Annotated in this window: 47 protein-coding genes (1 of these 47 only partly in view); 22 read left to right on the top strand and 25 right to left on the bottom strand. The window is 45.1% G+C overall.

Translation table 11 applies throughout. The features are described 5' to 3' along the window. The first annotated feature begins 384 nt into the window (after positions 1-384). Positions 385-1,758 (top strand): methyltransferase RsmF C-terminal domain-like protein, encoded by a 1,374-nt coding sequence (locus tag D0C36_RS16605; protein WP_117392715.1) that lies wholly within the window; start codon positions 385-387, stop codon positions 1,756-1,758. Here D0C36_RS16605 and D0C36_RS16600 read toward each other — a convergent pair whose 3' ends face one another. Genes D0C36_RS16600 through D0C36_RS16590 form a run of 3 tightly spaced genes read right to left on the bottom strand, consistent with a single transcriptional unit; the run spans position 1,759 to position 3,092 of the window. Next, positions 1,759-2,355 (bottom strand): hypothetical protein, encoded by a 597-nt coding sequence (locus D0C36_RS16600; protein WP_117392714.1) that lies wholly within the window; start codon positions 2,353-2,355, stop codon positions 1,759-1,761. It abuts the gene before it with no gap. A gap of 2 nt (positions 2,356-2,357) precedes the next feature. Continuing rightward, entirely contained in the window at positions 2,358-2,756 is a 399-nt protein-coding gene (locus tag D0C36_RS16595) for a DUF4476 domain-containing protein (protein WP_117392713.1), read from the bottom strand. A gap of 42 nt (positions 2,757-2,798) precedes the next feature. After that, positions 2,799-3,092 (bottom strand): hypothetical protein, encoded by a 294-nt coding sequence (locus D0C36_RS16590; protein WP_117392712.1) that lies wholly within the window; start codon positions 3,090-3,092, stop codon positions 2,799-2,801. A 103-nt stretch (positions 3,093-3,195) separates the two neighbouring features. On the opposite strand from D0C36_RS16590, the gene D0C36_RS16585 reads away from it, so the two are divergent. Both D0C36_RS16585 and D0C36_RS16580 read left to right on the top strand, forming a co-directional pair. After that, entirely contained in the window at positions 3,196-3,420 is a 225-nt protein-coding gene (locus D0C36_RS16585; RefSeq protein WP_117392711.1) for a helix-turn-helix domain-containing protein, read from the top strand. After that, positions 3,417-5,402 (top strand): DUF2075 domain-containing protein, encoded by a 1,986-nt coding sequence (locus D0C36_RS16580; RefSeq protein WP_117392710.1) that lies wholly within the window; start codon positions 3,417-3,419, stop codon positions 5,400-5,402. Before D0C36_RS16585 ends, D0C36_RS16580 begins: the two co-directional genes overlap by 4 nt. A 1-nt stretch (position 5,403) precedes the next feature. Here D0C36_RS16580 and D0C36_RS16575 read toward each other — a convergent pair whose 3' ends face one another. The 9 genes from D0C36_RS16575 to D0C36_RS16535 form a co-directional block, all read right to left on the bottom strand. Then, on the bottom strand, positions 5,404-5,883 hold the full coding sequence (locus D0C36_RS16575) for a nucleoside deaminase (protein WP_117392709.1): 480 nt from the start codon (positions 5,881-5,883) through the stop codon (positions 5,404-5,406). Then, positions 5,883-6,278 (bottom strand): SdpI family protein, encoded by a 396-nt coding sequence (locus D0C36_RS16570; RefSeq protein WP_158557134.1) that lies wholly within the window; start codon positions 6,276-6,278, stop codon positions 5,883-5,885. The genes D0C36_RS16575 and D0C36_RS16570 overlap by 1 nt, the downstream gene beginning before the upstream one ends. Further along, positions 6,259-6,594 carry a tRNA-binding protein gene (locus D0C36_RS16565; protein ID WP_117392707.1) on the bottom strand — a complete coding sequence of 112 codons (336 nt, stop codon included), beginning with the start codon at positions 6,592-6,594 and terminating at the stop codon, positions 6,259-6,261. The genes D0C36_RS16570 and D0C36_RS16565 overlap by 20 nt, the downstream gene beginning before the upstream one ends. 46 nt (positions 6,595-6,640) lie before the next feature. Further along, positions 6,641-7,492 carry a KPN_02809 family neutral zinc metallopeptidase gene (gene ypfJ / locus D0C36_RS16560; RefSeq protein ID WP_117392706.1) on the bottom strand — a complete coding sequence of 284 codons (852 nt, stop codon included), beginning with the start codon at positions 7,490-7,492 and terminating at the stop codon, positions 6,641-6,643. Between the two features lie 81 nt (positions 7,493-7,573). Continuing rightward, positions 7,574-8,869 (bottom strand): M20/M25/M40 family metallo-hydrolase, encoded by a 1,296-nt coding sequence (locus D0C36_RS16555; protein WP_117392794.1) that lies wholly within the window; start codon positions 8,867-8,869, stop codon positions 7,574-7,576. A 5-nt stretch (positions 8,870-8,874) separates the two neighbouring features. Further along, entirely contained in the window at positions 8,875-10,713 is a 1,839-nt protein-coding gene (locus D0C36_RS16550; protein ID WP_117392705.1) for a M61 family metallopeptidase, read from the bottom strand. A 65-nt stretch (positions 10,714-10,778) separates the two neighbouring features. Continuing rightward, positions 10,779-11,126 carry a HepT-like ribonuclease domain-containing protein gene (locus D0C36_RS16545; RefSeq protein WP_117392704.1) on the bottom strand — a complete coding sequence of 116 codons (348 nt, stop codon included), beginning with the start codon at positions 11,124-11,126 and terminating at the stop codon, positions 10,779-10,781. Further along, positions 11,116-11,409, bottom strand: a complete 294-nt coding sequence (locus tag D0C36_RS16540; protein ID WP_117392703.1) for a nucleotidyltransferase family protein — start codon at positions 11,407-11,409, stop codon at positions 11,116-11,118. The genes D0C36_RS16545 and D0C36_RS16540 overlap by 11 nt, the downstream gene beginning before the upstream one ends. A 26-nt stretch (positions 11,410-11,435) precedes the next feature. Then, positions 11,436-12,554, bottom strand: coding sequence for a DUF4407 domain-containing protein (locus D0C36_RS16535; protein ID WP_117392702.1), 1,119 nt, complete (start codon positions 12,552-12,554; stop codon positions 11,436-11,438). A gap of 122 nt (positions 12,555-12,676) precedes the next feature. On the opposite strand from D0C36_RS16535, the gene D0C36_RS16530 reads away from it, so the two are divergent. From D0C36_RS16530 to D0C36_RS16520, 3 genes are all read left to right on the top strand, one after another. Then, positions 12,677-12,991 (top strand): rhodanese-like domain-containing protein, encoded by a 315-nt coding sequence (locus D0C36_RS16530; protein ID WP_117392701.1) that lies wholly within the window; start codon positions 12,677-12,679, stop codon positions 12,989-12,991. 2 nt (positions 12,992-12,993) lie between these two features. Continuing rightward, positions 12,994-13,188, top strand: a complete 195-nt coding sequence (locus D0C36_RS16525) for a DUF6358 family protein (RefSeq protein ID WP_117392700.1) — start codon at positions 12,994-12,996, stop codon at positions 13,186-13,188. An 87-nt stretch (positions 13,189-13,275) separates the two neighbouring features. Further along, on the top strand, positions 13,276-13,533 hold the full coding sequence (locus D0C36_RS16520; RefSeq protein ID WP_117392699.1) for a hypothetical protein: 258 nt from the start codon (positions 13,276-13,278) through the stop codon (positions 13,531-13,533). Here the strand turns inward: D0C36_RS16520 and D0C36_RS16515 are convergent, their stop codons facing one another. Further along, a complete protein-coding gene (locus D0C36_RS16515; RefSeq protein ID WP_117392698.1) occupies positions 13,534-14,757 on the bottom strand; it encodes a glycoside hydrolase family 5 protein in 1,224 nt (407 codons plus the stop codon). Between the two features lie 101 nt (positions 14,758-14,858). On the opposite strand from D0C36_RS16515, the gene modA reads away from it, so the two are divergent. Genes modA through D0C36_RS16500 form a run of 3 tightly spaced genes read left to right on the top strand, consistent with a single transcriptional unit; the run spans position 14,859 to position 16,890 of the window. Further along, positions 14,859-15,620, top strand: coding sequence for a molybdate ABC transporter substrate-binding protein (modA, locus tag D0C36_RS16510; protein WP_117392697.1), 762 nt, complete (start codon positions 14,859-14,861; stop codon positions 15,618-15,620). Then, positions 15,620-16,291, top strand: a complete 672-nt coding sequence (gene modB / locus D0C36_RS16505) for a molybdate ABC transporter permease subunit (RefSeq protein ID WP_117392696.1) — start codon at positions 15,620-15,622, stop codon at positions 16,289-16,291. Before modA ends, modB begins: the two co-directional genes overlap by 1 nt. Next, positions 16,288-16,890, top strand: a complete 603-nt coding sequence (locus tag D0C36_RS16500; RefSeq protein WP_117392695.1) for an ATP-binding cassette domain-containing protein — start codon at positions 16,288-16,290, stop codon at positions 16,888-16,890. Before modB ends, D0C36_RS16500 begins: the two co-directional genes overlap by 4 nt. A gap of 4 nt (positions 16,891-16,894) precedes the next feature. Here D0C36_RS16500 and D0C36_RS16495 read toward each other — a convergent pair whose 3' ends face one another. From D0C36_RS16495 to D0C36_RS16485, 3 genes are read right to left on the bottom strand one after another with little or no spacing between them, the layout of a single operon-like run. Continuing rightward, the gene (locus tag D0C36_RS16495; RefSeq protein ID WP_117392694.1) at positions 16,895-17,992 is read right to left on the bottom strand and encodes a DUF5700 domain-containing putative Zn-dependent protease; all 1,098 of its coding nucleotides are present in this window, start codon (positions 17,990-17,992) and stop codon (positions 16,895-16,897) included. Positions 17,993-17,995: 3 nt separating this feature from the next. Beyond that, a complete protein-coding gene (locus D0C36_RS16490; RefSeq protein WP_117392693.1) occupies positions 17,996-18,505 on the bottom strand; it encodes a molybdopterin-binding protein in 510 nt (169 codons plus the stop codon). Between the two features lie 45 nt (positions 18,506-18,550). After that, complete coding sequence (locus D0C36_RS16485) at positions 18,551-20,362, bottom strand: PAS domain-containing sensor histidine kinase (RefSeq protein WP_117392692.1); 1,812 nt, start codon at positions 20,360-20,362, stop codon at positions 18,551-18,553. Positions 20,363-20,769: 407 nt separating this feature from the next. On the opposite strand from D0C36_RS16485, the gene D0C36_RS16480 reads away from it, so the two are divergent. Beyond that, positions 20,770-21,636 carry an alpha/beta fold hydrolase gene (locus D0C36_RS16480; RefSeq protein WP_117392691.1) on the top strand — a complete coding sequence of 289 codons (867 nt, stop codon included), beginning with the start codon at positions 20,770-20,772 and terminating at the stop codon, positions 21,634-21,636. Positions 21,637-21,862: 226 nt separating this feature from the next. Continuing rightward, positions 21,863-22,438: a pentapeptide repeat-containing protein gene (locus D0C36_RS16475; RefSeq protein ID WP_117392690.1), complete on the top strand. Its 576-nt coding sequence runs from the start codon at positions 21,863-21,865 to the stop codon at positions 22,436-22,438. Between the two features lies 1 nt (position 22,439). Here D0C36_RS16475 and D0C36_RS16470 read toward each other — a convergent pair whose 3' ends face one another. After that, entirely contained in the window at positions 22,440-22,904 is a 465-nt protein-coding gene (locus D0C36_RS16470; protein ID WP_117392689.1) for a DUF4920 domain-containing protein, read from the bottom strand. A gap of 142 nt (positions 22,905-23,046) precedes the next feature. On the opposite strand from D0C36_RS16470, the gene D0C36_RS16465 reads away from it, so the two are divergent. Genes D0C36_RS16465 through D0C36_RS16450 form a run of 4 tightly spaced genes read left to right on the top strand, consistent with a single transcriptional unit; the run spans position 23,047 to position 26,833 of the window. Next, positions 23,047-23,649, top strand: a complete 603-nt coding sequence (locus D0C36_RS16465; protein WP_117392793.1) for a ribonuclease HII — start codon at positions 23,047-23,049, stop codon at positions 23,647-23,649. Between the two features lie 57 nt (positions 23,650-23,706). Continuing rightward, positions 23,707-24,903: a glycosyltransferase family 4 protein gene (locus D0C36_RS16460; protein ID WP_117392688.1), complete on the top strand. Its 1,197-nt coding sequence runs from the start codon at positions 23,707-23,709 to the stop codon at positions 24,901-24,903. A gap of 51 nt (positions 24,904-24,954) precedes the next feature. Continuing rightward, positions 24,955-26,034: a glycine cleavage system aminomethyltransferase GcvT gene (gene gcvT / locus D0C36_RS16455; RefSeq protein WP_117392687.1), complete on the top strand. Its 1,080-nt coding sequence runs from the start codon at positions 24,955-24,957 to the stop codon at positions 26,032-26,034. Positions 26,035-26,077: 43 nt separating this feature from the next. Beyond that, positions 26,078-26,833 (top strand): 2-phosphosulfolactate phosphatase, encoded by a 756-nt coding sequence (locus D0C36_RS16450; protein WP_117392686.1) that lies wholly within the window; start codon positions 26,078-26,080, stop codon positions 26,831-26,833. On the opposite strand, the gene D0C36_RS16445 is transcribed toward D0C36_RS16450, so the two are convergent. Both D0C36_RS16445 and D0C36_RS16440 read right to left on the bottom strand, forming a co-directional pair. Continuing rightward, positions 26,830-27,747, bottom strand: coding sequence for a DUF4349 domain-containing protein (locus tag D0C36_RS16445; RefSeq protein WP_117392685.1), 918 nt, complete (start codon positions 27,745-27,747; stop codon positions 26,830-26,832). The two genes, D0C36_RS16450 and D0C36_RS16445, sit on opposite strands and share 4 nt — an antisense overlap. Before the next feature lie 111 nt (positions 27,748-27,858). Further along, positions 27,859-28,185 (bottom strand): nucleotide pyrophosphohydrolase, encoded by a 327-nt coding sequence (locus tag D0C36_RS16440; protein WP_117392684.1) that lies wholly within the window; start codon positions 28,183-28,185, stop codon positions 27,859-27,861. 206 nt (positions 28,186-28,391) lie between these two features. Here D0C36_RS16440 and pdeM point away from each other — a divergent pair, with 206 nt between their 5' ends. The 3 genes from pdeM to D0C36_RS16425 all read left to right on the top strand — a co-directional run bounded on the left by pdeM (position 28,392) and on the right by D0C36_RS16425 (position 31,605). After that, the gene (gene pdeM, locus D0C36_RS16435) at positions 28,392-29,057 is read left to right on the top strand and encodes a ligase-associated DNA damage response endonuclease PdeM (protein ID WP_233524502.1); all 666 of its coding nucleotides are present in this window, start codon (positions 28,392-28,394) and stop codon (positions 29,055-29,057) included. Between the two features lie 87 nt (positions 29,058-29,144). Further along, positions 29,145-29,576 carry a CBS domain-containing protein gene (locus tag D0C36_RS16430; RefSeq protein WP_117392682.1) on the top strand — a complete coding sequence of 144 codons (432 nt, stop codon included), beginning with the start codon at positions 29,145-29,147 and terminating at the stop codon, positions 29,574-29,576. 70 nt (positions 29,577-29,646) lie between these two features. Next, positions 29,647-31,605 (top strand): beta-galactosidase trimerization domain-containing protein, encoded by a 1,959-nt coding sequence (locus D0C36_RS16425; RefSeq protein ID WP_117392681.1) that lies wholly within the window; start codon positions 29,647-29,649, stop codon positions 31,603-31,605. Between the two features lies 1 nt (position 31,606). On the opposite strand, the gene D0C36_RS16420 is transcribed toward D0C36_RS16425, so the two are convergent. Then, positions 31,607-31,996 (bottom strand): iron chaperone, encoded by a 390-nt coding sequence (locus tag D0C36_RS16420; protein ID WP_233524501.1) that lies wholly within the window; start codon positions 31,994-31,996, stop codon positions 31,607-31,609. 175 nt (positions 31,997-32,171) lie between these two features. Between D0C36_RS16420 and D0C36_RS16415 the strand changes: the two genes are divergently transcribed. Next, complete coding sequence (locus D0C36_RS16415) at positions 32,172-34,391, top strand: ATP-binding protein (protein ID WP_117392680.1); 2,220 nt, start codon at positions 32,172-32,174, stop codon at positions 34,389-34,391. Here D0C36_RS16415 and D0C36_RS16410 read toward each other — a convergent pair. Beyond that, entirely contained in the window at positions 34,388-34,960 is a 573-nt protein-coding gene (locus tag D0C36_RS16410) for a biliverdin-producing heme oxygenase (protein WP_117392679.1), read from the bottom strand. The two genes, D0C36_RS16415 and D0C36_RS16410, sit on opposite strands and share 4 nt — an antisense overlap. A 142-nt stretch (positions 34,961-35,102) precedes the next feature. Here D0C36_RS16410 and D0C36_RS16405 point away from each other — a divergent pair, with 142 nt between their 5' ends. Both D0C36_RS16405 and D0C36_RS16400 read left to right on the top strand, forming a co-directional pair. After that, complete coding sequence (locus D0C36_RS16405; protein ID WP_117392678.1) at positions 35,103-37,436, top strand: glycoside hydrolase family 3 protein; 2,334 nt, start codon at positions 35,103-35,105, stop codon at positions 37,434-37,436. An 87-nt stretch (positions 37,437-37,523) separates the two neighbouring features. Next, complete coding sequence (locus tag D0C36_RS16400) at positions 37,524-39,056, top strand: carboxylesterase/lipase family protein (RefSeq protein WP_117392677.1); 1,533 nt, start codon at positions 37,524-37,526, stop codon at positions 39,054-39,056. Between the two features lie 234 nt (positions 39,057-39,290). Here D0C36_RS16400 and D0C36_RS16395 read toward each other — a convergent pair whose 3' ends face one another. From D0C36_RS16395 to dapF, 4 genes are all read right to left on the bottom strand, one after another. Further along, positions 39,291-42,185: a DEAD/DEAH box helicase gene (locus D0C36_RS16395; RefSeq protein WP_117392676.1), complete on the bottom strand. Its 2,895-nt coding sequence runs from the start codon at positions 42,183-42,185 to the stop codon at positions 39,291-39,293. Positions 42,186-42,418: 233 nt separating this feature from the next. Further along, positions 42,419-43,081, bottom strand: a complete 663-nt coding sequence (locus D0C36_RS16390; RefSeq protein ID WP_117392791.1) for an NAD-dependent epimerase/dehydratase family protein — start codon at positions 43,079-43,081, stop codon at positions 42,419-42,421. Between the two features lie 75 nt (positions 43,082-43,156). Then, positions 43,157-43,729 (bottom strand): hypothetical protein, encoded by a 573-nt coding sequence (locus tag D0C36_RS16385; protein ID WP_117392675.1) that lies wholly within the window; start codon positions 43,727-43,729, stop codon positions 43,157-43,159. A 25-nt stretch (positions 43,730-43,754) separates the two neighbouring features. After that, positions 43,755-44,540 carry a diaminopimelate epimerase gene (gene dapF / locus D0C36_RS16380; RefSeq protein WP_117392674.1) on the bottom strand — a complete coding sequence of 262 codons (786 nt, stop codon included), beginning with the start codon at positions 44,538-44,540 and terminating at the stop codon, positions 43,755-43,757. Between the two features lie 191 nt (positions 44,541-44,731). Between dapF and D0C36_RS16375 the strand changes: the two genes are divergently transcribed. Further along, positions 44,732-45,289: the 5' portion of a Do family serine endopeptidase gene (locus tag D0C36_RS16375; protein ID WP_199502040.1), read on the top strand. It continues 978 nt past the right edge of the window; the window shows 558 of its 1,536 coding nt (coding positions 1-558); it begins with the start codon at positions 44,732-44,734; its stop codon lies beyond the right edge, outside the window.

Here is a 45,289-nt window from a genome sequence, read left to right as displayed (position 1 = left end):
TATCAGGCCGTAATTCCTGTTTCGCGGGCTGCAAAGATGCGAACTTTTTACCATTCGTGTCAAGTATTATTTCAACTTTCTTTCACTTCGCTAAACTCTCAGAGTACAACCCGCCATCGCTTTGGCGGGGATACAAATGTACATCGAAATTAGCCTCGCTCCCAAAGAAATTTTCAAATAATTAAAACAATTTCATAACTCACTAAAATACAACAGAAAAGCGCCTGTCTTAACCCTCGTTTTACTGCCTGTTTACATTAAAAACACATCGGTCAGCAAATCAAAATCTTCTTAAAAACGCGTAAAAACGGCATTTTTCCTTTTACTCGTTATAATAATCCACACAAAAACCCCTCAAATTTTTGCGTACTTTTGATCATATATATGGCAAATCACACTTTTCCGGATAAGTTTTTAGACAATTTGGCCGTTGAACCAGGCTTCGATAAGGAGAATTTCATCGAGGCGCATGCCTCAGAAAGCTCATTAACGTCCATTCGCCTTAATCCTTTTAAGCCATCGAACATAAAAACAGACGGGCAAGTGCCATGGTGCGCTGAAGGTTTTTATCTGAACGAGCGCCCATCTTTCACATTCGACCCACTATTTCATGCCGGGGCGTACTATGTACAGGAAGCCTCATCTATGTTCATCAGTCATATATTATATAGTATAAGGACGGACGAAACCGAGCCGGTACGCGTTTTAGACCTTTGCGCCGCGCCGGGCGGTAAAAGCACATTGCTTAATTCGGCTTTACAAAGCAGCGATCTGCTGGTGGCAAACGAGATCATTAAAACGCGCGTACCTATATTAACGGATAACCTTAACCGCTGGGGAACATCAAACACCATTGTAACCAATAACGACCCGCGCGACTTTACCCCGCTTAAAGAGTTTTTTGATATTATATTAGTTGATGCGCCATGCTCGGGCTCGGGCATGTTCCGTAAAGACCCTGATGCTATGGGCGAGTGGAGCGAGGCCAACGTGAACCTTTGCCACCAACGCCAGGAGCGCATACTGGCCGACATCTATCCTTCCCTTACCGAAGACGGCTACCTTATATATAGTACCTGCTCGTACTCGCACCAGGAGAACGAGGATATATTGGATTGGCTTTGCCGCACTTTTGATATGGAGAGCATCCGCATACCTGTTAATAAGGAATGGGGCGTGGTTGAAAGTCAGTCGGCAGAGGCTAAGGCATGGGGCTACCGTTTTTATCCAGGCAAAGTAAAAGGCGAAGGTTTGTTTGCGGCCTGCCTGCGCAAACGCGAAAACAGCGGGCAAAGCAATTATAAAAGCAACGCGCAGCAAAAGCTGCCTGCTAAAGAGCTCGACCTGGTGAAGGCATATATTAACAGTGCCGACGATTTTTATTTATTTAAAGTGAATGACGACTGGCTGGCCATTAACCGCGAACACAAGGAAAGCCTGAACGCGCTGCACCGACACCTATATATAAAGAAATCGGGCGTACGGATTGGCAAACTGGCCGGCAATGATCTGATACCCGACCATGAACTTGCCCTGAGTAACATTATTAATAAGGATGCTATACTATCAACCGAATTGAATAAGGAGCAGGCCATACAATACCTGCGCCGCGATAATATAGATATACAGATAACCGGCAAAGGCTGGAGCTTGATGACTTACGAAGGCCATGCCTTAGGTTGGGCAAAGTTGCTGCCGAATAGGATAAACAATTATTACCCTAAAGAGATAAGGATATTTTCGCAGAAGCAGGAGTAGTTACAAGTTGGCGGGAAGATTAAAGGCTTTGCGGCAGGATGCGATGCCTTGATAGATCTTGTATTCCGGCCTTACTCCATCGAGATTCATTCTGTTCTTTAAAGGTTTGCCATCTTTTCTTTTTAAGGAGTATACAGTTTTTACTAATTTAAAGGGTGAGGTATAGTACTTAATTTGCTTTTCGTAGATAATGCCACCTTTTACGTCGTTGTTAAAGCCGTTTATCATCCGTTCAAACGCGAAAATATTGCCATTGTCATCAAAATAATAGGAAAAGGCAATAAACCAATCGCCGCTTGGTACAAAAGGCATTTGCACCACTTTAACTATTTTGCCCGAAGCGCCTCTTACCACATTATAGTCGTAGTCCCTTAACTCAGGCCAGTCTTCGTTATCACCCAGTTTTTTAAGAGTGGTCTTCCCAGGAAGTTTGGTGTACACTAATACCCGTTGAGGATTCTTTTCTGAGTAACTATCAATTGCAGCCTTTGAACTCTTAAGAGTTTTGTACACCGAATCGACTTCATTATTATTCTGTTGCGCAAAACCTGATAGGCAACAAATCATTAAGCAAACGAAAAATAAAAGCCGCTTCATTATTACTTATTCTTCTTGTAAAAATCCTCTAAAGCATCTTTATACTCTTCGCGAGAGAAAATATCACAGATACGCAGAAAAGATTTGTAGTTGGTGGTATACGGGAAAGCAAACTTAGCTGCCTCTATTTTTGAATCATCCGTATTAAACTGATTAAGCAGGGTAAGCAACTGATCCATATTGATGCCTTTATCTTTAACGCCCGCTTTAAGCACTTTGATCTTGTCCTCATCCGTGCTCTGTTGCTGCATCTCGCGCAGGATGGCTTTGGCCTCTGCCGGCTCCATAGCTTTTTCAGGATGTTTTATTTTTTGAATGATCGCAGCGGGCGCTGATTTTATAATAGCATCTGCTTGCGCGATGGTGGTTGAGAGGATGATAAGGGTGAGGAGCTTTTTCATTTGAAATTGAAGATAGGAAGAAAATTGGAATGCCAAAAATGCTTAAGCATCGGCAAACAGTTGTAAAAATTCGGAAATGTCGGTTGTACCTTTCGCTTTTGTATATTCGATAGATTCAAACTCATGCCAAGTTGGATCATCTATAGATAGATTACAATAAAGTATTGGCAGTTTCCATTTCTCGGCATAAAACCAAGTCTCATCAATAAGATTACTTACAATTTGCGGTTGTATATATTGTAGGGGCAAGTTTAAGTGATTCTTAAAAACGATGTTTCCAAAAATCTTATAATTCCCACCATCACGATAAAGATAATTGAACCTAATATTGGGCATAAGGCTAAGTTAGCGCAACGGGAACTTTTATCAATCGGATATAAGTGAATTATGACACTTATAGTCCGTTGACTTAAAGTCAACAATAAAGCAACTTGCTCACATGAGCATTAAACTAAAGGTTGGTCAGCGCATAAAAGAATTACGCAAAGAGATAGGGCTTTCTCAAGAAGCACTTGCTAATAAAGCGGAGATCGATCGTACGTATGTCACAGATGTTGAAAATGGACGGCGCAATATATCAATAGAAAATCTCGAGAAGCTTGTGAATGCTTTAGATATACAATTTACGGATTTCTTTGATTCTCCTAATTTTGATAAGCAATGAGCGCATTTTATTGTAGATCAATCGCTCATTTTTTGGCAGATGATACAAAAAGTATTTTAGGAACGCTCACACATCAGGCCGGCCTATCAGGTTTTCATCAACAATTGCATACGCAAACCTTATCTTGGGATAAGGAAATCACAATCTTAAAGAACTCATTTAAAAAATTTGTGGAAGACGGCTTCGCGGTAGCGAATTATCATCTACTACTTGAATATCCTATTGCTCGCAGGGAAAAACGAATTGATGCGGTTTTGCTTGCAGAAGGGATAATTTTTGTAATTGAATTTAAAGTTGGGAGTCAAGAGTATAATGGTGTCGATAAGGAACAGGTATTAGACTATTGCTTGGATTTGCGAGATTTTCATTTTCAATCGCGAGATAGGATTATAATTCCGGTATTAGTAGCTACTCACGCCTCATCCGTAGATTTAATTTTACCTAAGACTACTTCAGATGTGAGAGATATTATTTATGCTAATAACTATAACCTTGCTGATTACATTATCAAGACTCTGACAAAAGAAGGTCAACGTGGGAATATAGATGCTGACAAATGGAATAAAAGCGATTACGCTCCTACTATTATAGAAGCGGCTCAAACTTTATACTCTGGTAAATCTGTTGTCGAAATATCAAGGTCACATGCAGGGACAAAAAATCTGACAAAAACTTCAAATGCTGTTATCAACGCCATAAAAGATGCTAAAGCGAACAATGAGAAAATTGTTTGCTTCATAACCGGGGTACCGGGTGCTGGTAAAACTTTAGCAGGACTGAATATTGCTCACTATGATGAGTTTCAAGATAGCGAAAAGTCGTTGGCTACGTTTTTGTCTGGGAATGGGCCTTTGATTAAGGTTTTAAGAGAAGCATTGTCTCGTGACGCATTTCGTAAAATTAAAGCAACGGATAAAAATGCGAGGAAAAAGGAGACGGATAGAATAATTTCTTTCATTGAAAACGTTCATCGTTTCTTAGACTACTATTTTAATGACAAAACAAAAGTACCTAATAACAAAATTGTAATTTTCGATGAAGCTCAACGAGCTTGGAACCAAGAACATTCTATGCGGAAGTTTCAGCGTCCTCATTCTGAAGCAGACATGATTTTCGAGATAATGAGCAGACACGAGGATTGGGCAGTTATCGTTGCCTTAGTCGGCGGCGGGCAGGAGATTAACACTGGTGAAGCTGGACTTCCTGAATGGGGAAAGGTTTTGAGCGAAAAATTTAACGAGTGGAAAATCTATGTCTCACCACAATTAATGATCGGCAATCATAGCACTGGAGATTTAACGCTTTTCGAAACAATTCCGACGAATGTCGAAATAATAAAAAATAACGATCTACACCTTGATGTTTCAATAAGATCGTACAAAGCAGAGAAGTTATCCGAATGGGTAAATCTCATACTGACAAACAAACCTGATAAAGCGAAGCAAATCTTTGAAAGCGAACTGTCTAAATTCGAAATAGTATTAACAAGAGATCTGAACAAAGCTAAACAATGGCTTAAGTTGAATTGCAAAGGAACTCGAAGAGCGGGATTAGTGGCCAGTTCTGGCGCCCGTAGACTTAGACCTTATGGGCTCGAGGTAAAATTAGATTTCGAAGAATCCGAGTGGTTTTTGAATTCCAAAGACGATGTTAGGTCCTCTAATTATTTAGAAATTCCGGCAACAGAATTTGGCGTACAGGGACTTGAACTTGATTGGGCTGGAGTTTGTTGGGACGGAGATTTAAGAAGAGAAAATAATTCTTGGGCCTTTAATTCTTTTAAAGGCACCAAATGGCAGAAAGTCAGTAAAATCGATAAAAAAAACTTTATCATTAATAAATATAGAGTACTACTTACCCGCGCGAGAGAAGGCATGGTGATTTTCGTTCCCCCAGGCGACCAAGCGGATAACACAAGAAAACCGCGAGAATACAACGAAATCGCATCCTATCTAATCGCCTGCGGAGTGAAAGAAATTTAATTTACTTCTTCCTCTTCCCCTTAAAAAAATCTTTGATCAGTTGCGAGCACTCGTTCTCGTGTATGCCGGAGGTGATGAGCGTTTTGGGGTGGGTTACACTTTGGTTTAGGCGACCGAAACCCATGCGGGTATCGTAAGCGCCGAATACTATCCTGCCTACCTGGAACCAGTAGCTGGCGCCGGCACACATTACGCAGGGTTCGAGGGTTACGTAAAGCGTACACTCGGGCAGGTATTTGCCGCCCATGTAATTGGCAGCGGCGGTTAGTGCCTGCATTTCGGCATGGGCCGATACATCGTTAAGTCGCTCGGTGAGGTTATGGCCACGGCCGATGATCTTGCCTTTGCATACCACTACTGCACCAATGGGTATCTCATCCTCGGCTAATGCCTGGCGGGCTTCTTTGAGGGCCTCGTTCATGAAAAATTCGTCGGGAGATATCGCCGGCTGTTCTTCGTCGCCGAAATTAAAGTATCGCATTACGCTTCTTTATCTGTTGTTTGTTTTAAATGTCGCTCGGTGTAAGTGAGCAATATCACTATTGTGCAAAGGGCACCTGTTATCATTATGCCAACTTTTATCAGCATACCTGCATCAATACTTATAGGTAAAATGGCGAGTAGCGGTGTGATGATAATACCTGCAACTAATAATATCAAACCCATTTTAAACATTAGTTGGGTGGAGTAACGGTTTGCCTCGTCCCAGTTTTGCTGATTTTTCATGGATAACGGGGTGCGATAGCCGTATAAACTGTTGATATTTTTTGGCGGAAAACGCTTTTGCAGCAATGCAGCCAGTATAAAAATGGCGCCCATCAGCTGCGGACCGATCAGCCAGTTGGCTATTTCTATATCAGATGAGCTTGCTGCCATTGGGTACAGGTTTATCAACGGTGGCCAAAACGATGTCGCCATTTTCATCGGCGAGGCCGGTTACCAAAAACTCCGACATAAAGTTGGCTATCTGTTTCTTCGGAAAATTCACCACACCAAGTATCTGCCTGCCCGGCAGTTCTTCTTTTGTATAGTGTTTGGTAATCTGCGCACTGCTTTGCTTTATGCCCAGTTCGCCGAAATCAACCTTCAGTTTGTAGGCAGGCTTACGTGCTTCGGGAAAATCAGCAGCTTCCAGTATAGTACCCACGCGAAGCTCCACTTTCTCAAAATCGTTCCAGGTGATGGTTTCCATAGCAGCAAAGGTAACAGCTTACCCGATATTTCAAATCAGCTAATTGCTATCGCAGATCAGCAGCGGCGAAGGTATTGCCTTGTTTCGGGTCGCCGGTTTCGTAACCTTTCTTAAACCAGTACATACGTTGCGCGCTGGTGCCATGGGTAAAACTATCGGGATGCACTTCGCCCTGGTACTCTTTCTGCAGGCGGTCGTCGCCTATTTGGTAAGCTGCGTTAAGCGCTTCCTCTATATCTCCGGGATCAAGTACATCCTTTAGGTTCTTTTCGTAATAAGCCCATACGCCAGCATAAAAATCGGCCTGTAACTCCAGTTTTACAGATAGCTTATTGTATTCTTCTTTACTAAGGCGCTGCCTTGCTTCGTCCATTTTTTGCGATACGCCCAACAGGTACTGCACATGATGACCCACCTCGTGCGCTATTACGTAGGCCTGCGCAAAATCGCCTGCGGCACCAAATTTTTGGGATAGCTCATTAAAAAACGACAGATCGAGATACACTTTTTGATCGCCGGGGCAGTAGAACGGGCCAACTTCGGCACCGGCTGTACCGCAGGCGGTGTTTACGGCTTCCTCATAAAAATGCAGCACCGGTTCTTCGTAATTGCGTCCGTTTTCTTTGAACAGTTTATTCCATACATCTTCGGTATCGGCAAAAACCACTTTGGCAAATTTTTTCTCTTTGGTATCGGCTACCACTTCCTGGTTATTACCCTGATTGCCGCCACCCTGCTGCTGCACCTGGTTAATAACTGCCGACGGATCGATCCCGGTAAAGTAATATATCGCAGCGGCAATAATGCCTACTATACCGCCGCCAAGGGCTATACCCCTGCCACCGCTTGCGCTGCCATCTTCGGTGTTACTGCTTTCGCGCCTGCCAAACCACTGCATAATTTATTGTTTTGAATTAGCTGTTAAACGCCGAAGCCCAAACGTTTGTTTGGGCTTCGGGATACAGTATATTTCTGTTTATTAATTTTCCAATTTAGGGATACGCGTTGGCGTATCTTTACCTGATACTATACTGCGCGAGCTTAGTGCAATAGCGCGGATAGTAGCTGTGATGTTTTTCACATCCAAAGTAGCCAACTCATCTTTAACCGTATGGTAGAATTTGTCTGTAGGAATCTGGTCTGTTGAGATGGTATGTGCCGGTACACCTACTGCTGCCAGCGATGCGTTATCGCTGCGATAGAACAGATTCTGCTCAGGGTATGGATCGGGGTAGAACTTAAATGCAGTACCCTCAAGGTTACGCTGCAATATCGGGCCAAAATCTGAACGCTCGAAACCGGTGATGAAGGCCGAGTTCTCGCCGAATTTGGCTGGCTTACCTATCATCTCAATATTAAATAAAGCTATCACCTCATCCGGGTTCATTTTACTGGCGAAGTGCCTTGAACCGAAACCACCTATCTCTTCGGCGGTAAACGCCACGAATACTAAAGTGCGCTCGTTGTTGTTCAATTTCTTGTAGTACTTAGCTAATTCGATAACCGCTGTGGTGCCCGATGCATCATCATCAGCGCCGTTGGCAATGCTGTCGCCTTCCATTGGTTTGATGATACCCAAGTGGTCATAATGCCCGCCGAATACCACGTACTCTTTAGCTTTACTTTTACCGGGGATAACACCCACTATATTGCTTAATGGTAGCTTCTCTTCTTTAACCTCGCAGCTTACCTCAACCGCTTTTGGCTCAGGCACACCCAAAACAAACACCATTGGGTTGGTTTGACGGCCGCTGCTGATGCTGCCTTTAACGGCACGGTCGCGGATGCGTTTAAAATCATCGGCCATAGCGGCATCGAATATCACCACCAGCTTTTTGCCTGTACGCATTGCAGCGCCCATCTGGCTGCGATAAGTTTTTGGATCGGTAATGGTTATTACTTTTACAGACGTATCACCTTTCCAGTTAAACGCAGCGGATGTATTAACCGCTACTTTTTCATCAGGAACAACGGTACCATCAAACACTACTTTAGGGTTAACCGGTGTTACGCGGGTTTGGTAAAAAGTTTGGCGATAGCCATCGTTACCTTCCATAGGCTTAAGGCCTGCGGCTTTAAATTCGCTTTCGATAAATTTTGCAGCTTTTTCGATGCCCGGTGTAAATGTGCCGCGGCCCTGCATATCATCGGCGCTAAGCGTTTTTATTACGCGCTCAACATCATCCTGTTTTATCAGTTTGTTTACATCCTGGCAAAAGCCGGCTATGGGGGCGACAAACAATATTGCCGCTGCTACGAATAATTTAGTCCTCATTATTATTATTTCACTTTTGATGATAACCATGCAGCACGGAAATCTTTTTGCTGCTGGCTTAATTCTTTACCCGCTTTTTCAAAGGTTACCACCTGGTAAGCCGGGCTTTCTTCTAAAACGACGGTTGCTTCATGGTCGCCCAGGCGGTTACGATAGTTGATCACCACTTTATCGCCCGGCTTTTTATCTTTAACAGCATCAGCTAACGCAGATGTTTCTTTGGCGTCCTTGCCGTCAACTTTCAGGATAATATCGTCGGCATCTAAACCGGCTTTATACAAAGGCGTGTTTGATGCAGTGGCACCTGCAATTTGCAAGCCGCCGTTCATTGGGCGCGCCTGGATACGACCCATCCAGCCTTTATCCGGTGCTGCTTTCTGCAATATTAAACCTGCTTTAGCTAATAAAGCTGCGTAATCATTCTTTTTGAAGCCATAGATGTAATCATCGAAGAAAGATTTAGCAAATGCTGCATTGGTTACTTTTGCCAGCGTATTCTGCAGATCAGGAATGGTATATGGTTTACCCGGCTTACCGTAAGCTAACCAAACCTGGCGCATGTAATCATCAAGGGTAATTTTAAACTCGCTGCGCAAACGCAGATCAAGCGCCAATGCCGTTGCACCACCATATACATAATAACTGGTGAACATATTGGTATAATTGGTAGCATCAATTGCTACGCCTGCATCAACAAATACCGCGTAACGGCTCATTTGCGTTGGCGGATATTTTCCCGGCGCAGGATTAGCCAGTACCGAATTGATCAACCCCGCAATAGTGCCGGTGTAGTCATCAACAGAGTTAAAGCCAGCACGTACCAGCAGCATTTCGCCGTAGTATTGGGTAAAACCTTCGGCAAACCAAAGCTCGTTGCTCATGTTGGCATGCTCAAAATTGAAAGGCTCTAATGATTTTGGGCGGATGCGCTCCACATTCCAGCTATGGAAAAACTCGTGCAAGTAGGTGCCTAACAGATCGTTCTCGTTACCACCTACTTTTGGTGAGCGGTCAACAATACTGGTTGAGTTACGGTGCTCCATGCCATCGCCAAAGTTATTTGGGTGCACATCATCAAGGAAAGTATAGCTGCCGTAATCATAATCGGGCTGTTCGCCAAAAACAGCTCTTTCTTCCAGCACAACTTTCTGCACCATTTTGGCAAAGTTATCTATGGTAGCCTGGTCATCATCTGAGTGGATGGCAACCGCCATTTTCTGAACCTTGCCGTTGGTATTTTTCAGATCCCAACTGCTTACTTTTACGTTAGCCAGCTCGGTTGGGCTATCCATCATGTATTGCAGATCTGGCGCGCTGTAAACATTCCCACTTTCGTGCTTTAGTTGGGTGGCTACTTTCCAGCCGTATTTACCCAGGTCGTTAAATTCAAATTTCACGGGACGCTTATCCATACCCAAAGCCCACATAAAAGCGGCAGGCATGTTCAAATGGGCGTGGCTGGCATCAATCCCTACATAGGTACCATCGGTATGATTACCAAACAGTGTGTAGCTGATCTTTACTTCCGCAGGATGTTCTATTATCTCGTAAACATCACCCTCAACCTGGGTTATTTTTAAAGCTTTACCGTTAGCATCTGTTGCCTTAACGTTGTAAATATTCTTACCAAACTCGTGCGTGGCATAGCGGCCCGGCGATGAGCGGCTCATGCGTACCTTCAGTTTACCTGCAGGTACATCAGGAATGGTCATGGTAATTTCTGCCTCGTGGTGGGCAGCGTTAGGGAATGACAGGCTGTAATAAACAGGCTTAAGTTTGCCAGGCTGGGCAACAGCAGTAAAGCCGCACAGGGCAACTGCGGCCAGGGTAATTATTTTCTTCATGTTGAGGTCAGTCAATAAAGCGCTGAAGTTAATATATAAAAGCAATACTTTTTATATCAATATTATTACGAAAGTGTATTTAAAACTGCGTTTACTTTCTGTTTGAGTTGAGGCAAATCCTGAATGATAACCTGCCATATCAAATGAAAATCCACCCCGAAATACTCATGTACCAGAATATGACGCATACCAATAATTTGTTTCCACTCGAGGTCAGAGAAAAGCGCTTTAGTTTCGGCTGATATATAATTGGCGGCTTCGCCTATGATCTCAATCTGTTTTACACAGGCAAAACGCATCATCGAGTTTTGAAGAAATAGCTGCAAATCGGTTTGATTGGTATAAGTCTCAATTTCCGTTATGGCATCAACGATATGCAATAGCCTTTGGCGGTCGCCTATCTTACCTCTCATAAATGAGTTGTTTGTCTTTTTCTATAAAAGGTATAAAGTAAGACGAGACTGCATTGGATGATATCAGATCGATGTTTTTCTTAAGAATGGCTTTCAACTCATCCTGCATCGTAAAAAAGCTTAATCCGATATGTTTAGAATAATCCAGGTCGACTAAAATATCGATATCACTGTTCTCATCAGCCTCGTTGCGCGAGTACGAGCCAAACAGATAAGCCTTTAAAACAGGCTTATCTGCAAAATATTTTTTGACTGTATTTATGTCTCCCTGAGTAAGCTGCATGATCAAATATAATAAATCTTATCCTATCAATCATAACTATGCCTGCTCAGGTCAAACTCCGATTGATTTGTAATGATCTGCTTTCGGCGGCCTATGTCAACATCCAGATTATGATCATAAGTATTATCGGTTACGGTAATATCGCGTTCCTTATCGCGCTCGGCGGCGTGGATGTTGGCCTCAGAAATTTTGGCGATAGCGGTATCATAAGGCCCTTTGGGCGACATCAGTTTCACAAACACCGGCAAGCACTCAAACAGGATAAACAGGTAACCAATGAACGACATGGCCATATACGTATCCAGGTCGCGCGAGCCATCTACATTATAAGAGAGCTGCCCCAGCGCCCAGTTACGGTCGGCAAAGCCGGCAATATTGGCCAGGCTGTCCAGTTGTTTATCATTAAACAAACGGGTGGAGTTTACGCCCTCAAACTCTTTGCGGCGACTCAAATAATCTTCATTTTGCCCGAGATTATCGGTAACCGATTTCAACCTGTCCTGCTTTTCTTTCAGCACTTCTTCCTTGCGTTTGGCATAAGTGCCGTAACCCATAATACCGGATGTTTGGTTGGTTTTATCGCCAAAAACTTCCTGGTTTAACTCGTAACGCGAACGATTGATATCGCGCTCCAATGAGTCTTTCTCCTTTTTGAGGTCTTTCTCTTTACCTAACTCCTGTGCGTATTTCTGGTTATAGGTGCGCTGCAGGCTATCAATTTTAGTGTGCTGCCCTTTCAGGTAGGCGGTCTTCAGTTTCTCGCGGATCTCTTTATCAAAGATCTTCAGCTCTAAGGGGCGTGAGATAACGAGGCCTATCATAATAGCCAAAAGGATACGGGGCGTGGCCTGCAATATCTGTTGATTGGTGCTACCCTCTTTGTTGATACTGGCTACAATGTACCTGTCCATATTAAAAATGGCGGTGCCCCAAAGCAAGCCAAACAGTATAGCAAAACCTACAGCAAAGGTGCTGCCGCTGAACACGAAGTACATAGCGTAACCACCCGAGAGCGCGGCAAATACGGCGGTGAAAAATATGGTGGCACCTATGCCCACATATTTGTTATGTTCTATAGGGTATTTTCTTAGCGTGTCCACGTGTGCACCCGAACAGAACCAAAAAAACCTGGTCACTTTCTTCATTTAAACTATTATCGTAAATGTATACGTTACTAATAAAACGCGCTGAGGTATTGTTTGTTACAAACCCATTATAAATATTTGATACAGAAAACCCTACCTTTGGCCCTATAACTACATTTAAAATGAAAGAGATAACCGTACAGGAACTAAAACAGAAATTAGATAATGGCGAAGATTTTCAACTGATTGATGTACGCGAAGATTTTGAGTACGAAACTTCTAACATCGGCGGCCTGTCTATCCCTCTGGGTGGCATTTTAATTGAAACTGATAAAATATCAGAGGACAAACCTGTTGTAGTGATGTGCCGAAGCGGTAAACGCAGCGCAGCAGCCATTATGCAGTTAGAGCAACAAGGTTATACCAATTTAGCTAATCTGCAGGGCGGTATATTAGCCTGGAAAGCAGAAATAGACCCTGAAATTAACGTGTACTAATTATGGGCAAAAAGTTAGCCTTAAACGTTTTTTATACCATAGTGATATTTGTATGCGCGGTAGCTGCTTACACCTCATGGCAACACGGTCGATGGATATGGTTGGGAAGTTTTATTTTATTAGGTGCGCTATTCATCATTGCCAAAATAAGGCTGATGAAAGAAGTGCAGAACATGCAGAAAGGCAATAAAAAATAAAAAAGGCTTCCCGTTTCGGGGAGCCTTTTTTATTTTAGAACACAAATACCCAGGAACAATCTAACATAAGGGTTCAAGTTTATCAGAATGCCAAACAATGTAAGTTTAACTATTGTAGCATATATCGTTACCTGCCTGTTGGTATTGATAGGTCATGCTGTTTCATCAACAGGCTTAGACGGGCCGGGGCTTGATGCGCTTGTGTTGCTGATAGCTTTGATAACAAGTATCTCACTTATTGTGAGAAGCATCTACAAGAGGATAAAACATACCGGCGACGGCATATTCATTTTCCTGCACGTGGCCGGATTGATCACCTTGTTTTTAGTAGCATTTGCCTTGTAATCACTTCGCCGGAACTTTTAAGCCCAGCGCTTCCATATAACCTTTTTGCGGGATGCAGTTGGCAAACTTGCTGCTCTCTAAAAATGCCCAAAGCACTTTCTTTATCTTGTCCCTGTCTGCAGGTGCAGCTTTGCGGATCTCTTCAAAACTACCTCTTGGCTTTTCGGTATATTCTATGATCTCGTCATAACCTTCGGGGGCTTTAAAGCTCATGAAACCTTTATCGTTATCGGCTTTTTTGTATGGCCAGTAGTGCCACCCAATGTTATTCTTCTCGCACAACAGCCTGAAATCGTGTACCCACTGGTCGGTATTTTCGCCTGTTTCGCCTACGTAGATAGGTACGTTATATTTATTACGATAGTCGATGTATTCCTGTATCACATCCTGCTTAACGTCCGTCCAGTATTTGTGGAAAGTGTAAACGCTTTTGCTGTCGAAAGGTGCACCGAAAACCTTAAAGTTGCTATCCCATTGCGCCCCGCCGATGAAGACGATGTGGTTCTTATCAACCGAGCGTACTGCCGCGGTAATCTCCTTAAAAGTTGGCTCTAAATGCGGATTGATGCTGGCCACATCAAAATAATGGGCGATAGGCTCGTTCAGTAGATCGTAACCCATAATGATGGTCTCATTCTTGTAATGATCGGCAATTTTGCGCCAGATATCGGCAGTTAACTTACGGCTTGCCGCACTGGTGAACAGGAAGGGATAAGCGTTACCGTCATCAATATTATCGCCGGTTTGGCCGCCGGGCGCGCAGTGCATATCCAGTATCACATACAGGTTGGCTTTTTTACACCAGCCTATCACCCTGTCCAAAAGCTCAAACCCACGGTTAGGGTTGTTCTGCCCCATGTAATCTTCATAGGTAAACAATTTATAATTGAACGGGATGCGCAGCGAGTTAACGCCCGATGCTTTTAAGAATTGAATATCGGCCTCGGTAATGTAGGTATCCTGAAAGGTTTTCCAAAACAGTTTCATCTCTTCGGGACCAACCAGTTCGGTCAGTGCTTCGTTAATGAGGCGCTGCGAATTTATCTTTTTAAACTTGAACATATACCCTTCCGGCACCAGCCAGTTACCCAGATTGGTACCACGAATAAGGAAGGGCTTGCCATCCGTACCAATAATATCCTTGCCTTTAACACCAATAAACTTTTGTGCATTTGCGCCGAACATGGCGGCTGCAAGCAACACCGTTGTGATGAGTTTCTTCATTTTTGTATTGAGGATGTGGTTTAATAGCGCCAATTGGCAGGCGCTTTAACGTTTGGCTTAACAACCCAATAATACGTATTTTGCGAAACACATTTACAGGCATGACCAAACATTTCACTAAAACGTTTTCGCTGTTTTGCTTTATGTTGATGGGCATACTGGTTACCGCGCATGCACAAACCCTGCGTGTTGCAATTGCCGCTAACCTTGAGCCGGTTATGAAAGTAATGAAGGCCGACATAAAAAAACAGACCGGTGCCGATATCGAAGTGATCTCCGGCTCATCCGGCAACCTGGCCACGCAGATTCGTAACGGTGCTCCTTTTGATATATTCCTTTCTGCCGATACCGGTTTCCCGCAATTGTTACAGCAGGACGGTTTTGGTATCCAGCCTGCTGAGATATATGCACAGGGTGTACTCATCATTTGCAGTAAACAGAGTTTGAATTTCAGTAACTGGCCTGCGCTGTTGCAGCAAAACAATATCGAGAAGATAGCCATCGGCAACCCTAAAATTGCGCCTTATGGAAGGGCTGCCATGGAAGCGCTTACCAAAACCGGCATCTATAATAAACTAAGCAGCAAATTTGTCACCGGCGAAAGCATCTCTCAGGTAAATACCTACATTTTACAGGGCGCAGTGCCGGTTGGATTTACCACGCTATCGCTGGTGAAAGACCCTGCCAATAAAACTAAACTTTACTATAAGGAAATAGATCCCAAACTCTACGCGCCGATAGAGCAAAGCATGTTGCTGTTGAAAAATGCCAGGGGCAATGCCGCTGCTGCAAAAGTTTATGCATGGTTTAAAAGTGAGCAGGCAAAACGCATCCTTAAACAATTTGGTTATCACGTAAACTGATGGATCTGTCGCCCCTGATATTGAGCCTTAAGCTTGGTGCAGTTACCACCTTGATATTGCTGGTGATAGGGCTGCCGCTGGCATGGGGTCTATCCGGCAGGCGATCGCTCTTCAAACTTATTATTGAGGCTATTGTAACCATGCCTTTGGTGCTGCCCCCATCGGTACTGGGCTTTTATTTATTAGTGGCTTTTAGCCCTGAGCAGGGCTTTGGCAAATGGCTGCATAAAGTATTTGACCTGCAACTGGTGTTCTCGTTCAAAGGATTGGTGCTGGCCTCGGCAATATATAGTTTGCCTTTTATGGTTAGCCCGGTAAAGTCGGCTTTTCAGCAATTGCCTGTTTCATTGGCGCAGGCATCATACACACTGGGTAAAACACGCTGGCAAACCTTTTGGCATGTGTTGCTGCCTAATATAAAGCCTACGCTGATAACAGCAGCGGTGCTCACTTTTGCGCATACGCTCGGCGAGTTTGGTGTGGTGCTGATGATCGGCGGCAATATCCCGGGCGTAACCCGTGTGGCATCTATAGCGGTTTACAACTCTGTTGAGCAGATGGAATACGCTACAGCCAACGTCTACTCGTTCTGCTTACTGGCTATCACGTTTATAATGGTGCTGGGTGTATTCATCTATAACAAATACCAAGTGAAAGGGCCGCTGGATTGATCAGAGTTGATATCAAAAAGCAGATCGGCAGGCTGGAGTTCAGCCTGAATAAAACTTTCGGGGATGGTATTACGCTTATCTCCGGCCCTTCAGGCGCAGGCAAAACCACACTGCTGAAAATGATAGCAGGTCTGATTAAACCAGATGAGGGTATTATCGCTTTTAATAATCTCCCGTGGTTTGATAGCAGGGTTCGAATCAACGTGCAGCCTCAATACCGCAAAATTGGTTTTGTATTTCAGGATTACGCATTGTTCCCCAATATGAGCGTTAGACAACATTTGGAATATGCTACGACGGATATAGCCTGGATAGAACGTTTGTTAAAACTTGGCAGGTTAGAGAATTTCGCAACGCAACGCCCTCATCAACTCTCGGGCGGGCAGCAGCAGCGTTTGGCTATTTTAAGAGCACTTGCTATTAAGCCGCAATTAATATTGATGGATGAGCCTTTTTCTGCGCTCGATCAAAAAACAAAAACCACGTTGATCGCTGAATTGCAGATCATCTTTAAAGAATTAAAAGTGCCGATACTCATCGTAAGCCATAACCCGCAGGATATTGCCGGGATCTATGATGATGAGATGGCGATAGAGTAACCTCTCACATCTTTTCCCGCCAGGGGACTAAGTTCTGCAACACATTTTCTGTCGATGCATCAAACCTGATGAACGTTTTATCCTCGGGATGGGCTTTGTAAAGTTTAACATAGGTTTCGGCAAATACCAGCAGGTCTTGGGTGAGCATGTTTGCAAGAGCCTGTTTGCCTTCGTACTTCTCTATCTTTTTGGCCATTTCATAACCTGTGTAATACCCTGTCTCATCAAAAGCGGTACTAAAAGCGATGTTATAGTAAACATCATAGCGTTTGGCAGCGGTATCGTTATAGCATTTATAAGCCAGTGCTTCAAACATGGCAAAGTTCTCGCGCATGCGGTCTGCATTTTTTTGATACTCGTCCAACTGAGTTTTAGAGAATGGTGCGGGGTTTTTCATGCCTACGAAATCGCCTACCAGGTTTGCCGTACCTTCCGTCCATAAGTTATACAGTAAAGCGAAGGTGGCTTTAACATTGTAAGGCAATCCTTTACTATCGGCTTTGCGCGAGGCAAAGCCTGCTGCCTGTATGCTGTGATAAAGCTCGTGGGCTACCAGCAGTTTAAGGCCTTCGTAGTCGTCACCTATTTTCTGCAGAGCTACGTTGAAAGTGGTCTCTTCTCCCTGGGTAAAACCTAATGAGCCGCCGCCTACCAGGAAACATGCCCGTACATTGGCAGTTATCTTATCTGAAGTATAGGCCTCAATTTTTTCCTTTACCTCATTCATAAAAGCATCCGGCGAAGCCGATAACTTTTTTATAAGCGCGGTTATTGCCGGCAGGTTGGCTTTTACGGCTTTCCAGTTATAAGGGTCATCGCCTTTTATGGCGCCTGTTTCAATGATCTCGCGCAGGGTACTTTTAAATATCTCCGCACCTGCACCACTGTAACCTTTAACTTTTGCTATCAATTGTCGGCTGCCGTACACATCGGCAACTTTGTCTATCTGTGCAGCTGTAACGGTTTTCCTGCTTAACAAAGTCGTTATCAGTTTGGCACTTTCAAAATCGAGTGAGATAGTAAGTTTACCTGCAGGCTTTGCCGCAAATGCCGTTACAGACAACAGTAAGCTTGTAATGAGTAAGGTTAGTTTGGCTCTCATAGGCTATTGTACTTGTGCTACCACAATTTTATCCAGGTTGTGCAGATAACGCCTGCCGGTTTTAAAATCTGCAACCGAAGTCATCTGCAAACTCTCAGGCATTTTGGCGGCTTTTATGCCGTTCTTCTCCAGTATGATATACACATGGTCGCCAACTGCGGTATTGTACAATTCGTTCCATGAATATACAACTTTGTAACCATCGATGCCGGTACAAACAAAGTAGAAACGGCTCAGCAATTTCGGGCTGGTGGTTTTGAATTTTGTATGCGATAGTACATCTTTCAGCAGCACGCCTTTCAGCTTATCGTCCTGGTGTTTAAAGTTGCCGAGATGGTCGGTCACTTTTACATCGCCAATATCGGTAAGTTTATATTGGGTAAGCGAATCAAGGGTGATAACCGACTCCTTTTCCACCTCGCCGGTGATGGCAAATTGTAAGGTTTGTTTGCTCTTCTCTTGTGCAAACAAGGCAACCGGTGCAAGAAGCAGTATAAATAATAGTTTTTTCACAGATACCGTTTTTCAACGGCAATATATGAATTAACAGGCTTAAAATTACCGCGCATCGCGAAGCCATGTCATGGCAGCATCGCGATTTTCAAAGGTTTGTATATCTACCTCAAAACCATCAAGGTTGGCAATGGTAACATCCGTCGATATACGGCTAAACGTGCTCGGCGAGTACACCCATGCCAGGTGCGTTGCGCCGCCATCGCGCAATGAGGGGAAGAACTCTGATGATACCCATTCTACAGCATCATTCCAGGTCCCCGCTACGCCGGTATTATCATTCAGTATCAGTTTAGCCCCGGTATTAGCTGCTTCGGCCAGTATGCGCAGGCAGCCTGTTTTTACGGTATGCAGTGTGTGGAAACCATGCCAGTTGGCTATCAGCACATCATCGTCCGGCAGATAATTCAGATCAAGACCCGGGCCCTGGTATGCAGAAAAATCGGTGGTGCCCGCCTGTTTGTATACTCCTATATTTGACATGGGCAGGCGCATGCTAAAGGTTGAACCTTTACCCGGCTTACTCTCTACCCAAACGTTGCCATTATGCCTGTGGGCAATATCTGATACCGTTGCGAGGCCTGTACCCAGCTGTGCAGCTGTTTTTTTATTGGTAAAACCCATAAAGATGCGGTTGAGCGTTGCCTTATCAATCCCCACACCAAAATCATGCACCGATAGTATGGCATTGTGCTTTACCACATCAAGGCATACCTCAATATCCCCACCATCGGGCGAGAATTTTGCCGCATTATCTATTAGCCGGTGCAGCGCAGCGCCAATACTATGCTTATTACCATAACAAAGTACTTCTTCGTTATTTTTTAATATAAGACGATGATCTTTATGAAAAGCTGATGCCTCAACAACCACGTTTTCTACCAGGTGGTTTAGCGAGAAATTCTGGATCTGGTCATAAACTGCATAACCCATCTCATCGTTCACCTTGTTGTTGATGCGGCGCACCACGTGGTCAAGCTCGCGGCTGCATTCGTGGATGTGGCCTGCTATATCTTTATACTCGTTGCCCTCTACCAGATCCTGATTGATCAATCCGGTAAGCCCCAACAAACTGGCAACCGGCTTGCGGATGTAGTGCGAGTTAAGGTACGAGATCTCCTTTAACTGATCTATCTTCTTTAGCAGTTCTTCCTCATATATTTTGGTTTCAGTAATATCCCTGAAATGGATAACCAATTCTTCATCAACAAAATATATAATAACGCCAAACCACTTTTGTACCGGCCAAAAGTAAGACTCAAACTCAGCGTTGTTGCGGTTTTCAATGGCTTCCTGGTAACGGATGTAAAAGTTTGTATCTACCGCTTCGGGGAAAACATCCCATATATTTTTGCCAAGCAGGTATTTACGGTCGTACCCTATCATTTGCTCGGCAGCATGGTTCCAGTAAGTAATGGTCGAGTGATCGTCTACCCGCAAAAAGCCTATACTGGTGGTTTCCAGCATGCGGTTCAGTTTGGTTTGGGTAAGCTCCAGTTCGCCGGCTATGGCTTTCTTCTCTTCAACATTTTGGGTAACCACCAGCCTGGCCTCGTGCCCCTCAAAATCAATAGGGTACGACATTACCTCTACATGGAAAACATGACCCGCTTTATCCTTATGCCTGAACTCGCGCAGATGGGTTTTGGTAGCGCGTATCTCGGGCAACAAGAGCTCAACCTGTTCAACATCTTCAGGCGGGCGCAGGTCGCGGATGGTTTTGCTCAGAAATTCCTTTTTTGTGTAGCCATAGGCTTCTACGGCAGCATTGTTCACTTCGAGTATTGCCAGTGTGCAAATATCAAATACCCACATGGGGTTGTGCGATTCGTAGAATAATATATCAAAACTGGCCATTATATTGTGATCGGATATATAAATGTAAACTACCTTAAGCGGTCTTCGGTTCTGAAAAAAAATAATAAATAAAATGAACAGAGTCGAACGGCCAAAATCAGGGCGCGACAGAATAATGCAAAAACTAAACCAAAACGTTCAAATGTTAATTGGCTTTCAGCAGGTTACCCGCCTATCTCTAATCACGCACCTGTTTTGTATGGATACTTTTCCAGCAAGATACCCGGCTCCATGCATAAAATTTTAAGCATTGAGCAATATTTGGCGCCGCGCGGCACGCTTAAAGGTATACGGTTAAATTAAAGAAAGCGTTCACGTTAACACCGTGAACATTCGTGAACACGTGTGAACACTTTTGCCCGCTGCCGCGGTTTTTATTTCATAGTTTTGGGCATCCTTCTATCCACATGAAAAGATTTAAACAAATAGTAAACGATGTAAAAGAGCGCGTAGCCAACCACAATACTGCCGGCATAACGCCGCTTTTGTGGCAGTTTATCTGCTACCCGCCCAAAATACCGCTTCGCCTGCACCAGGAACAATTACTGGCACAGGCCACCAGATTCAGCGTTAAAGTTGATGACCCCTACTTTACCAATAGCGAATTAACTATCAACGGCTTTAAATGGGGCGAGGGCAAAACGCGAATCCTCATCAGCCATGGATGGGGTTCAAAAGCTGCCGACTTTACCGAACTGATCAACGCCCTGCTTGAAATTCCGGATCTGGAGATCATAGCGCATGATGCCCCCGCCAACGGCAGCTCAGACGGCGACCTCTCAAACCTTTTACTTTTTGTGAATGCCATTAAAGCGGTGATTGTCGAAGCCGCCGCACCAGATATTGCCATCGGTCACTCTTTTGGCGCTATGGCTAACGTGGTTGCTTTGCATGACCTGGGCATCAATCCAAAACTGTTGATCAGTATTGCGCCATTCATATTGCTGCAGGAAAACTTTATTAAGAACATGACAGCCCTGGATGTGCCGGTTGAAGCACAACAAGCATTTCTGGATGATTTTAAAGCGCGCTACGGTATCTATCCGTCGAGCTATAACATGCCCGATCTTTACCGGTTTGATGCCTCACTTAATCACTGGCTGGCTTATGACGATAACGATATGATGCTGCCGGATGCTTACTTGCAGTCGTTTTTGAAAGAGCACCCGTCTATCCGCACCAAAAACTTTAGCGGTGCAGGGCACGAGCGCATTATTAAATTGCCTGAGGTGATTGCCGATGTTGTTGGGGAAGTGAAGAGTATCGTTAAGTAAGATTTGGAAATTTCAGCTCTTATCTGTGGCACAGTTGACTCACCCGGTCTGCGCTACGTTGGACCACCCTCTCTGCTGCAAGCAGCAAAGAGGGGTAAGAACAGGGAAATCTAACGACTGTACCCCCCCTCTTTCCGCGCAGCGAAGAGAGGGTCGATGAGCTTAGCAATGTCGGGGTGAGTTAAATATTGAAGCGCAAATCAACCCAAAATTTTAAATTTGAACCATGTTTGATAAACCTACTTATGACGACCAGGTATTTGAAAAGCTAAGTCTTGCCGGCAGCAGCGCCAGCCGCGTAGAATTTCAAAGCTGCACATTCAAAAACTGTGATCTCTCCGAAGCTAACTTTATGCGCTGCAAGTTTCTGGATTGTAGTTTTGAGGAATGCAACCTATCCATGGTTAACATTGAAGGTGCAACCTTAAACGATGTAAGCTTTAAAAGCTGCAAGCTGATGGGCCTTAACTTCAGCAAATGTGATGATTTCCTGTTCAGCGTAGGGTTTGAGAATTGCATGCTGGATTATGCATCATTTGCAGGAAAAAAGATGGTGAAAACATCCTTCAAAAGATCATCTTTAAAAGAAACAAGCTTTACCCAAACCATCCTTACCGGCTCGGCTTTTAGCGATTGCGACCTGGAGAATGCCGTGTTCAACCGTACCGATCTGTCATCTGTAAACTTTAGCACGGCCTACAATTTTATTATCGACCCTGAGATGAATACCTTAAAGAAAGCTGTATTTGCCATGACGGGTTTAGAGAACTTGCTCACCCGCCACGGTATAAAAGTAGTATAGTTTATTTATCAACCATCAGCCCTTGTACCTCAAAAGTGATGCGCTCTTTAGGGTTCACTTTCGCCTGATGCTGCTTTTTGCCTACCGCGGTATCGCCTGCCAGATGTTGTTCATCATCTGCTATTAACTGGCGCTGGGCAACGCCTTCAATAATTACGGTGCGGCTGGCAATGGCTGCGGGGAGTTTTATATTATAGTCTGCAAAGTGAGCTTCAATAATACGGCCGTTGCCGGCGTCTATATCAAACCATCCGCCCTGCTCCTTTTTAACTTTTAGTATTTTACCAACAATGGCCGTAGTCTGGCGGATCTTGCCACCCATCAGTGTTTCCAGTTTGGCGGCAGGTATGGGCGGCACGTCTTTAGGTTTTTTACCGAAAACCATTCCGTGGGGCAGCGGGGTTTTCTTTTGGGCAAATGCTTGTATGCTGCAAAGCATCAGGAATAACAGGGCCAGCTTTTTCATAATAATTAAACAGCACCGCAAGGCATTGGTTTAAACTCTTTTATTTTAAACGGTGCTTGCAGCCCTGCCGCAGGTTTTTGATATTTGTATATACATGAAAAAGGTACAGCAGAAAAAGGTGAAGATGGAGCAGGAGCGCAGGGTGTTATTGGCTCGCTACCAGTACGAGTTGATCGAAGCGGGGTGCGACGAGGCTGGCCGCGGTTGCCTTGCCGGGCCTGTGTTTGCCGCTGCCGTCATCCTTCCGCACGATTTTGACCATCAACTGCTTAACGATTCCAAACAACTTACCGAAGAGGTACGCTACCAGCTTCGTGCTGAAATTGAGGCGAAGGCCATTGCCCATGCCGTGGCCTGGTGCGATAACCACGAGATAGACCAGATCAATATCCTCAATGCTTCCTTCCTGGCTATGCACCGCGCTATTGAGAAACTGCACCTGCAACCGCAATTTTTAATTATTGATGGTAACCGTTTTAATAAGTATGGAGATATGCCTCATAAATGTATTGTTGAGGGTGATGCCAAGTACTTCAGCATTGCGGCGGCATCTATTCTCGCCAAAACCTACCGCGATGATTACATGAAGCAGATAGCTGCCGAACACCCCGAATACAACTGGCACTCCAACAAAGGCTACCCAACTATTGCTCATCGTAAAATGGTAATGGAGATAGGCCCTACGCCATACCATCGTAAAAGTTTTAAAGTTACCAGCCCGCAGTTGGTTATTTTTGAAGAGTAGGTTGGTATTTGGTGCTAAGGTTTAATAACTTTACAGCAAACCATCTGACCTCCTGTTTTGAGAATACTCATTTTAACACACCGCGCACCATTTCCGCAGAATGGCGGATACCCAATTGTGGTAGGCAATACCATAAAGGGACTGGTTGGGCTTGGTCATGAGGTTACGCTGCTCTCGCTCAATGTTAAAAAACACTCCACCCAATACGAGCGCGATGCCCTGCTTGATAAAATAAGCTATACCGAATACGATATTGATACACGGGTAACCATGGTTGAGGCCGTGAGCAACCTGTTCACCAATAACTCTTATAATATTGAGAAGTATTATAACGCCGGTTTCGAGAAATTGCTATTCAGGAATTTGGTGGATAACGAGTATGATATTATCCAGTTAGAAGGCATTTTTGTTGCACCTTACCTAAACATCATCCGCAAAAACTCAAAAGCTAAGATCATCTTCAGGGCGCATAACATCGAGCATCAGGTTTGGGAAAAACTCGCGCAGCAAAAAAGCGATCCATTTAAAAAGTGGTACCTGAAGTTATTGGCCAAGCGTATCAAAAATTACGAGCTGAGTTTGCTTAACTCTTTTGATGGCATTGTGGCCTTTACGGGGCAGGATAAACAATCGCTCGTGTCCTTCGGTGCGCGTACGCCCATTACGGTGCTGCCTATTGGGGTTGATCTGTCGCTTTACAAACCAAACTTTAACAAGACTGATTTCTCCAGTTTGTTCTTTTTGGGATCGTTAGACTGGCTGCCCAATCGCGAGGGCGTGGAGTGGTTTATGGACAATTTCCACAAGGAAATTACCGACGGCGACCTGAAAGGCAAATTATATGTAGCCGGCCATAACATCCCCGAAGAGTATGACGAGTATGAGGTATTAGGAAAGGTGTTTATACATGGCGAGGTGGATGACGCGCTGGAGTTTGTGAATAGTAAAGGCATTATGATAGTACCGCTGCTCTCGGGTGGGGGCATGCGCGTGAAAATTGTTGAGGGGATGGCTATGCAGAAATGCATTATCTCTACCTCGTTAGGCGCCGAGGGTATCAACATTGCCGATGGCCAAAATATCATCATTGCCAACAATGTAGATGAGTTTCACGAGGCCCTTATTAAATGCCTTTCTGACGAGTACCATTGCCGCCATATAGGCGAAAACGCACGTAAACTGGTAGAGGAGCAGCACGATGTAAATATCATCACCCCAAAATTGGTTGATTTTTACGAAACTGTTTTGAAATAGCCCCGCCCCTGCTGCTATTTTTCCTATTTTTGCCCCAAAGTAATTTTGTTGATGAAGAATACAGCGTTATCTCCCGTACATATACAATTAGGTGCTAAAATGGTACCCTTTGCAGGTTATAATATGCCCGTGCAATATGCAGGCGTAAATGTTGAACATGATACCGTGCGCAAAGGCGTTGGTGTTTTTGACGTAAGCCACATGGGCGAATTTATCCTGAAAGGCGAGAACGCGCTTGATCTGATACAACGCGTTACCAGTAACGATGCTGCCAAATTGTACGATGGTAAAGTGCAATACTCTTGCCTGCCTAACGAGGATGGTGGTATTGTTGACGACCTGTTGGTTTATCGCATTGATGAGAAAACCTACATGCTGGTAGTTAACGCATCAAACATTGAAAAAGACTGGAACTGGATCTCTAAATTCAACACCAACGGTGTAGAGATGAAAGATATCTCAGACCGCACTTCGCTGCTGGCTGTACAAGGCCCAAAAGCTGCTGATGCCCTGCAAAGCCTTACTGATATCGACTTAGGCTCGATGGAGTACTACACCTTTACCAAAGGTAAATTTGCCGGCATTGATAACGTGGTAGTTTCGGCAACAGGTTATACCGGTGCGGGTGGTTTTGAGCTTTATTTTGATAACGAACATGCCGACCATATCTGGAATGAGGTATTTAAAGCAGGCGAACCGTTCGGTATAAAACCTATCGGTTTGGCAGCGCGCGATACCTTGCGTTTAGAGATGGGTTTCTGCCTTTACGGTAACGATATTGATGATACTACGTCGCCTTTAGAGGCAGGCCTGGGCTGGGTAACCAAATTCACTAAAGAGTTTACCAACTCAGAAGCTTTGCAGCAACAAAAACAAGCCGGTGTTGGCCGCAAGCTTATCGGTTTTGAAATGATAGACCGCGGTATTCCCCGCCATGATTATGCTATTGTTGATGCCGATGGCAACAACATAGGTAAAGTAACATCGGGCACCCAATCGCCATCGTTACAAAAAGCAATTGGTTTGGGCTACGTAGAAACCGCTTTCGCCAAAGAAGGTACCGAGATCTATATCAGCATCCGCGATAACAAAGTAAAAGCCAAGGTGGTTAAACCGCCGTTTTATAAATAAACGAGGCCCCCTAACCCCCTGAAGGGGGAATAGAATTAATAGCATGACTAATCAAAATACTCCTACTCCCCCTTCAGGGGGCTGGGGGGCTTCGCTTGACGTTTGCCTCACTCCTGCTCTTATTCCGTTATATAACGTTTCGGATTATATAGTGGTGGTGATCGATATTTTCCGTGCTACTTCATCTATCTCTTATGGTATTGAGAATGGTGCCGAAGCTATCATTCCCGTTGCCGAGGTTGAGGAATGCGCCGCTTATCGCGAGAAAGGCATGGACTATCTTTTGGCGGCGGAGCGCAATGGCGAAGTGGTGGACGGTTTCGATTTTGGCAACTCGCCATTTTCTTACACTGCCGAAAAAGTGGCCGGCAAAACCGTGGTATTGACCACTACCAACGGCACACATGCCCTGCATTTATCGCGCAGTGCTAAACGTGTGGTTATTGGCTCGTTCTTGAATTTAACTGCTCTTTGCAACTGGCTTAAAACCCAGCACGAGAATATCCTGTTGGTTTGTGCCGGCTGGAAAAACAACTTTAACCTTGAGGATACCCTTTTTGCCGGTGCCGTTATTGAGCAACTAAAAACAGAAGGATTTACTTTGGATGATCCTGCTATTGCAGCAAACGATCTTTTCCAGTTGGGCAAAAACGATATCAGCCAGTACCTCAGCAAAACATCGCATGGAGAGCGTTTAAAAAAGCTGGGTATTGAAAAAGATATCGAGTTTTGTCTTCAGGTTGATCTTACCACCGCCATCCCTGTATTGGAAGGTGAGCGACTGGTGAAACTGGTTTAAGCATCGGCTTCGGCTCTGCGGCTTTTACGCCAGCGTTTTACAATAAACCAGACAACAGCTCCTGCAATAACAAATGGCCAAACCGCTATCAGTCCAAAAAATAAAGATTGCAGGCCATCAAAGCCATTGCTTAACGCCATCTTCAGTTTATAACCAAACCCGTTACCGGCATTAACCTGTTTGGGCTGGGTGGTATAAAACGTGATGTTAAGCGAACTAAACTGCACCTGTTTGCTCATGTAATTGAGCTGCGATTGAGTAGATTCTATATCACTGCGGATCTCGGTAAGTTTGGCTTCGATATCCAGCAGGTCGCGCATTTTGCCGGCACGGTTTAGCAGGTTAAGGTAGCGTTTCTCTAACTCGAGTTTATTGTTCAACCGTGCTTTGGTATCAATGTACTCGGTGGTTACATCGCGTACGCGGATATTCTTTTGATCTATCTTAGTTGCCGTGCCGGATACGCTATTTAAGAAAGTATCAAAATTGGCAGCGGGGATGCGGATATCCAGCACATACTCCTTGCGGTTTTCATCGCCGTTAACCGTCTCGCTGTCGTTTTCGGCATAGCCACCCAGGTTTTTCAGGCTGGCCATAATCAGCTTACGGGTTTGGGCAACATCGGCAGTTTCAAAACTAATGTTCCCTTCTTTGATAATCTTTTTATTGGTCACAACTACTGTTGTCTTATCATCACCGCCAATAAACTCCGGCGGTTCTTCCACAGCATTATATTCTGATACTTCAGCATCAGCTTTAACAACAGGAGGCGCAAACTGCGCTGACATTTTTGCTTTTTGCTCTGCAGGCGGCGCGGGTAAAACTACTTCAGCAGTTGTTACTCTCTCAGGTTGCTTTTGGTTACATGCCAGCACCACCAGTGCCAGCAATGAAAGGATAAAATATTTTTTCATAATATAAATTGATTGGCTGAATCAAATTTACATTATAAAATTCCGAAAAAACAAATAAAACAGAATTATATTTTGTTTATATATTTTTATCGAATTTATATTCCGAATACTTTACTTTAACTTCTCATTGCTTTTGTGCCTGTCTGCATCGCGGATACTTTTCTTCTCCAAATTCTTCTCCAGCGCATCCGTCAGATCAATGCCGGTTTGGTTAGCCAGGCATATCAGCACAAAAAGCACATCGGCCATCTCATCAGCAAGGTTAACTTCCGTATCCGATTTCTTGAACGATTGCTCGCCATACTGCCGGGCCATAATACGTGCCACCTCGCCAACCTCTTCCATTAAAATGGCCGTGTTGGTCAACTCGTTAAAATAACGTACCCCTGTTGTTTTGATCCAGTTATCTACAAGATGCTGTGCCTGCTTAATTTCCATCAAGCAATATTACAAAAATTGACTCACCCCGACATCGCTACGCTCGTCCCCCCTCTCTACTTTGTAGAGAGGGGACACTTATTTCTTACCCTCTTTGCGAAGCAGAGAGGGTCGCGCACGAAGTGCCGCGGGGTGAGTAAAATAAATGCAAGGTAAAACCACTCTCCATTCACTAATTTCCAAAACCCTTATCTTTGCCCCCGATTATGACGATGAGTGCGGGTACCCCTTTTCAATTTTTAGATCAGGATCTTTTATTGCTGCCACAGAAAGCTATTTACTGGAAACAGGAGAAGGCGCTGATCGCGGCTGATGTACATTTTGGCAAGGTTGGGCATTTTCGCAAGGCGGGTATTGCTATTCCCCGCAATATGGAGCAGGATGATCTGGCGGTACTTTCAGATTTGATCTATGAGTATCAGCCCGAAAAGATCTATTTCCTCGGCGACCTTTTCCACAGCGATATGAATAACGACTGGGATTGGTTTGTACTCTGGCGCAGTCAGTTCCCTAAGGTGGAGATCATCCTGATAAAAGGTAACCACGATATCATCAGCGATAGACATTATACTGATCTGGGTGTCATCCTGCATAAAGAGCTGGCGATAGGCCCTTTCCTGATGTTGCACCACCCACTGCCTGACGCCACCAAAAAAGCGGACAACGGCTATGTACTTTGCGGACATATCCATCCGGGTGTTAGCCTGGTTGGTCGTGGCAGGCAAAGTGTTACGCTGCCTTGTTTTGCCTTCGGGAAAAATCAGGCCATACTGCCTTCATTCGGCAAATTCACCGGCAAGGTGGCTATCCTAAGCCATAAAACCGACAGGATATTTGGCGTATTAAAAGATAAGGTTATCCCAATCGGCTAATTTTAATTCGTTATTAATTCATCTTAACTACTTGTTTTTCTATTAGTTATTTTCTAACTTGAGGTTCCCAACAAAACCTGAGTTAATATGAAAAACGTAAAGCACATCCTTGCCCGCAAGGGGAGCAATGTTATTGCCGTACCTGCCACAACCACTGTATTAGACGTTTTAAAGCTGATGGCCGATAAAAATATCGGTTCGGTAGTAGTGAACGAGAACGGCGAATATGCCGGCCTGGTTACCGAACGCGATTACGCCCGTAAGATCATATTAATGGGTAAACACTCTGATGATACCACCGCCGGCGAGATCATGAGCAACGGCTTTCCGCACATTACGCCCGAGTCGTCAATTGATGATTGTATGCTGATCATGAGCGAACGCAACATCCGCTACCTGCCGGTTTTTGACCGCGAACAGCGCCTTTGCGGTATCATTTCTATTAACGATGTGGTGTACGAGACCATCCACTCGCAAAAAGAAACCATAGAGCAGCTGCACAGCTACATACACACCTAAGGGCAGCTTTAGCAAACCATTAGCGGTATGGCAGGTTATTTATTAGCGGGCAACAGCTTGCTGATACGTAATGAGCTATACAACCAAACAAGAAGCCACACCCATACTATTTGGTGCCGAAGTTTTTATTGAGCCCGGCCAAACTGCCGAAGAAATAGACCTTTGGTTTCGCCGTTTGAGCGAGGCCGGCATGCTGGTAACACGCATCCGCCTGTTTGAAACCTATATGCACCAAGCCGGTGGCACCTGGGACTATACTTTGTTTGATACGGCCTACAAAGCGGCAGACAAATACGGAATAAAAATTTATGGCAACCTGTTTCCGCGTACGGCTTTTACTGATCTGGGCGGACTGAAATTCCCGAAAGATGCAGATCACCTCAAATCCATCTCTCAATATATAGAGAATGTGGTCGGTCACTTTAAACAGTTCCCTTCGTGCTATGGTTGGGTACCGGTTAACGAGCCGGGCGTGGGTTCTTTCCCTCAGGAACAATTTGCTACCGATAAGTACAAAGAGTGGCGCGATGCTCAAAAGCAAAGCGAATACACCAGCGGCGGTTATGATCGTTTTGATTTTGCCGACGAGCGTTTCCACCTTTGGTACAATACCTGGTTCCTGCAGTGGCTTACTGATGAGATACACAAGCACCATCCCGGCAGTATCATCCACGTAAATAACCACGCTATATTTAAGAATGTAGCCGAGTATGATTTCCCTGCGTGGAGAAACTTCCTGACCAGCCTGGGTGGTTCGGCGCATGCCAGCTGGCACTTTGATTATTTCCCAAGGCAAAAATATGCTTTGGCCGTAAACGCCAATTGCGAGATCATTCGCTCAGGTGCAGGCGAAATACCCTGGTTTATGACCGAACTACAGGGCGGCAACAATACCTACAGCGGCTTCCTGTCGCTTTGCCCTACTAAATACGAGATAGCCCAATGGCTTTGGACGGCCATAGGTGCCGAAAGCCGTGGCGCCATTTTCTGGTGCCTTAATCCGCGCTCATCAGGTATTGAGGCGGGCGAATGGGCCATGCTCAATTATCATAGTGAACCATCAGACAGGTTCATTGCCGCGCGGGAAGTGATCGACACCATCAATAGCAATCATACTTTTTTTAACGATGCAAAAGAAGCAGAGTCGGGTATCAATATCCTGTACACCCGCGAATCTTTATGGATAGAGAAAACCCTGCAAATGGGTGGCAAGAGTTATGAAGGACGGGATGAAGGGGGCGTAATGAAATCGGCCATTGCCTATTTCGAGGCGCTAAATGAGGTAGGTGTACAAGCCAACTTTAAGGAGATAAGCGAGTTTGATTTCGGCAGAGAAAGCTATGATGGTGTAGCTATAATATTGGCGCACCAGATCTCCATCCCATCCAAATACTGGCCGTTATTAACCGCATTTGTTGAGAAAGGCGGCAAATTGATAAGCGACGGATTAACCGCTTGCTACGATGAAAATGCCGTTGGCACCATGCGCCTCGGGTTCCCGCTGCGTGATGTTTTGGGTGCCGACGTTTTAGAATATAAAGCCATTGATGGCATGCAGGAAACCACAGTATCAGATATCATATTACCCGCATTTCAGTGGACAGGCATCCTGAAGCCAACAACTGCAAAAGCCATAGCGCTGAATAACGAAGAAGTGCACGCTACCGTAAACCATTATGGCAAAGGAACTGCCTGGTGGATACCGACGATGGCCGGTTTAGGCAGCCGCCTTTTTGATGATTACGCTCAGCTAAATGAGTTTCTGCAACAGGCGCTGAACTATGATTCGCTACACGTTCCATTCAGGTTCAGCCAGCCGCAACCGGGGTTAATGATGAAAGTCTTATCGGCCAATGGCGAATACATTACCATCATCATCAACAAATCTGACGAGCGCTGTGAGCTGTCGTTAACCACCCAAAAACCTAACCTGCAACCCATGGTGATATTTGCCAATTGCGGCGGTAAGGCTGGGGGCAATCATGTGAGTATTGAAGCAGAGGAAACCATGGTGATCAGGTGGGTATAGCTTATTTCTTAGCCTTCTTTTTTGCCTGCCGCGCTTCAAATATCTCCTTATCTTCACCAATGCGGTATTGGGTTATGCGGGCTACCAGATCAAGCGGCAGGGGTTTATCCAACGGTAGCTGAATAGCACCTTTTGATGTTTTGTAATTTTTCAGTTCATCGGCAAAAACCACTATGGCCTGCGCACCGGGATAAAAACCAATGTGCTTGCTTTGCGCGGCAAAATATACCAGCACGCTGTGCAGTTTATAAGCAGGCATGCCGTAACTTATCACCTCCTGCGTGGCAGGCGCGGCTTGCTTGATGGTTTGGCGCATTTGGTTAAGCAAAGATTGAATATCAGCAGGAAAACTACTGATATATTGATCGGCCGATTCCGGTTTCTGCATCATCTTTATAATGTCTTTAATATCAAATATATTGGTTTATCATCACAAAATAACTCAAACAAAAACCGTCCAAAAACGCTTAACAACCTTGCAGTTTAAATTAAAAAATCAATGGCCTTGTTTGCCATGATTATTTTTTCATATTTGTTTAAAATTTTACCCTTTAATAAACTACCTTTTGAATATTGATCTAACCAACTGCGACCGCGAACCCATCCACATCCCCGGCAGTATCCAGTCTCATGGCTTCCTTATCGCTATCAATCGTAAAGGCGAGATCACTTATCACAGTGAAAATGTAAAGACGTATTTAAAAGATGTGCCCGATGTTTTATTGGGGCAGCATATTGGCACCATCGAGCCGTTAATTGGCAATAACGAGCCATTTAATTTCATTAATCAATTACTATCCTTCGGTAAAACAAATGGGTTTGAGCAAACCAACCCTTTTAATACCGATATACATGGCCAGGCTTATCACCTCATCATTTCCGATTCTGACGATAACTACCTGCTTGAGTTTGAACCTGCACGCTCTGACAGCAGTACCGATATACAGCGCACCATAGGCCGCTCTATCTCCGAGATGCTGGCGGATAAAAACCTGCAGAACCTGTTAAATAACAGTGCAGCACAAGTGAAAAGCGTTATAGGGTATGATCGTGTAATGGTGTACCGCTTTGCCGAGGACGGCCACGGCGAAGTGGTTGCCGAAGCAAAAAACGATGAGCTTGAGCCATGGTTAGGCCTGCACTACCCCGCATCAGACATACCCAAACAGGCCCGAGAGCTTTATAAAAAGAACTTTACCCGCTTAATTGCCGATGTATATACGCAGCCAAGCGCTATCATCACCGCGGCAGATAATGCAGGCAGCAATTTAGATCTCACCAACTCGCAGTTGCGTGCGGTATCGCCCATCCATATCCAGTATCTGAAAAACATGGAAGTGGCATCAAGCTTCAGCATCTCGTTGATGTACAAACAGGAGCTTTGGGGTTTAATAGCCTGCCACAATTACACGCCAAGGTTTATTGATTTCCGCTCACGCGAGTCGGCAAAACTCATCGGGCAGATCCTGTCATCTGCATTAGAGTTTAGGCAGGATGAGGAGAACCAGCAGGTATCTGATAAATTTAAAAACGCCGTTGACCAGCTAAGCCGCCTGATGCTGAAAGATAACGGCATCGAGTTCGCGTTAACGGCCCATGATACCTCACTGCTTGATGTGGTAGACGCAGGCGGCGCAGTTTTGATGCTGGAGAACAATGTGATCAAATTAGGCAACACGCCCGATGATGAACAGCTGAAAGAGCTGGTTACCTGGGTAAAGGCCAATATTATCGATTCGCTTTATTATACCGGCAAGCTTTCGGCAATTTATCCGGCAGCTGCAAAATATAAGGATATTGCATCGGGTTTGATGGTATCCACCCTATCGCGCGAGCTGGATGAATATGTGCTTTGGTTTAAGCCTGAGCAATTAAAGACGGTGAAGTGGGCCGGTAACCCGGAGAAAAATATTGAGACGGATGCCAACGGCAACCGCATTATATCGCCACGTAACTCGTTCGAGGAATGGTCTGAAACCATCACAGCCACATCAGCATCGTGGAGTAATGAGGAAGTAAAGTCTGTTATTCGCCTGCGTAGCGAGATAGCTTATGCACTTAATCAAAAAGCCGGTGCCATCCGATTATTGAACGAGAAACTGAAACAAGCCTACGAAGAGTTGGATACCTTCAGCTACACCATCTCGCACGATCTGAAGAATCCGTTGACGGCTGTTAAAAGCTATGCGCAAATTTTGCTTCGTGATAAGAACCTTACGCCGCAGGCTATACGTGCCTTAGAGCGTATCAATGCCGGCGCCGATAAAATGAACAACATGATTGCCGAGGTATTGGATTACTCGCGTATTGGCCGTTCTGAGTTGGTATCAACCGAGATTGATACCAAAACTTTGATTGAGGACCATGTACGTGAATTATTGTTGGTATATGAGGTTGAGCCGTCTGTTGTAACTATCAAAAACACCCCTGCCATCAGCGGCGACCCGGTGATGGTATCGCAGGTATTTGCCAATGTGATAAGTAATGCTATCAAGTACTCCAAGAAAACCAGTCCGCAAAAAGTAATTATAGATGCTACCGAGAACGACCGCGAAGTGGTTTACTCCATTACCGATAACGGCTTAGGTATAGATATCAAACAACTGCCACGCATTTTTGAACTATTCAATCGCATGGATAATGTTGGCGATATCGAAGGCACTGGGGTTGGCTTGGCCATTGTGAAGCGCATTATCGAAAAACACCGCGGAAAGATCTGGGTGGATAGCGAACTTGGCCAGGGTAGTACGTTCTATATCGCCTTTAACAAAAACACTGCCGACTAAGCAGTTTGCTGATGCTTTGCAAACCAGTCGCCAAATTTTAAGAAAGTTTGGTTGGCTGCTGCTATTACCGCGGCTTCTTGTTCTGGGTTTTCTGCCTGCGCGTTCAGCACATCTTTAAAGGTATTCCACATCTGTTCGGTGCGGTCGCCGTAGCCCGAGAAGAAGCTGAGCCCATCGCCGCTAAGCCCCAATTGCTGCTGCATCATTTTACTGATGATCTTGCCGCCAAGGGTTGATCCTTCTATCACGTACAAAGCACCTAAGGCTTCCAAATGGCTTTGGATACGTGGCAGATCGGCACCTTCTGCTTTCGCAGGAACATCGCCGCCTAAAGCTTCAATATCGTTAGCTATATATTCTATCTTTCTGCGCTCTGCATTATCAGGCAACAGGTTGGGGTCGATGCTTTGGGCGATGCTTTCTTCCAGTCCGCCGAAATAGCCGTAGAACAACTTTAGCAACTCTACGTATTCGCCCTGGTTGCGGATAGCTTTTAAATTACCTACAAGGGCTTTCTCTAATATCTGGTGATTTTGCTTGGTTTCTTCTTTCAGTTTTTCTGATAGCATGTTTTTCAAATTTGGTAGCGGGTAAAATTAATCAATACTTGCAAGTATCAAATATAATATTTAGCATTGTGTACAACAGACACAATACAACGGTCTGATAACCAATAAAACCCATACCGCTTACCTTAAGCTGCTATTTTTTATGAGAAAAAATTACCTGCTGCTGCTCGCATTGCTGCCTGCCATGGCTTCTGCGCAAAACCAATGGTCGCAAGTTACACATGGCGATATAGCTATCGTATCAAACCCAAAAGGCCAAAGGCTTGGTTATTCCACCACTTCGGGCGTAAAAATACTCACCGTTGATGGTCTCGCATTTAAAGACCTCAACAAAAACGGCAAGCTTGATAAATATGAAGACTGGCGCTTACCGGTTGATGAGCGTGCAAAAGACCTGGCCAGTAAACTAAGCGTTGAGCAAATTGCCGGTTTAATGCTCTATAGCCGCCACCAGATGATCCCTTCCATCCCCATGGGGCCTTTTGCAGGTACCTATAACAATGGCAAACCTTTCAATGAAAGCGGCGCTAACCCGTACGATCTTTCAGACCAGCAACGTAAGTTTTTGAAGGATGATAACGTGCGCCACGTGCTGGTAACCTCGGTACAAAGCCCCGAGGTTGCTGCCAAATGGAGCAACAACGTACAGGCTTATGTAGAAGGCGTTGGTTTCGGTATACCTGCCAATAACAGTTCCGATCCGCGCAATGGCACCATTGCTACAGCCGAGTATAATGGCGGTGCGGGCGGGGCTATCTCTATGTGGCCCGGCTCTTTGGGCTTAGCAGCTACTTTTGACCCGGCGGTTACGCAAAACTTTGGGCATATAGCTGCGCAGGAGTATCGTGCGCTGGGTATTGCCACAGCACTTTCGCCACAAGTTGATATGGCCAGCGACCCGCGCTGGAACCGCGTTAGCGGTACCTTTGGTGAAAACCCTTGGCTGGCTGCTGATATGGCACGTGCTTACATTGATGGTTTCCAAACCTCAACAGGCGATAAAGAAATTAAAGATGGCTGGGGCTTTAACAGCGTAAACGCCATGGTAAAACACTGGCCGGGCGGCGGTGCTGGCGAGGGTGGCCGCGATGCGCATTACGGTTTCGGTAAATATGCCGTGTATCCGGGTAAAAACTTTGCGCAGCACATGATCCCTTTTACCGAGGGTGCGTTTAAACTTGATGGCAAAACCAAAATGGCTGCTGCTGTGATGCCTTATTACACCATCAGCTTTAACCAGGATACCAAAAACCACGAGAACGTGGCCAACAACTACAACAAATACATCATCACCGATCTGTTACGCAACAAGTATCATTACGATGGCGTGGTATGTACCGATTGGCTGGTTACCGGCGACGAAACAGTGATCAACAGCTTCCTCTCTGGCAAATCATGGGGGATGGAAAAAGCCACCCTTGCCGAACGCCACTACAAAATATTAATGGCCGGTGTTGACCAGTTTGGCGGTAACAACGATATGGCACCAGTATTGGATGCCTACAAAATGGGCGTTAAAGAGCACGGAGAAAAATGGATGCGCGAACGCTTTGAGCAATCTGCCGTGCGTTTGCTTCGCGGCAGCTTCCGTACCGGATTGTTCGAGAACCCTTACTTAGATCCTGAGCAAACCAAACAAACCGTAGGCAAACCCGAGTTTATGGATGCCGGTTACCAGGCGCAGCTAAAATCTATCGTGATGCTGAAAAACAAAGGCGGCGTATTGCCTTTGCAAAGTGGCAAAACCGTTTACGTGCCTAAGAAATTTACGCCTGCGGGCAAAAACTTCCTGGGGATGCCTTATCCCGAAAAACTGGAGTATCCGGTAAATATGGATATCGTTAAAAAGTACTTTAAAGTAACGGATAACCCTGATGAGGCTGACTACGCACTGGTATTTATTGCCAGCCCGATAGGACATGGTGGTTATGATGAGGAAGATGTTAAAAACGGCGGCAATGGTTATTTGCCGGTATCATTACAATACAGCAAATACACTGCAGAAACTGCCCGTGCAACCAGCCTTGCCGGCGGCGACCCATTGGAAAAAACCACCAACCGCAGCTACAAAGGCAAATCTGATGTATCAACCAACGTTACCGACCTGGCTATGGTGAATGATACTTATGCCAAGATGAAAGGCAAACCGGTCATCGTATCGGTAAACCTTAACAACCCAATGGTATTTGGCGAGTTTGAGAAAAACGCCGCAGCTATTATTGCCGATTTTGGTGTACAGGGACAGGCAAGCCTGGATATCTTAACAGGTAAAGCAGAGCCATCGGCGCTGTTGCCAATGCAAATGCCATTGGATATGCTTACCGTTGAGGCGCAGTTTGAAGATGTACCACTGGATATGAAGTGCTACAAAGATGCCGAAGGCCATGTTTATGATTTTGGCTACGGCTTAAACTGGAAAGGTGTTATAAAAGACGCCCGCACAGCTAAGTACACTAAAGCTGTGGCAAAACCGTAACTTAAGCTACATTTTCGCTAAGGCGCAAAGTCACATTATTAAAACTTTGCGCCTTAGTTTCTTCATTACAAACCTAAATTAAAATACATGAAACGCCTGTTCGTCCTGCTCACAGCCCTGCTGCCGGCCCTTAATGCAGCTGCACAATCAGCTATTATACAAACCGGTGCCGGTAAAATATCGGGCACGGTGGGCGAAGATAAAAGCATCCGCATTTACAAAGGTATCCCCTTTGCTGCCCCGCCTGTAGGTGATTTACGATGGAAAGCCCCGCAGCCTGTAAAACCCTGGGACGGTGTAAAAGCCTGCATCGATTTTGCGAAAAGCGGCATACAAAGCAAGCCTAACGAGTTTGGCGTTTATACCCGCGAGTTCCTGATAAAAGATGAACCGCTGAGCGAGGATTGCTTGTACCTTAACGTGTGGACAGGCGCAAAAGCAGCTACCGAAAAACGCCCTGTTTTTGTATGGATCTATGGCGGCGGCTTTGTAAGTGGCGGCACTAATGCCCCCATTTATGATGGCGAAGCACTGGCAAAAAAAGGCGTTATTGTGGTAAGTATCCCTTACCGCGTTGGCATTTTAGGTTTCTTTGCTCATCCTGAATTAACCAAAGAATCGCCCAATCATGCATCGGGTAATTATGGTTTGATGGATCTGATAGCCGCATTGAAATGGGTACAAAAAAATATTGCAGCCTTTGGCGGCGACCCTACAAAAGTGACTATTACAGGGCAATCGGCAGGATCAATGAATGTGAATAGTTTGGTGGCATCGCCGCTGGCTAAAGGTTTGTTCAGGAATGCCATTGCCGAGAGCGGGGCTAATTTTATAGCCGGCCCGTTTGGCGGCACTACACTGGCACAAGCCGAGAAAGCAGGCGTGGAAACGGCAGAGAAACTGGGTGCAAAAACACTGACCGACCTGCGTAAACTGAGTACCGATGAGCTGCTAAAACAGTTCGGCGGCAGGCCGATTGTAGACGGCTATGTATTGCCGCAAAGCATCGCGGCCATCTTCGCCGCTGGTAAAGAGAACCCGGTAAACCTGCTTACCGGCTGGAATGAGGACGATGCCTTTATCGGTCAGCTGAAAAATGCTGAGGCCTATCGCGCCGATGCACAAAAACAATACGGCACTGATGCGGACGATTTCCTGAAACTATTCCCCGGCAATACTGACGCTGAAGCAGAGCGCTCGCAGATCAACCTCTCGCGCGATATGACCTTCGGGATACAAAATTATACCTGGGCCAATATCCAGGCTGCAAAAGGCAGAAAGGTTTACCTGTACCGCTTTACCCGCCGCATGCCTGCCACACCCGAATTTGTAAAATACGGCGCTTTTCATACCGCCGAAGTGCCGTACATATTCAACAACCTCAAGTTTGTGAACCGCCCTTTTGAAGCCATTGATAACAAACTGGCTGATGAGGCATCATCTTACTGGGTAAACTTTGTAAAAACCGGTGATCCGAATGGCGCGGGCCTGGCTAAGTGGCCTGCGTACTCTGCAAAAGGCGGGCAAACCATGTATCTGGGTGAGCAACCTGCTGCCAAACCATTGGCTGATGCTGCAGCGCTGGATTTTTTGGTAAAGAAAGCTAAGGAGAAGAAATAAACACTAATCATAAATGTCATTGCGAGCGATAGCGTGGCAATCTCATAGGGCAAGCATATCGAATCTGTCTATGAGATTGCCTCGTCGCTGTCGCTCCTCGCAATGACATACATTCTTAGTCCGATTTGTCATTTCGAACGAGCGACAGCGAGGAGAAATCTTCTACGCCGAAAGTATCCCGAGCAGAAGATTTCTCACTATCGTTCGAAATGACAATTATTTGAAATTGGGTTACTACCCCAAAATCTCCTTTATATCATCTGCCGAAAGCGACTTAATGAAACTTTCTTCGGTAGTGATGAGCGAGCGGGCTACGCTTAGTTTGCGTTGCTGCAGGGCCAGGATCTTTTCTTCTACAGTATCTTTGGTGATAAATTTATAGATGAACACGTTTTTGGTTTGGCCGATGCGGTGCGTACGGTCAATGGCTTGTTGCTCTACCGCCGGGTTCCACCATGGATCGAGGATGAACACGTAGTCGGCTTCGGTAAGGTTGAGACCTACACCTCCCGCTTTTATCGAGATCAGGAAGATCTGCGTTTTCTTATCCTGCTGAAATTTCTGTACTACATCACCGCGGTTTTGTGTACCGCCATCAAGGTAGGCGTACGGGATACCCTCGCGTTCAAAATATTCGCGGTAAATGGCCAACTGCTTTACAAACTGCGAGAAGATCAAAACCTTATGCCCGCCATCCAAAACATTGGCGAGGGTGTGCACTACGTTCTCAAATTTGCCGCTGTCGCCCTCGTAATCAGAATCGATCATTGACGGGTGATTGGCTATCTGGCGAAGTTTGATCAGGCCCTGTAAAACCTGGATCTGCGTTTTAGCAAAAGTGCCATCTTCCAGGCTGCGCAGTAACTCATTACGGTATTCAGATTTCACCTTATCGTACACGCTGGCCTGCTCCTCGCTCATCTGGCAATAGAACAGGTTCTCGGTTTTTGGCGGTAACTCGGTAGCCACTTGCTCCTTGGTGCGGCGCAACACAAAGGGTTTGATGATGGCTTGTAGCTTGCGGGCTTTCTCTTCGTCCTTCTTCTTTTCTATCGGCGTAACAAACTCGTTCTGGAAGAACTGTTGTGAGCCTAACAGACCAGGGTTAATGAACGACATCTGTGTCCAAAGGTCATTCACCGAGTTCTCTACCGGTGTGCCGCTCAGTATCAGTTTAAAGCGCGATTTGAGCTGCCTTACGGCCTGGAACGATTTTGACGAAGCGTTCTTGATGTTCTGACTTTCATCCAGTATCACATACTCAAAAAAGTATGCTTTAAACATTTCAATATCTATCCGGCTGATACCGTAGGTAGTGATCACCAGGTCATAATTGGCAAACACCTCTGCCGATTTATAGCGGAAGGCGCCCGTGTGCACCATAATGCGCAATTGCGGGGCAAATTTGCGTGCTTCATTCAGCCAGTTATAGATCAGCGAAGTAGGCATGATGATCAGCGAGGTACTTTTACCGCCCGCATTCTCAGCATCTTCTTTATGTTTTTGCAGCAACGATAAGGTCTGGATAGTTTTACCCAAACCCATGTCATCGGCAAGGCATCCGCCAAAGTGGAAATCTTTTAAGAAATGGAACCAGTTGTAACCCGCCTTTTGGTAAGGGCGCAGGCTGCCTGCAAAGTTCACCGGCATCGGCACGTCTTCGGTCTCTTCAAAATCGGTGAGCTTTTGCAGCTTACGGTTCATGGCTACTTCGGCCATTTCGCCGCCCGATATATCGTTCACCAAACCTAAGTGATGGCGGCGCAGTTTTATTTCTTCGCCACCCTCGCTAAAGTGCAGCAGGTTGCCGAATTGAGCAAACCAGCTCTCCGGTATCACGGCAATTTCGCCGCTTGGCAATATAAATTCTTTTTTATGGTTGAGGATGTGGTTCTTCAGTTGAATGAACGGGATGCGGTACGGCCCGAAGGACACCACTGCGTTGATATCGAACCAGTCGTTATTTTCGCTTACCTCAAGTTCTATTTTGGTACTGCCAAAAACGTAGCGTTTCTGCCCATCGGGTTGTTCAATTTCAAATCCTTTCTCTATCAACTCATCATGGTGGTGGTTAAGCCACTCAAAAATGGGAAACGAGCGGTCGGCATCTTCATCATGGGCAGCTACTTCCAGGTTTTGGAACAACGATGAGGTGGTTTGCAGCCCCATGTTTTCCAGCAGTTGCAACTTCCCTTTCTCCCATGTTACCGAGCGTTTAATGCGGTGGAAAAGGTAATCGTCGCCGGTTTTCTCCATACGTACGGAGATATGCCTGCCATCCCCGTAAGGGAAAACATAACCGGCATACTTAAAGTACAATTGCAGTTGTGAGGTGCCGCCTTCCACGTAAATAGGTTTTACGCAGGCAATGGCATCATACTTCTCTGTATTGATAGTAAAACCTTCTGCATACACGTTATGCTTCTCTATCAGCGGGGCAACAAATTTTTCGAAGTACGAATGCTCTGATGATTTTGGAATAGAGATATAGCGCTTGTTCAGGAAAGGTTGGAGTTTTTTTCCCTCGATATCCTTATCAAAATAATATAGCGTATCATCCAGGAGCATCCAGGCAGGGTGGTTACAGATGATCTCGGCATCCTTAAACATGAACTCGATGCGCATGCCCTGGTACTTGATGGTAGGAAAATAACGGATCTCTTCTTCGCTCCTGCGGAAATGGAACAACACCGAAGCTGCCTCATCGGCAATGTGCAGTTTGCGGCCAGCGGGATAGCCTTCCTTGCTCATCAAATAGATCTCTTTGTCGCCCAACATCCCCAAAGCCTCAACTATCTTCTTCTCTATTTTAGGGCGGATGGTATCAAAAAGCTGGTCGTTAAAGATCTTCCCAAAAAACTCGAACGGGCGGATAGGCTTTTTGTAGAACCGCTTAATGATGTTACCCTGCTCCATATCCTCTAAAATTTTGATGAGTTTACGGTCGGCATCATCAATGCATGATGAAAATTCTTCGGCTGTGTTTGAGAAAAGGCGTTGATGCGTAAACGAGAACTCGCCGTTGGGGTTTAGCTGTACCACATGCGGCTCAATCACGTACGAAAGGTAATCGTGACGGGCGATGGAATAGATAATTTGGCAGGGCTTGGTGCTGTCTACGCGTAGCATTAAGTTTCTCAGGTAAAAAATTAATGGAAGCTACGACAAGAAAAAATTCAAACGTAAATTAAAAAATCTGCACTCAAAAATTTTTGCTTAAAAATTTATTAACATGGGTGGATGAGCCCCACCACGTCATTGCGAGAAGCGACAGCGACGTGGCAATCCCCTACTTACAGAACGGCTCTGTATAGCAAAGAGATTGCTTCGTTCCTCGCAATGACGCGTGGGGTAATCAGATTTTACAACGCTGCCAGCGTCTTGATATCTTTTACCTCTAAAACATGCTTGTAATACCCGCGTATAGCAGCATTGATCATGGCCTTGCCAACATCTTTCATGGTAAGCACAGCGCTTGGGAATAACACCTTTAGTATCGGGTACAGTGATGAGATAATCTTGTAATAACCTTTAACATTCCTCTGCCCCTCGGTGGGTTTCATAAAACCGGGGCGGAAGGTGTATACGCTTTTGAAGGGAAGCTTCAGCAATGCATTTTCGGTTTTGCCTTTTACACGGGCCCACATCATACGGCCTTTTTCGGTGCTATCGGTATGTGCGCCTGATACAAAATTGAAAACCATATCAGGATTTTCGCTCAGCAGGGCTTCAGCAAAGTTCATTGTGATATCGTAAGTGATATGGCTGTATTGCTGCTCGTTCAGTCCGTTGGAACTGATACCGGCGCAAAAGAGGCAGGTGTTGTAACCTTTCAGGATATCTTCCACTTCGTGAAGATCCATAAAATCGGGAACTATTAATTCCCGCAGCTTAGGATGCTGTAGATCGAAATGTTTGCGGTTAACCATCAAAACTTTTTCAACTGCAGGATGGGCAAGGCACTCTAACAAAACTCCTTCACCAACCAGCCCCGTGGCACCGGTCAGTATTATACTCAACTTCATTGTATCTGGCATATACCTGTGAAGACGAGCAGCAGACTTTTATCTTTTAAAGAATTTTCAGATTTTCGCCCGTTGTTAAAACCTAAGGTCCTTTACTGTCGGTGGTGGTTCTATTTTAGGAAGGTAGGTTATCTTTTTTTGTGAAAGTTCTGCCTGGCGTATCAGCTCAGCATTTTCAATAACATCACCATCCCGGAAAGACTTCCCCGCGAAAATAAAGAGATCAAGTGCCCGATTAAAATTATCTGCCATTAACGGCGCAGCAAAAGTAAGCTCTCCTGTTTTTCCATTCGGCATAACATATTTAACATACTCATAAGGTCCGGGAAAATGTTCACCGGCTTTTAACCGCCGCCTTGCTACAAAATCTTCTAACGGTTTGCTATCATTAAAAATTGAATTAAGCAGTGCCACTTTTTCATCAGCTAACAGATAAGTTGTATCTGAAATGCCTCTTGGCCAAACACACTGTAAACGCGTATTACCCACGCTATCAATATCAAATAATTGCTTAATAATAATTTTCCCGCTCTCAACCTGATATAAAACGTGCGTTAACGATCTGAACACTGGTTTAGTGCTTTGAGCATTGGTGTTAAATGCAGAGAACATAACAAAGCACGCTAACACCACCTTAATCAATTTCATTTTTCTTATGCCTGTAAAATGTCATTTATAAAACTATCTCTCCCTCGAAAACCAGCTTAGCCGGGCCTTCCAGAAAGATGTTGCTAAACTTTTCGCCGTCGTGATCGAAGCGGATATTTAGATCGCCGCCTAAAACCCTGATCGGGGTGCTGATGGTACCAAATTCACCGTTCTTTTTGGCCATAGCCAATGCGACTGCCGTAACACCTGTACCGCAGGCATAGGTCTCGTTCTCAACACCGCGTTCAAAGGTGCGTACAAAGTAACCTTCCCCTTCTTTCTCAACAAAGTTTACGTTGATGCCTTGTTGCTTATAGGTTGCGTTGTTGCGGATAGCACGGCCTTCGTTATACACATCTTTAACCGCCAGATCAACCGCTGTTTTTACGTAATGCGGGGAACCGGTATTCAGCACAAAAGCATCGCCGTCTTTATTTATCTCCTCAACGTCTATCATTTGCAGGCTCACCCATTCGCCATTTTCTGAAATTTTGGCATGGTGAACACCGTCTGTAGCCAGAAATTTTGTCGTATCGTTTATCACACCCAAACGCTTCGCAAAGGCAACGATGCAACGGCCACCATTTCCGCACATGCTGCCCTCGGCACCATCGGCATTGTAGTACACCATTTTAAAATCATACCCCTGCTCGTTCTCCAACAACATGAGGCCATCGCCACCTATACCAAAACGGCGGTCGCACAGCAATGCAACCTGTTCTTTATCAAGCGAATTGATAGCATTTTCACGATTATCTATCAGCACAAAATCGTTGCCGGCACCCTGGTATTTATAAAAGTTTATTTCCACAATTTTACTTTAAGCAGTAGATGTTAAATTTAAAAAAGTAACGAGTAACAAATATAGCAGAGAGTTTATCTCATTTTAACAATATTTAACATTATTACACATACCTTATTGTTGTAAATTGCGTCTATATGGTATTAAATTTGAACCTCTAAGGTTATTAAACTATAGTATTTAAGAAAGTGAGAAATAATATGAGAAAGTTTGGTTTAACATTACTGACCGCCTTTGCAGGCGGCGCGCTCGCTTTGGGAGCGTATAAGTTTGCCGAGAACAAGTACGACCAGAATTTGAGCATTGAGGATAAGCAGAAAGTTTATTTTGCCAGCAATCCTGAGAAAAGCAATTTGGTATCATCTGCCGGTACGGCTGATTTTACCCAGGCAGCTGCCGAAGCAACGCCTGCCGTTGTTTATATCCGTACCACATACGCAAGCAAGTCATCTGATGGTGGCAGTGGCGATCCGTTTGAGCAAATGTTTGGGCAGATGTTTGGTGGCCGTATGCGCCCGCAAGGCCCGCAGATGGCATCGGGCTCTGGTGTGATCATCTCCCCGGATGGTTACATTGTTACCAACAACCACGTTGTAGCTAAAGCCGAAAAGATCCAGATCGTGACCAATGACCACCGCAGCTTTGAGGCCAAAGTGATAGGTACCGACCCTAATACCGACCTTGCCTTAATTAAGGTTAACGCTACTAACCTGCCTATCGTTAAATTAGGTAACTCTGATGCCGTAAAAGTTGGCGAG

This window comes from Mucilaginibacter conchicola (genome assembly GCF_003432115.1).
GTDB lineage: Bacteria > Bacteroidota > Bacteroidia > Sphingobacteriales > Sphingobacteriaceae > Mucilaginibacter > Mucilaginibacter conchicola.
Note: the sequence above shows the minus strand (reverse complement) of the source record. Positions and strands in the feature narration are given on the sequence as shown.

What these genes read in the sequence shown, in the direction of transcription:
- D0C36_RS16605 (WP_117392715.1), top strand. Translation starts at nt 385, where the DNA reads ATGGCAAATCACACTTTTCCGGATAAGTTTTTAGACAATTTGGCCGTT.
- D0C36_RS16600 (WP_117392714.1), bottom strand. Translation starts at nt 2,355, where the DNA reads ATGAAGCGGCTTTTATTTTTCGTTTGCTTAATGATTTGTTGCCTATCA.
- D0C36_RS16595 (WP_117392713.1), bottom strand. Translation starts at nt 2,756, where the DNA reads ATGAAAAAGCTCCTCACCCTTATCATCCTCTCAACCACCATCGCGCAA.
- D0C36_RS16590 (WP_117392712.1), bottom strand. Translation starts at nt 3,092, where the DNA reads ATGCCCAATATTAGGTTCAATTATCTTTATCGTGATGGTGGGAATTAT.
- D0C36_RS16585 (WP_117392711.1), top strand. Translation starts at nt 3,196, where the DNA reads ATGAGCATTAAACTAAAGGTTGGTCAGCGCATAAAAGAATTACGCAAA.
- D0C36_RS16580 (WP_117392710.1), top strand. Translation starts at nt 3,417, where the DNA reads ATGAGCGCATTTTATTGTAGATCAATCGCTCATTTTTTGGCAGATGAT.
- D0C36_RS16575 (WP_117392709.1), bottom strand. Translation starts at nt 5,883, where the DNA reads ATGCGATACTTTAATTTCGGCGACGAAGAACAGCCGGCGATATCTCCC.
- D0C36_RS16570 (WP_158557134.1), bottom strand. Translation starts at nt 6,278, where the DNA reads ATGGCAGCAAGCTCATCTGATATAGAAATAGCCAACTGGCTGATCGGT.
- D0C36_RS16565 (WP_117392707.1), bottom strand. Translation starts at nt 6,594, where the DNA reads ATGGAAACCATCACCTGGAACGATTTTGAGAAAGTGGAGCTTCGCGTG.
- ypfJ (WP_117392706.1), bottom strand. Translation starts at nt 7,492, where the DNA reads ATGCAGTGGTTTGGCAGGCGCGAAAGCAGTAACACCGAAGATGGCAGC.
- D0C36_RS16555 (WP_117392794.1), bottom strand. Translation starts at nt 8,869, where the DNA reads ATGAGGACTAAATTATTCGTAGCAGCGGCAATATTGTTTGTCGCCCCC.
- D0C36_RS16550 (WP_117392705.1), bottom strand. Translation starts at nt 10,713, where the DNA reads ATGAAGAAAATAATTACCCTGGCCGCAGTTGCCCTGTGCGGCTTTACT.
- D0C36_RS16545 (WP_117392704.1), bottom strand. Translation starts at nt 11,126, where the DNA reads ATGAGAGGTAAGATAGGCGACCGCCAAAGGCTATTGCATATCGTTGAT.
- D0C36_RS16540 (WP_117392703.1), bottom strand. Translation starts at nt 11,409, where the DNA reads ATGCAGCTTACTCAGGGAGACATAAATACAGTCAAAAAATATTTTGCA.
- D0C36_RS16535 (WP_117392702.1), bottom strand. Translation starts at nt 12,554, where the DNA reads ATGAAGAAAGTGACCAGGTTTTTTTGGTTCTGTTCGGGTGCACACGTG.
- D0C36_RS16530 (WP_117392701.1), top strand. Translation starts at nt 12,677, where the DNA reads ATGAAAGAGATAACCGTACAGGAACTAAAACAGAAATTAGATAATGGC.
- D0C36_RS16525 (WP_117392700.1), top strand. Translation starts at nt 12,994, where the DNA reads ATGGGCAAAAAGTTAGCCTTAAACGTTTTTTATACCATAGTGATATTT.
- D0C36_RS16520 (WP_117392699.1), top strand. Translation starts at nt 13,276, where the DNA reads ATGCCAAACAATGTAAGTTTAACTATTGTAGCATATATCGTTACCTGC.
- D0C36_RS16515 (WP_117392698.1), bottom strand. Translation starts at nt 14,757, where the DNA reads ATGAAGAAACTCATCACAACGGTGTTGCTTGCAGCCGCCATGTTCGGC.
- modA (WP_117392697.1), top strand. Translation starts at nt 14,859, where the DNA reads ATGACCAAACATTTCACTAAAACGTTTTCGCTGTTTTGCTTTATGTTG.
- modB (WP_117392696.1), top strand. Translation starts at nt 15,620, where the DNA reads ATGGATCTGTCGCCCCTGATATTGAGCCTTAAGCTTGGTGCAGTTACC.
- D0C36_RS16495 (WP_117392694.1), bottom strand. Translation starts at nt 17,992, where the DNA reads ATGAGAGCCAAACTAACCTTACTCATTACAAGCTTACTGTTGTCTGTA.
- D0C36_RS16485 (WP_117392692.1), bottom strand. Translation starts at nt 20,362, where the DNA reads ATGGCCAGTTTTGATATATTATTCTACGAATCGCACAACCCCATGTGG.
- D0C36_RS16480 (WP_117392691.1), top strand. Translation starts at nt 20,770, where the DNA reads ATGAAAAGATTTAAACAAATAGTAAACGATGTAAAAGAGCGCGTAGCC.
- D0C36_RS16475 (WP_117392690.1), top strand. Translation starts at nt 21,863, where the DNA reads ATGTTTGATAAACCTACTTATGACGACCAGGTATTTGAAAAGCTAAGT.
- D0C36_RS16470 (WP_117392689.1), bottom strand. Translation starts at nt 22,904, where the DNA reads ATGAAAAAGCTGGCCCTGTTATTCCTGATGCTTTGCAGCATACAAGCA.
- gcvT (WP_117392687.1), top strand. Translation starts at nt 24,955, where the DNA reads ATGAAGAATACAGCGTTATCTCCCGTACATATACAATTAGGTGCTAAA.
- D0C36_RS16450 (WP_117392686.1), top strand. Translation starts at nt 26,078, where the DNA reads ATGACTAATCAAAATACTCCTACTCCCCCTTCAGGGGGCTGGGGGGCT.
- D0C36_RS16445 (WP_117392685.1), bottom strand. Translation starts at nt 27,747, where the DNA reads ATGAAAAAATATTTTATCCTTTCATTGCTGGCACTGGTGGTGCTGGCA.
- D0C36_RS16440 (WP_117392684.1), bottom strand. Translation starts at nt 28,185, where the DNA reads ATGGAAATTAAGCAGGCACAGCATCTTGTAGATAACTGGATCAAAACA.
- pdeM (WP_233524502.1), top strand. Translation starts at nt 28,392, where the DNA reads ATGACGATGAGTGCGGGTACCCCTTTTCAATTTTTAGATCAGGATCTT.
- D0C36_RS16430 (WP_117392682.1), top strand. Translation starts at nt 29,145, where the DNA reads ATGAAAAACGTAAAGCACATCCTTGCCCGCAAGGGGAGCAATGTTATT.
- D0C36_RS16425 (WP_117392681.1), top strand. Translation starts at nt 29,647, where the DNA reads ATGAGCTATACAACCAAACAAGAAGCCACACCCATACTATTTGGTGCC.
- D0C36_RS16420 (WP_233524501.1), bottom strand. Translation starts at nt 31,996, where the DNA reads ATGATGCAGAAACCGGAATCGGCCGATCAATATATCAGTAGTTTTCCT.
- D0C36_RS16410 (WP_117392679.1), bottom strand. Translation starts at nt 34,960, where the DNA reads ATGCTATCAGAAAAACTGAAAGAAGAAACCAAGCAAAATCACCAGATA.
- D0C36_RS16405 (WP_117392678.1), top strand. Translation starts at nt 35,103, where the DNA reads ATGAGAAAAAATTACCTGCTGCTGCTCGCATTGCTGCCTGCCATGGCT.
- D0C36_RS16400 (WP_117392677.1), top strand. Translation starts at nt 37,524, where the DNA reads ATGAAACGCCTGTTCGTCCTGCTCACAGCCCTGCTGCCGGCCCTTAAT.
- D0C36_RS16395 (WP_117392676.1), bottom strand. Translation starts at nt 42,185, where the DNA reads ATGCTACGCGTAGACAGCACCAAGCCCTGCCAAATTATCTATTCCATC.
- D0C36_RS16390 (WP_117392791.1), bottom strand. Translation starts at nt 43,081, where the DNA reads ATGAAGTTGAGTATAATACTGACCGGTGCCACGGGGCTGGTTGGTGAA.
- D0C36_RS16385 (WP_117392675.1), bottom strand. Translation starts at nt 43,729, where the DNA reads ATGAAATTGATTAAGGTGGTGTTAGCGTGCTTTGTTATGTTCTCTGCA.